This window comes from Pseudomonas yamanorum (assembly GCF_013386765.1).
Classification (GTDB): domain Bacteria; phylum Pseudomonadota; class Gammaproteobacteria; order Pseudomonadales; family Pseudomonadaceae; genus Aquipseudomonas; species Aquipseudomonas yamanorum_A.
The window spans coordinates 321527-370479 of record NZ_JACARE010000014.1 but is presented as its reverse complement, the minus strand read 5'-3'; the positions used below and the strand labels follow the sequence as shown (position 1 = coordinate 370479).

Below are 48953 nucleotides of genomic sequence, written 5' to 3'. Positions count from 1 at the left end.
TTGCCTGCGATGAGGCCCTCTCAGGTTGCCCGAGGCGCCCTGACCAACCGCAACCCCGCAATCACCAACGCAAACACCGCAAAGGTCGTGTTGTACAACGCCAACGCCGGAAACCCGAACACCAGCGCCAACACCGCCAACCCCCAGCCTGCCCGGCCCGGCACAAAAAACGCCAGCACCGACGTCACCAGCGCCGCCCAGCCCAGCACCTTGAAGTGAATCATCAACCCCAGGTTGGAACGCACCTGGCATTCCCAGCGGCTGGCTTCGTCAGCACAGATGCCCACCCAACTGCCATCCTCCATGAATCCGTAACGTGCGCCATAACTGGCGGCCAGCCAAAGCGGCAGGGCGATAAGCAACAGCATCAGCGGGAAACGGCGGGACATGGGGCACTCCGATAGGCGAAAACGGCGCCCAGCTTAATCCCCCGGCAGCCGTTGGCAAGGTTTGGAAGCAGATAAGTGTTCATCAAGGCGTGCCAAAGTGTATCGTCTGGCTACTATTACCCCGATTCCGACGTTTTTTCCGACTTTTCGTGCCGAGGGCTGGCACTTCGGCAGCAACGCGGTGGTCATAGCCTGCGAACTCCACTTCAGCACGTTTTCCTCTTAGGGATTTAGTCATGCTCCGTTCCTTGCGCTGTGCGGCCCTGTTGGGCAGCCTTTTTCTGAGTGCGTCAGCACTGGCGGTCGATATCGACCAGGCCAGCTATGGCTACCCTTTGACCAACCCGTTTGAAGCGACCATCGCCACCACCCCGCCGAACCTGCGGCCAGAATTGCCGTCCGACGATGAAATCAATCAGTCCGACTACACCCTGACGATGCGCCCCGAGCGCGAGTTCAGCCTGCCCGACAACTTCTGGGCGGTGAAGAAACTTACCTACCGCATCGCCAAGCAAGACCGCGCCGCGCCGCTGATCTTCCTGATCGCCGGCACCGGCGCACGCTTTGACAGCACCATCAACGAATACCTGAAAAAGCTCTACTACAAGGCCGGTTACCACGTCGTCCAGCTGTCGTCCCCCACCAGCTTCGACTTCATCGCCGCCGCCTCGCGCTTCGCCACCCCCGGCATCAGCCAGGAAGACGCCGAAGACATGTACCGCGTGATGCAGGCCGTACGTGCGCAAAACCCGACGCTGCCCGTGACCGACTTCTACCTCACCGGCTACAGCCTCGGCGCCCTCGACGCAGCCTTCGTCAGCAAGCTGGACGAAACCCGCCGCAGCTTCAACTTCAAGAAAGTCCTGCTGCTGAACCCGCCGGTCAACCTCTACACCTCGATCACCAACCTCGACAAGCTGGTACAAACCGAGGTCAAGGGCATCAACAACAGCACCACCTTCTATGAGCTGGTGTTGAACAAGCTGACCCGCTACTTCCAGCAAAAGGGCTACATCGACCTCAACGATGCGCTGCTCTACGACTTCCAGAACTCCAAGGAACACCTGACCAACGAACAGATGGCGATGCTGATCGGTACCTCGTTCCGCTTCTCGGCGGCCGACATTGCCTTCACCTCGGACCTGATCAACCGTCGCGGCCTGATCATCCCGCCCAAGTACCCGATCAGCGAAGGCACCAGCCTCACGCCGTTCCTCAAGCGTGCGCTGCAGTGCGACTTCGACTGCTACCTCACCGAACAGGTGATCCCGATGTGGCGCGCCCGCTCCGACGGCGGCAGCCTGTTGCAACTGGTTGACCAGGTCAGCCTGTATGCCCTCAAGGACTACCTGCACGACAGCCCGAAAATCGCCGTGATGCACAACGCCGACGACGTCATCCTGGGCCCTGGCGACCTTGGCTTCCTGCGTAAAACCTTCGGCGATCGCTTGACCGTCTACCCCCTGGGCGGCCATTGCGGCAACCTCAACTACCGCGTCAACGCCGACGCCATGCTGGAGTTCTTCCGTGGCTAAATATCTTCTGCTGCTCGCCGCCCTGATGTGCGCGGGCGTGGCCAATGCCGACAACAGCAAGGCCCACACGCCGACCGTAGTGGACTCCGACGGCTTCAAGGAGCCCCTGAGCCACCTCAAGTTCAACCCCGGCCTGGACCAGCGTGAGTTCGAGCGCTCGTCGGTCAACGCCCTGAATGTCTACGACCCGCTGGAGTCGTGGAACCGCCGGGTGTACCACTTCAACTACCGCTTCGACCAGTGGGTGTTCCTGCCGGTGGTGGACGGTTACCGCTACGTCACCCCGAGCTTCCTGCGCACCGGCGTGAGCAACTTCTTCAACAACCTGGGGGATGTGCCCAACCTGTTGAACAGCCTGCTGCAGCTCAAGGGCCATCGCTCCCTGGAAACCACCGGGCGCCTGCTGCTCAACACCACCATCGGCATCGCCGGCCTGTGGGACCCGGCCACCGCCATGGGCCTGCCACGCCAGAGCGAAGACTTCGGCCAGACCCTGGGCTTCTACGGTGTACCGGGCGGCGCCTACCTGGTGCTGCCGCTGTTTGGTCCGTCGAACCTGCGGGACACCACCGGCCTGCTGGTGGACTACGGCGCCGAGACCGAGATCAACTTCCTGAACGTGTCCAAGGTCAGCGAAAACCACCCGGAAATCTGGGCCCTGCGCGCCGTCGACAAGCGCTACCAGACCAGCTTCCGCTACGGTCAGATGAACTCGCCGTTCGAGTATGAAAAGGTGCGCTACGTATACACCGAGGCGCGCAAGTTGCAGATCGCCGAATAAAAGGTAAGGGCCCGGCTCCCACTGGAATGCATATTCCTGTGGGAGCCGGGCTTGCCCGCGATAGCGATGGGTCAGTAATCGCAGCACAACCTGACATACCGCTATCGCAGGCAAGCCAGCTCCCACATTTGATCTTCAGTGCCTTCTGAACTGGCCGTGTTCAGCTATTTGACCAGGCGCTTTTCCTTCGACGGCCTGTAGCCAAAGTACGCGCTGTAGCACTTGCTGAAATGACTCGGCGAAACAAACCCGCAGGCCACCAGTACATCCACCTGGGACAGCTCGGTGTGTTGCAGCAGGCGGCGGGCCTCGGTGATGCGCAATTCCAGGTAATAACGCTGGGGCGTGGTGCCCAGCTGTTCCTTGAACAAGCGCTCCAATTGGCGCCGGGAGCGGCCGGCATAGATGGCCAGTTGTTCCATCTCCAGAGGCTCTTCGAGGTTGGCGTCCATCAGGTTGACCACCTCGCGCAGCGGCGCGCTCAAGCACACGTTTTCCGTCGGTTTGACCCGCCGGTAGCGCGACTCCTCAAACGCCAGGATGTCTTCGACACCCTCCACCAGCGCCTTGCCGTACAGCCCCTTGATCCAGTCCAGCGCCATATGGAACGCGCCGGACGGGCTCGACGCCGTCAACCGGTCGCGGTCAATCACATACGGCTCGCTGCTGACCTGCGTGGCCTTGCAGAACTCCGCCAGGGCCGGGCGATGTTCCGGGTGCACGGCGCACCGGTAGCCGCCCAGCAACCCCGCACGCCCCAAAAACCACGCACCATTCCACAATCCGGCCAGGCTCACGCCCTGCTCCGAGGCGCTTTTCAATAGATGGATGAATTCTTCGGTGGCCTTCAGTTCGGTGCGATAACCACCGCAAATCACCAGCAGGTCCAACTCTTTAAGCACTGAAGGCTCAAGCCGCCCATCGGGCCGAATCACCAGCCCCAGGTCGCTGACCACCTCGCCTTCCTGCAAGCCGTAAGTCGAGGTAGAAAACGACGCAGGCCGCAGCAGGTTGGTGGTGATCAGCGTATCCAGCGCCTGGGTAAATGCCGGCAGCGAGAAATGTTCGAGCAACACAAATCCCGCTCGCACGGTTTGACGGACCTCGCAGGGGTTTTCATTCAAGTAGCGCAGGTTCTTGCCTTTCATGCCCCCGCTGAATTGCCGTCGCTCGATCAAATGCCTAAGCCCTCGCACGTTTCCAGAGGTTACCCACCACGCTGACCACCGCCAACACCACGGCCCCGGCAATGATCCCCGCCACCGCATTGAGCAACGTCGGCATCAGCCACGCCAGGCCACCGGTACTTTGGCTCACGGTTTCGATCCAGTGGTGTACCACCGGCACGCCATGGGTCAGGATGCCGCCGCCCACCATGAACATCGCCGCCGTGCCGATCACCGACAGGCTTTTCATCATGTACGGCGCCGCCCGCAGGATCGCCCCGCCAATGCTGCGCGCTGCCTGCCCAGGCTTTTGGGTGAGCCAAAGGCCCAGGTCATCGAGCTTGACGATACCCGCCACCAGCCCGTAGACGCCGATGGTCATGACGATGGCGATGCCCGACAGCACGATCACTTGCTGCATCAATGGCGCATCGGCCACGGTGCCGAGGGTGATGGCGATGATTTCGGCCGAAAGAATGAAGTCGGTGCGGATCGCGCCCTTGATCTTGTCTTTCTCGAAGGCCACCAGGTCCGTCGCCGGGTCCGCCACGGCTTCCACCAGGTGCGCCTGCTCTTCGGTGCGCTTGTGGAAGAAGCTATGGGCGAGCTTTTCGAAGCCCTCAAAACACAGGTAGGCGCCGCCCAGCATCAGCAACGGCGTGACCGCCCAGGGCGCAAATGCGCTGATCAGCAAGGCAGCGGGCACCAGGATCAGCTTGTTGATGAATGAACCCTTGGCCACCGCCCACACCACCGGGATTTCCCGCTCGGCGCGCACCCCGGAGACTTGCTGGGCATTCAGCGCCAGGTCGTCCCCCAGCACGCCGGCGGTTTTCTTCGCGGCCATCTTCGTCATCAGGGCCACATCGTCGAGCACCGCGGCGATGTCGTCGATCAATACCAGCAAACTGCTTCCTGCCATGGCTCGGGCTTCCCGTGATTCAAAGTGCGCCGAGAATAACGCGGCGCACACCGGGCAGGCGAGCCTGTCAGCGTCCGTCGACGTGCCAGCCACCGCCAAGGCTCTGGATCAGCGCCACACTGCCCTGGCTGAGTTGGCCCTGGGTGTCGCGAAGATTCTGCTCGGCTTGCAGCAATACCAGCTGCTGGGTCAGCACGGCTTCCTGGCTGACAGTGCCGGCGCGCAGTTGCGCTTGCTGGCTGCCGAACAGCTGCTGGTTGCGCTGGTACACCTGCTGGAAGGCATCGGCCTGGGTTTGCAGGTGGTTGATCGCCGACAGGTTGTCTTCGACGTTCTGCAAGGCGCTGAGCACGGTGCCGCGGTAGGTCGCGGCGATCTGGTCATAGCTGGCCTCGGCCTGCTTGACCGCTGCCTCACGGGCGCCGCCGTCGAACAGGGTTTGCGCCAGCGCCGGGCCCAACGTCCAGATGCGGTTGGGCAGGGAGAACAACCCGCCCAGCGCGCTGCCGCGATAACCGGCCTCGGCGGTGAGGTCCAGGGTCGGGAAGAACGCGGCTTCGGCCACGCCGATTTTCGCGTTGGCCGCCGCGGCCGAGCGCTCCGCCGCCACCACGTCGGGACGCCGTTGCAGCAGGGTTGACGGCAAGGTCAGCGGCGGGCGCGGCAGCACAAAGGTGTAGTCATCCCGCGCTGCCACGGCAAACTCGCTCGGCGCCACGCCCACCAGCACCGCCAGTGCGTGTTCGTATTGCTCGCGGTCGCGCAGGGAGGTCTGCAGGTCGGCAATCGAGGTGGTGAGCTGGTCCTGGGCCACCAGCAACTGGTCGTTGGTGGCGACGCCCTGGGTGAACTGCACCTGGATCATGTCCAGCAGTTGCTGGTTGATCTTCTGCTGTTGCTGCAACAGGCGCACGTCGATATCCATCTGCCGCAGCGCAAGGTAGTTGCTCGCCACGCTGGAGCTGATGGACAGCCGTACCCCGGCCAGCAACGCGTCGGATTGCTGGGCCGTGGCCTGGCTGGACTCTATCCCGCGCCGCACCAGGCCCCACAGGTCCGGCTCCCAGCTGGCGGTCAAGGTGGCGCTGACACTGTTCTCTATACCGCCAGAGTTGGTAACGGTGCTCGACGTACCGCTGCCGCTGCCTGCCGTTCCCCGTGAGCCCGACAACCCTACGCCCACCGTCGGCCACAACCCGGCCCGGCTGGACGCCACCTGCGCCTGGGCCAGGCGGTACGCCGCCTCCGCCGCGATGATCGACTGGTTGGCCTTGGCCGAGCGCGCCACCAGGTCGTTCAACACCGGGTCCTGATAGGCCAGCCACCACTGACTGTCCATCGCCCCTTGGGGGTTGGCCACCGCGCGCTGCCACTGGGCGCCTTCCTTGAAGGTCTGCGGCAGCTCCATGGCGGGCTTCTGGTAATCGGGCCCGACCATGCAGCCGCCGAGCAGCAGGCTGATGCAAAGCACGCTGTATTTCACGTTCATAACCTTGCTTCCTTACGCCGACCCAGGCGCTGTGACGCCCGGTCGAGCCACAGGTAGATCACCGGGGTGGTGTACAGCGTCAGCACCTGGCTGAACAGCAGGCCACCAATAATCGAAATCCCCAACGGCCGGCGCAGTTCCGAACCGTAGCCGGTGCCCAGCACCAGCGGCAGCGCGCCAAGGATCGCCGCCAGGGTGGTCATCATGATCGGCCGGAAACGGATCAGGCACGCCCGGCGAATCGCTTCCTTGGCCGTGAGGCCGAACTCTCGCCGCTCGGTGATCGCGAAGTCGATCATCATGATCGCGTTTTTCTTCACGATGCCGATCAACAGAATCACCCCCACCAGCGCAATGATCGACAGCTCGGTGCCGGTCAGCAGCAAGGCGATCAACGCACCGACACCGGCCGAGGGCAAGGTCGAGAGGATGGTCAGCGGGTGCATCAGGTTTTCGTAGAGGATGCCCAGCACGATATACACCGAGAGCAACGCGGCGACGATCAGCAACGGTTCGCTGGCCACCGAGGACTGGAACACCTGGGCCGTACCGGCAAACTGGCCCACCACACTGGCGGGCATGCGCAGTTGCTTCACCGCATCATCCACCATCGCCGTGGCCTGGCCGATGGACGTGCCCGGCGCCAGGTTGAACGACACCGTCACCGCCGGGAACGTGCCCTGGTGACTGATGGAAATCGCCGTGCGCGCCACCGTGTTATCCGCCAGCGCCGACAGCGGCACCAGGGTCTGTTCGGTGGTCAGGCTGGGCGCCGCCGTGGTGCCTTTGGTGGTCGTGGCCTGGGTGCCGGTCGGCACATAAATGCCCTTGAGCGCCGACGGGTCGGTCCAGTATTCCGGGGCGATTTCCATCACCACGTGGTACTGGTTGGCCGCGCGATACAGGGTGGCGACCTGGCGCTGGCCAAAGGCGTCGTACAGCGCCTGGTCCACCGCCGAGATACTCACCCCGAGGCGCGCCGCCGTGTCGCGGTTGATCTGCACATTGGCCAGCAGGCTGTTGTCCTGCTGGTCGGTATTCAGGTCGGTAAGTTGCGGCAATTTGCGCAGCACCTCCACCACCTTGGGCACCCATTCATCCAGGGATTCCTGGTCATCGGCGGTCAGGGTGTATTGGTACTGTGCCCCACTTTGCCGGCCACCCACGGTGATGTCCTGGGCCGACTGCAAATACAGCTTGGTGCCCGGCAGGTCGCCGAGGCTGCGGCGGATTTGCCCGATGATCTCGGTGGCGTTGTCCTTGCGCTCGCCCAAGGGCTTGAGCAGCACAAACATCTGCGCACTGTTGACCGCCCCGCCGCCACCTCCGCCGCCGCCGACAAACCCGGCGACGGTTTCGATATTCGGGTTTTTCATCACCTTGCGGTTAATCTCGGTGAAGTCCTTCTGCATCGCACCGTAGGAAATGCTTTGGTTCGCCAGGATGCTGCCCTGCAAGCGCCCGGTGTCTTCCTGGGGAAAGAAGCCCTTGGGCACCAGCACGTACAGCACGCCGGCGAGGACGATCACCAGCACCGTGACAAAGCCCATCAGCACCGTATGGTCGATCACCCAACCCAGGGTGCGATCGTAGAAGCGGTGAAAGCGCGAGTCCGGGTGTTCGTTGCCTGCGTGAATCTCTTTCGGCGCGCGCAGCAGCACGCTGGCGAGCATCGGCGTGACGGTCAGGGAGATCAGCATCGAGATCACGATGGCCACCGACAGCGACACCGAGAACTCGCGGAACAACCGCCCGACAATCCCGCCCATCAGCAGCAGCGGAATAAACACCGCCACCAGGGACACGCTGATGGTCAGCACCGTGAAGCCGACTTCACGCGCCCCTTCCAGTGCGGCCTCCACCCGGGTCTTGCCGCGCTCCAGGTGACGCATGATGTTTTCCACCACCACGATCGCATCGTCCACCACAAAGCCGGTGGAAATGGTCAGCGCCATGAGGGACAGGTTGTTCAGGCTGTAGCCAAGAAAGTACATCGCGCCAAAGGTGCCCAGCAGCGACAGCGGCACCACGATCGCCGGTACCAGGGTGCTGCGCCAATCGCGGAAGAAGCCGAACGTCACCAGGGTCACCAACAGGATCGACACCAGCAACGTCACTTCCACGTCGTGCAACGAAGCGCGAATGGTGGTGGTGCGGTCCATCAGCAAGTCGAGCTTGATCGTCGCCGGGATCGAGCTTTGCAAAAACGGCAGCGAGGCTTTCACCGCGTCCACCGTCTCGATCACGTTAGCCCCTGGCTGCTTGAACACCACCAGCAGCACCGCGGGCTTGCCGTTGGACAGGCCGAAGTTGCGCAGGTCCTGCACGTCTTCGCGCACGTAACCAAGGTCGGAAATATGGATCAGGTCGCCGTTGTGGGCCTTGACCACCAGCGGCCCGTAGTCCTTTTCATCGAACAACTGGTCGTTGGCGGCAATGCCGTAGTTGCGGTCACCGATGGCCACGTTGCCCTTGGGCAAGTTCACGTTGGAGGCGTTTATCACCTGGCGTACCTGCTCCAGGCTGACGCCGTACTGGTTGAGCCGGTCGGGGTTCAATTCCACCCGCACCGCCGGCAGCGCGCCGCCGCCCACCGTCACGTCACCGACCCCGGTGGTCTGCAACAGCTTCTGCTCCAGCAGGGTCGAGGCCACGTCATACATCTGCCCCGGCGTGGCGCTGTCGGAGGTCAGGCTGATGATCAGGATCGGCGAGTCCGCCGGGTTGACCTTGCGGTACGTCGGGTTGCCGGACAGGTCGCTGGGCAGGTTGCTGCGCGCAGCGTTGATCGCGGCCTGCACGTCCCGGGCGGCGCCGTCGATGTCGCGGTTCAGGTCGAACTGCAAGATGATCCGCGCCGAGCCGAGGCTGCTGGACGAGGTCATCTGCGTGACCCCGGCAATCTGCCCGAACTCGCGCTCCAGCGGCGTGGCCACCGAACTGGCGACCGTGGTCGGGTCGGCGCCGGGCAACGAGGCGCTGACGCTGATGGTCGGGAAATCCACCTCCGGCAGCGGCGCCACCGGCAGCAGCATGAAGGCCAGTGCGCCAAACAGCGCGAGGCCCGCCGCCATCAGCGTGGTTGCAATGGGACGGCGAACAAACGGCGCGCTGAGGTTCATCGCCATCAGACCGCTTCAGCCGGGCGACGGCTGAAGCGCTGCCCCAGGCTGTGCATGGCAAGGAAGATCACCGGGGTGGAAAACAGCGTGAGCAGTTGGCTGAGCAACAACCCGCCAATGATCGCGATGCCCAGCGGATGGCGCAGCTCCGAACCAATCCCCGTGCCCAGCGCCAGCGGCACTGCGCCGAACAGCGAGGCCATGCTGGTCATCAGGATCGGCCGGAACCGCAACTCCGCCGCCTGACGAATCGCCGCCACAGGGCTCAGGCCGCCCTCACGTAGTAACTCCAAGGCGAAGTCGACCATCATGATGCCGTTTTTCATCACGATGCCGATCAGCAACACAATGCCGATCAAGCCAATGATGTCGAACTGCGTACCGGTCACCAGCAGCGCCAGCAAGGCCCCGAGCGCCGCCGACAGCAGGGTCGAAAGGATCGTCACCGGGTGCACGAAGCTCTCGTACAGAATCCCCAGCATCAGGTACACCACCACAATCGCCGCCACCACCAGGAACACCTGGTTCGACAGCGACTGCTCGAACGTGGCCGCCGCGCCTTCAAGGTTGGCCTGCACCGACAAGGGCAAACCGACCTTGGCCTCGATGTCCTTGAGCCGCGTGACCGCCGCGCCAAGGGTCTGGCCCGGGGCGAGGTTGAAGGACACGTCGGCATACGGAAACTGACCCAAACGGTTGATAGTCACGGGCGTACGCACCACCTGCATGGTCGCCATGCTCGACAGCGGCGCCACGCCGCCACCGGGAATGTCCACGTACAAGCCCGTGAGCAAATCCGGCAAATTGCGCGGCGGATGATCGGTGGCGATTACCACGTGGTACTGGTTGAGCTGGGTGTAAATCGTCGAGACCTGGCGCTGGCCGAAGGCGTCGTACAGCACGTCGTCGATCGCCTGGGGCGTGATGCCCAGGCGCGAGGCGGTGGCGCGGTCAAACGTCAGCTGGATCTGGTTGCCGAACTGCATCGCCTGGCTTTGCACGTCGGTGAACATCGGGTCTTGCTTGATCGCCGCCAGCAGCTTGGTGGTCCACTGTTCCAGCTCGTCCGGGTCGGTGGCTTGCAGGCCCAGGCGGTAGCTGGTGGTGGACACCGTGGCATCGAGGGTCAGGTCCTGCACCGAGTGCAGGTACAGGCGGATGCCGGCGTCGTCGGCGTTGGCATCGGAAAGCCGGCGGATCACTTCGGTGGCGCTGTCACGCTCGCCCCGGGGCTTGAGGTTGATCAGCAGGTTGCCCTGGTTGATGGTCGGGTTGGTCTGGTCGATGCCAACGAACGACGACAGGCTTTGCACCGCAGGGTCCTTGAGGATTCGCGCGGCGAGGCGCTGCTGTTCGGTCTGCATCTGCTGGAAGGACACCGTGGGCGCGGCCTGGGAAATACCCTGGATCAGGCCAGTGTCCTGGTCCGGGAAAAAGCCCTTGGGCATGATTACCAGGGTCACCAGGGTCAGCGCGGCGGTGAGCACCACCGAGACCAGCGTGAGCGTGCGGTGGGCCAGCACCCAGTCGAGGCCACGCACGTAGTGGGTGTTGATGCGGTCGAAGAAATCCGCACGGCGTTCCTCGTGCTTGTTCTTGAGCATCCGCGCGCACATCATCGGCGTCAGGGTCAGGGAAATGAACGCCGAGATCACGATGGTCACGGCCACGGTCATGGCAAATTCGCGGAACAGTCGCCCGACCACATCGCCCATGAACAGCAGCGGGATCATCACTGCGATCAGCGCAATCGACAGCGAAATAATCGTGAAACCAATCTGCTCCGAACCCTTGAGCGCCGCCTCCAGCGGCGAGTCCCCCGCCTCGATGTAGCGCGTGATGTTTTCGATCATCACGATAGCGTCATCCACCACAAACCCGATGGCAATCGTCAGCGCCATCAGCGTCAGGTTGTTCAGGGAGAAGCCCAATGCATAGGCCACCGCCAGGGTGCCCACCAGCGTCAGCGGAATGGTCACGGCGGGAATGATCGTGGCCGGCACGTTGCGCAGGAACGCGAAAATCACGATCACCACCAGCCCGATGGCCATGGCCAGTTCGTACTGCACATCGGTGACCGAGGCGCGGATGGTTTGGGTGCGGTCGGTGAGCACATCGACCTTCAAGGTGCCCGGCAAACTGGCCCGCAACTTGGGCAGCAATTGCTGCACGCGGTCGACCACCTCGATCACGTTGGCGCCGGGTTGGCGCTGGATGTTCAGCACAATCGACGGCGTGCTGTTGGTCCACGCGGCCTGGCGCGGGTTCTCCGGGCCTTGGGTGGAAGTGGCGATTTGCGACAAGCGAATCGGTGCGCCGTTTTTATAGGCGATCACCAGGTCGCGGTATTCCTCGGCCGATTGCAGCTGGTCGTTGGCGCCGATGGAATAGGCCTGGAACTTGCCGTCGATATTGCCCTTGGCCTGGTTGACGTTGGCCGTGCCCAGGGAGGTGCGCAGGTCATCGATGGACAGGCCCAGGCTATTGAGTGCCGAGGTGTTCGCCTCGACCCGCACCGCCGGGCGCTGGCCGCCGCTGATGGTCACCAGGCCCACGCCGGTGATCTGCGAGATTTTCTGCGCCAGGCGTGTGTCGGCCAGGTCTTCGACCTTGGTCAGCGGCAGCACGTCGGAGGTCAGGGACAGGGTCAGCACCGGCGCATCCGCCGGGTTGACCTTGCTGTACACCGGCGGGTACGGCAGGTTGGCCGGCAGGAAGGTGCCGGCGGCGTTGATCGCGGCCTGCACTTCCTGCTCGGCGACGTCCAGGGACAGCGACAGGTCGAATTGCAGGGTCACCACCGAGGCGCCGTCGGAGCTGGTGGAGTTCATGGATTTGAGGCCCGGCATCTCGCCGAGCTGGCGCTCCAGCGGCGCAGTGATGGACGAACTGACCACGTCCGGGCTGGCGCCGGGGTATTGGGTGAAGACCTGGATGGTCGGGTAATCGACTTCGGGCAAGGCCGACACCGACAGCAAGTGGTACCCCAGCATCCCCAGCAACAGCACCGCGACCATCATCAAGGTGGTGGCGACGGGACGTTCGATAAAGGGCCGCGAAATGTTCATGCTCGGCAGCTCCTCACTGGGCGACGACCTTCACGGCCGAACCGTCATCCAGTTTGTCGGCGCCTTCGGTGATCACCTGCTCGCCCGGCTTGACCCCATTCTCGAGCACCGCCGAGACATCGCCCATGGACGGGCCGGTCTTGATATTGCGCAGGCTGGCCTTGTCGCCATTCACTACGAACACGAAATCGCCCTTGCTGCCGTGCTGGATCGCCCGGGTGGGTACCACGGCAACCTGGGTCAAAGTGTCGGCCTTCAGGCGTGCATTGACGAACTGGTTGGGGAACAGCGCATTGCCCGAATCATCGAACTGCGCCTTGACCTTGATGGTACCGGTGGTGGTGTCCACCTGATTATCCAGAGCCAACAGGCTGCCGGTGGCCAGCAAGGCTTTTTTATTGCGGTCGTAGGCCAGCACCGTCACGGCGCCACGGCCCAGGGCCTGGTTGATTGCACTCAGGTCATCCTCGGGCACCGCAAATACCACGGTGGCCGGGTTCATCTGGGTAATCACCACGATGCCGGTGGTGCTGGTGGTGGTGACGTAGTTGCCGGGGTCTACCAGGCGCAGGCCCACCACGCCGTCGACCGGCGAGGTGATGGTGCAGTAACCGACCTGCACTTCAAGGTTCTGCACATTGCCCTGGTCGGCGGCCACGGTGCCCAACTGTTGCTGGACCAACGAAGCCTGAGTGTCGACGGTTTGCTGGCTGGTGGAGCCGGCCTTGACCAGTTCGCGGTAGCGCGCCAGATCGCGCTGGGCATTGCTCAATACCGCCTGGTCGTGGGCCAGGGTGCCCTTGGCCACGGCCAGTTGGGCCTTGAGGGCACGGTCATCGATGCGGGCGATCACCTGGCCCTGGGTGACGTGCTGGCCTTCCTTGAACTCCACGCTGCTGAGGATGCCATCCACCTGGGTGACCACGGTCACACTGCGGGTGGGAGTGACGGTGCCGAGGGCGTCGATATACACCGGCACGTCCTGCAACACCACCGGCACCACGGCCACCGGTTCGCCGGGGGCGGGAGGCCGGCCTTTGTGCCCGCCTGCAAAGAAGTGCAAACCCAGGGCAATCAACAACGCTACCAGTAACAACGTGCCAACTGCCCAGGCGAACGTACGTCGTCTGCTTTTCTCCACGGGTTTCTCTCTCGAACGCCGAAATCAGGAAGGGGCGGCCAGGCTAAATGGCCGCTCGCTGCCTGAACTCTAGCAGCGCGCCCGGGCTGTGCCTGTACGACCGTGAATGCGTTCAGCATCAAGACAGACAAAGTCAGCTGGGCGCCCCGCCACGCAAGGGCTGCAGCACGATTCTTGAGCCCTGCGCAAAGCCGGTGCTACCATGCCCGACCGCCTGTCTTGGCAAGGAATGACCTGGTCTATGAGCACCATTCGCGAGCGCAACAAAGAACTGATCCTGCGGGCTGCCAGTGAGGAGTTTGCCGACAAGGGCTTCGCCGCGACCAAAACCAGCGACATCGCCGCCAAGGCCGGGCTGCCCAAGCCCAACGTCTACTACTACTTCAAGTCCAAGGACAACCTCTACCGCGAGGTGCTCGAAAGCATCATCGAGCCGATCCTGGCGGCCTCCACGCCGTTCAATCCCGATGGAGACCCTTCGGCCGTGCTGAGCGGGTACATCCGCTCGAAAATCTGCATCTCCCGGGATTTGCCGTTTGCCTCGAAAGTGTTCGCCAGTGAAATCATGCACGGTGCACCGCACCTGAGCCCGGAGCAGGTGGACCAGTTGAATGCCCAGGCCAAGCACAACATCGACTGCATCCAGAGCTGGGTGGACAAAGGGCTGATTGCGCCGATTGACCCGCATCACCTGATGTTCAGCATCTGGGCGGCGACTCAGACCTATGCGGATTTTGACTGGCAGATTTCGGCGGTGACCGGGAAGGTCAAGCTGGATGAGGCGGATTATGAGGCGGCGGCGCAGACGATTATTCGGTTGGTGCTTAAAGGGTGTGAGCCGGACTGAAGAGCATCGCAGGCAAGCCAGCTCCCACAGTGGATTTGTGCCAGACACAGAATGTATGAACGACAGAAGTCCCCTGTGGGAGCGGGCTTGCCCGCGATAGCTATCTCCCGGACACATCCTGCCAAAACCTGGAACACCCCTTAAAACATTCCCATCTAGCCTTTCAGAACTCAATTCTGCAAAGGGGCAACGGAATGCCTGATCTACCCGCATCATGTCGTCTGCGCACAGGGCGCTATAACGAATCCAACCGCATTTATCTTCTGACCAGCAACACACTGCATCGCGAGCCCATATTCAGCGACTTCAAGCTAGGCAGACTGGTGGTGCAGCAATTCAGAATTGCGCAAAGCCAACGCCTGGCAACCTCATTGGCCTGGGTGGTGATGCCTGATCATTTTCACTGGTTGATTTCGCTGGAAAACGGTTCGCTGTCGGACCTTATGCGCCAGGTCAAATCCAAAAGTACCCGAATCGTAAATGCTGTTGCCGGGCGTCAAGGGCGCCTTTGGCAACCGGGCTTCCATGATCATGCCGTGCGGCGTGAAGAAAGCCTTGAGGGCATAGCCCGGTATATCGTGGCCAACCCATTGAGAGCGGGGCTCGTGAAGAAATTTGGCGACTACCCTCTGTGGGATGCGATCTGGGTTTGACTGTAGACCGAGTCGCCGCCATCGCGGGCAAGCCCGCTCCCACATTTTGATTTGTGAATACATTCAACTGTGGGAGCTGGCTTGCCTGCGATGACTATCCATCAGTCACCTCAAATCAAGCCGAAACCCCAGCATCCGCCAACAACCCCACCCCCTCGATCGCACTGATCGCACACTGCTCATCAATATCCGACGTATCCCCGCTGATCCCGATCGCCCCCAGCACCACACCCGCCTGATCCCGAATCAACACCCCGCCCGGCGCCGGTACCACGCTGCCCTGCCCCAAACTATTCAACGCCGCAATAAACGCTGGCCGCTGCTGCGCATCCAGCGCCAGCAAGCGCGAACCCTTGCCCAGGGCAATCGCGCCCCAGGCCTTGCCTATGGCGATCTGCGGGCGCAGCAGGCTCGCGCCATCCTCGCGCTGCAACGTAATCAAATGCCCGCCACTGTCGAGTACCGCAATGGTCAGCGGCGCCGCCGAAATGGCGCGGCCTGCGGTGATGGCATGGCTGGCCAGGCTGACTGCGACTTTCAAGGTTAAAGCGCTCATGGGTGCCGTCCTTATCTTGTTATGGGAAAGCCGTGGGGCTCTGTTTGATCAGAAGCCGGATTCAACAAATAGAACACAATAGATTTATTTTTTGTATACAATATTTCGAAACATACGCACCACACGTCGAAATATTCCTGTCCAGAAGCCTTCCGACGAACGTAAAGGCCACCCAAGAAAATGGATTGACCTGCCCCGCTCGCCGTGAATACACTTCGGACAAACACCACTTGTATACAATTACAAAACGCAAGAGGCACCAAAACCATGAGCAAAATGAGAGCAATCGAAGCCGCTGTCCTGGTGATGCGCCGTGAAGGGGTCGACACCGCCTTCGGTATCCCGGGCGCCGCGATCAACCCGCTGTATTCGGCCTTGCAGAAGGTCGGTGGCATCGATCACGTCCTTGCTCGCCACGTTGAAGGCGCCTCGCACATGGCCGAGGGCTACACCCGCACCAAGGCCGGCAACATCGGCGTGTGCATCGGCACTTCGGGCCCGGCGGGCACCGACATGGTCACCGGCCTGTACAGCGCCTGGGCCGACTCGATCCCAATCCTGTGCATCACCGGCCAGGCGCCACGGGCACGGATGCACAAGGAAGACTTCCAGGCCGTCGACATCACCAGCATCGTCAAGCCGGTGACCAAGTGGGCAACCATGGTGATGGAACCCGGCCAGGTGCCGTATGCCTTCCAGAAAGCCTTCTATGAAATGCGCTCCGGCCGCCCGGGCCCGGTGTTGATCGACCTGCCGTTCGACGTGCAAATGGCCGAGATCGAATTTGACATCGATGCCTACCAGCCGCTGCCCCTGGCCAAGCCGTTGGCCACCCGCATCCAGGTGGAAAAGGCCCTGGCCCTGCTGGACCAGGCTGAACGCCCATTGCTGGTAAGCGGTGGCGGCGTGATCAACGCCGACGCCAGCGAACTGCTGGTGGAGTTCGCCGAATTGACCGGCATCCCGGTAATCCCGACCCTGATGGGCTGGGGCACGATCCCGGACGATCACCCGCAGATGGTGGGCATGGTCGGCCTGCAAACGTCCCACCGTTATGGCAACGCCACGATGCTGAAATCGGACGTGGTGCTGGGCATCGGTAACCGCTGGGCCAACCGTCACACCGGTTCGGTGGAGGTGTACACCGAGGGCCGCAAGTTCATTCACGTGGACATCGAGCCGACGCAAATCGGCCGCGTGTTCACCCCGGACCTGGGCATCGTTTCCGACGCCGGTTCCGCCCTGACCATGTTCATTGAAGTGGCCCGCGAGTGGAAAGCCGCCGGCAAGCTCAAGGACCGCAGCGCCTGGCTCCACGACTGCCAGCAGCGCAAGGCCACCCTGCACCGCAAGACCCACTTCGACAACGTGCCGGTCAAGCCGCAACGGGTGTACGAAGAGATGAACCAGGTGTTCGGCAAAGACACCTGCTACGTCAGCACCATCGGCTTGTCACAGATTGCCGGCGCGCAGTTCCTGCACGTCTATAAACCCCGCCACTGGATCAACTGCGGCCAGGCCGGCCCGCTCGGCTGGACCATCCCGGCAGCGCTGGGCGTGGTCAAGGCAGACCCGACCCGCAAGGTTGTGGCGCTGTCCGGCGACTATGACTTCCAGTTCATGATCGAAGAGCTGGCCGTGGGCGCGCAGTTCAAGCTGCCGTACATCCACGTGGTGGTGAACAACTCCTACCTGGGGCTGATCCGCCAGGCCCAGCGCGGGTTTGAAATGGACTACTGCGTGCAGCTGTCCTTCGACAACCTCAACGCGCCGGAACTCAACGGTTATGGCGTGGACCACGTGGCCGTCGCCGAAGGCCTGGGTTGCAAGGCGCTGCGCGTATTCGAGCCGGGCCAGATCCAGCCGGCACTGCGCAAGGCCCAGGAGATGATCGAGGAGTTCAGGGTGCCGGTGATCGTCGAGATCATTCTGGAGCGGGTGACCAATATTTCCATGGGCACCGAGATCAACGCTGTCAACGAATTCGAAGATCTGGCACTGGTGGGCAACGACGCGCCGACTGCCATTTCACTGCTCGATTAAGGAGAACCCCATGCCGCGTTTTGCCGCCAACCTGTCCATGCTGTTTACCGAACAGGACTTTCTTGCCCGTTTCAAAGCCGCCGCCGACGCGGGGTTCAGTGGTGTGGAATACCTGTTTCCCTATGAATTCAGCTCGGCTGAAATCAAGGCGCAACTCGATGCCCACGGCCTGACCCAAGTGCTGTTCAACCTGCCGGCCGGTGACTGGGCCAAGGGCGAACGCGGCCTGGCGTGCCACCCGGACCGGGTCGAGGAGTTCCGCGCCGGGGTCAACCTGGCCATCGCCTACGCCCAGGTGCTGGGCAATACCCAGATCAACTGCCTGGCGGGGATTCGTCCTGCCGGTGTGGATGACGCCACCCTGGAAAAAACCTTCGTCGCCAACCTCAAGTACGCCGCCGACAAGCTGCAAGCGGTGGGCATCAAGCTTGTGATGGAGATGATCAACACCCGCGACATTCCGGGCTTCTACCTCAACAACACGGCGCAGGCCCTGTCGATTCGCGAGCAGGTGGGCAGCGCCAACCTGTTCCTGCAATACGACATCTATCACATGCAAATCATGGAAGGCGACCTCGCCCGCACCATGGCGAACCACCTGGATGAGATCAACCACATCCAGCTGGCCGACAACCCGGGGCGCAACGAGCCGGGCACCGGTGAAATCAACTACCGCTTCCTGTTCGAACATTTGGACCGCATTGGTTATCAGGGTTGGGTCGGCTGTGAGTACAAGCCGTTGACCACGACTGAAGCCGGGCTTGGCTGGCTCAAAAGCCACAACGCGATCTGACTGAACAACACAAAACCCAATGTGAAAGCAGGGCTTGTGTGGGAGCTGGCTTGCCTGCGATGCAGGCAACTCGGTCTCTCAGTTAAACCGAGGTGATGCCATCGCAGGCAAGCCAGCTCCCACAAAAAGCAGCTCTCACATCGAATAAAGAGAGGATTTTCGTCATGGCTAAAATCGGATTTATCGGCACCGGCATCATGGGCCAACCCATGGCCGCCAACCTGCAAAAGGCCGGTCACCAACTGTTCCTGTCCGAGCATCACGGCAAGGCCCCGGCTGAACTGATCAACGCGGGCGCGGTGGCCCTGGCCAACCCGCAGCAAGTGGCCCAGGAAGCCGAATTCATCATCGTCATGGTGCCCGACACCCCGCAGGTCGACGACGTGCTGTTCCGCGCCGACGGCGTTGCCGCAGGCCTGGGGCCGAACAAAGTGGTGATCGACATGAGCTCGATCTCGCCCACCGCCACCAAAGCCTTTGCCGCGAAGATCAACGAGACCGGCGCGCGCTACCTCGACGCCCCGGTGTCCGGTGGTGAAGTCGGTGCCAAGGCCGGCACCCTGAGCATCATGATCGGCGGCGACCCGCACACCTTCGAACGCGCCCTGCCGCTATTCCAGGCCATGGGCAAGAACATCACCCTGGTGGGCGGCAACGGCGATGGCCAGACCGCCAAGGTGGCCAACCAGATCATCGTCGCCCTGAACATCCAGGCGGTGGCCGAAGCGCTGCTGTTTGCCTCGAAAAACGGTGCCGACCCGGCCAAGGTGCGTGAAGCGCTGATGGGTGGTTTTGCTTCGTCCAAGATCCTGGAAGTGCATGGCGAGCGGATGATCAAGGGCACCTTCGACCCGGGCTTCCGCATCAACCTGCACCAGAAGGATTTGAACCTGGCGCTGGCCGGTGCCAAGGAGCTGGGGATCAACCTGCCGAACACCGCCGGTACGCAACAGGTATTCAGCACCTGCACGGCCATCGGTGGCGGCAACTGGGACCACTCGGCGCTGATCAAGGGCCTGGAGCATATGGCGAATTTTTCGATTCGCGATAAGTAAACAACAGCGCCCCTGCCTTGGAATGCAATCAAGTGTGGGAGCTGGCTTGCCTGCGATAGCGGTCGTTCAGACACTGACTCATCGCCTGACACACCGCTATCGCAGGCAAGCCAGCTCCCACATTTTTGACCGCATTTCACATCGAATTTGAGTCACCTCTAATAACAAGAATCCCCGGGAGCCCGCTTATGTCGGTCGATCCGCAACACCTGCTTCGCGAGCTGTTTGCCACAGCCATCGACGCCGCCCACCCCCGGCAAGTCCTCGAACCCTATCTGCCCGCTGACCGCAGCGGCCGTGTCATCGTGATCGGTGCCGGCAAAGCCGCCGCCGCCATGGCGCTGGTGGTGGAAAACTGCTGGCAAGGCGAAGTCTGCGGCCTGGTGGTCACCCGCTACGGCCACGGCGCACCCTGCAAGAAAATCGAAGTGGTCGAAGCCGCGCACCCGGTCCCGGATGCCGCCGGCCAAGCCGTGGCCAAGCGTGTACTGGAGCTGATCAGTAACCTGGGCGAAGACGACCGCGTGATCTTCCTGCTTTCCGGCGGCGGCTCTGCGCTGCTCGCCCTGCCCGCCGCCGGCATCACCCTGGCGGACAAGCAAGCGATCAACAAAGCCCTGCTCAAATCCGGCGCCACCATTGGCGAGATGAACTGCGTGCGCAAGCACCTCTCGGCAATCAAGGGCGGCCGCCTCGCCCGGGCAAGCTGGCCGGCCACGGTCTACACCTACGCGATTTCCGATGTGCCGGGCGATCAGGCCACGGTCATCGCTTCCGGCCCTACCGTCGGCGACCCCAGCACCTCGCAGCAGGCGCTGGCGATCCTCAAGCGCTACCAGATTGAAATCCCCGCATCCGTACGCACCTGGCTGCAAAGCCCGGAGTCGGAGACGGTCAAGCCCGGCGACCCGGTGCTCGCCCGCAGCCATTTCCAGTTGATCGCCCGCCCACAGCAATCCCTGGAAGCGGTGGCGGTGAAAGTCCGCCAGGCCGGTTTCAGCCCATTGATCCTCGGCGACCTGGAAGGCGAAGCGCGGGACGTGGCCAAAGTGCACGCCGGTATCGCCCGGCAAATCATCCAGCACGGCCAGCCGCTGGCAGCGCCTTGCGTGATCCTTTCCGGCGGTGAAACCACCGTGACCGTGCGCGGCAATGGCCGTGGCGGGCGCAATGCCGAATTCCTGCTGAGCCTCACCGACAGCCTCAAGGGCCTGCCCGGCGTCTACGCCCTGGCGGGTGACACCGACGGCATCGACGGCTCCGAAGACAACGCCGGCGCGATCATGACGCCCACCAGTTACGCCCGCGCCGAAGCCCTGGGCCTGAGCGCCAGCGATGAGCTGGACAACAACAATGGCTACGGCTACTTCGCGGCCCTCGACGGCTTGATCATCACCGAGCCGACCCGCACCAACGTCAACGATTTTCGCGCCATTCTGATTCTTGAAAGCCCTGAAAGAGAGTCCCCTGAACATGACGCCTGACAAGAAGGTCAAAATCCTCGCCACGCTGGGCCCGGCCACCGACAGCATCGATGACATCCGCGAACTGGTGGAAGCCGGGGTGAACATCTTCCGCCTGAATTTCAGCCACGGTGATCACGCCGATCATGCCCAGCGCTACCAGTGGATTCGCCAGGTGGAGCGCCAGCTCAATTATCCCCTCGGCATCCTCATGGACCTGCAAGGCCCGAAGCTGCGGGTCGGGCGTTTTGCCGAAGGCAAGGTACAGCTTATTCGCGGCCAGGCCCTGCGCCTGGACCTGGACCCGACACCCGGTGACCAGCGGCGGGTCAACCTGCCGCACCCGGAAATCATCGCGGCCCTGAAGCCCGGCATGGACCTGCTGCTGGACGACGGCAAGCTGCGCCTGCGGGTGATCACCAAGCACGTGGATGCCATCGACACCACCGTACTCAATGGCGGTGAACTGTCGGACCGCAAAGGCGTGAACGTGCCCCAGGCATTGCTCGAACTCAGCCCGCTGACCGCCAAAGACCGCCGCGACCTGAGTTTCGGCCTGGAACTGGGGGTGGACTGGGTGGCGCTGTCGTTTGTGCAACGCCCGGAAGACATCCGCGAAGCCCGGGAATTGATCGGCGACAAGGCGTTCCTGATGGCCAAGATCGAGAAGCCATCGGCGGTGCAGCACCTGCAGGAAATCGCCGCGCTGAGCGACGCGATCATGGTCGCCAGAGGGGACCTGGGGGTGGAAGTGCCGGCAGAAAGCGTGCCGCAAATCCAGAAGGACATCATTGGTGTGTGCCGTCAGTTGGGTAAACCGGTGGTGGTGGCCACGCAGATGCTTGAGTCGATGCGCTTCTCACCGGCACCGACCCGTGCCGAGGTCACCGACGTGGCCAACGCAGTGGCGGAAGGCGCAGATGCGGTGATGCTCTCGGCGGAAACCGCTTCCGGCGAATACCCGCTGGAGGCCGTGCTGATGATGAGCAAGATCATTCGCCAGGTGGAAAACGGCCCTGACTACCAGACCCAACTGGACGTCAGCCGGCCCAAGGCCGATGCCACCGTGTCGGACGCCATCAGCTGCGCAATTCGGCGTATCAGCAGCATCCTGCCGGTGGCGGTGCTGGTGAACTACAGCGAGTCGGGCAGCTCCAGCCTGCGGGCGGCGCGGGAGCGGCCGGCGGTGCCGATCCTGAACCTGACGCCGAACCTGTCCACAGCACGTCGGTTAAGCGTGGCGTGGGGCGTGCATTCGGTGGTGAATGACCGATTGCGGCAGGTGGATGAGGTGTGTTCCACGGCGCTGGAGATTGCCCAGGCACAGGGTATGGCGCAGCGTGGGGACACGTTGGTGATTACCGCGGGGGTGCCGTTCGGGCAACCGGGGTCGACTAACTCGCTGCGTATCGAGACATTGATCTAGCGCCTGTCAGGGCCCCATCGCGGGCAAGCCCGGCTCCCACATTTTGATTTGTGAACCCGTTCAAATGTGGGAGCTGGCTTGCCTGCGATGGGGGCAACTCGGTCCCTCAGACTCACCCACCATGCCCAACCAACCCTGCCCCGACTGGGCCGAAGCCCTGCTCAACGGCTTCAGCCAGATTTTCCTCCAGCGCCACCCGCTGTGCGGCCTGCTCTGCCTGCTGGCAATCCTGATCGGCGCCCCGGCCCTGCTCGGCGGCGCACTGCTGGGCGGTGTCGCCGGCCTGCTGACCGCCCAGCGCCGCGGCTATCCCAAGGCCGAGCGCCAGGCCGGCCTCTATAGCTACAACGGTGTGCTGCTGGGCTTGCTGATCAGCCAGCACTTCACCTGGTCGGCACTCTTGCCGCCGTTGATCCTCGCCTGCGGCGGCCTCGGTGCCATCCTCACCCGACAATGGCTCAAACGCGCCGCCAACCCCGACGACCTGCCCGCCTATACCGCACCGTTTGTGGTGCTCGGCTGGCTGCTGCTGGGCACCCCTGCGCCCGCCGCATTCGCCGCCAGCGAACCCGGCACCTGGGCCCTGCTCTGCGCGCCGTTTAATGGCCTTGCCCAAGTCATCCTGCTGGACCAACCCCTGGCCGGCCTGTTGATCGCCGTCGGCCTTTTAATCGCCAGCCGCCGCGCCGCCGTGTGGGCGCTGATCGGCGCGAGTCTCGGCGTGCTGCTCGCCCTGTTGATGGACGAACCCGCCGGCGCCCTGCTCGGCCTGCACAGCTATAACCCGGCGCTGGTCGCCCTGGCCCTCAGCCAGCATCGGCGCCAACCCTGGTTGCCGCTGGTCGGTATCTTCCTGGCGATTATCCTTACACCTGGCTTCACCGGCCTCAACCTGCCCGCGCTGACCGCACCGTTTATCCTCGCCACCTGGCTGGTGCGCGCCAGTCACCGGGTGATGCAGAAAACCCGCATGGACAGCCCCTTCGAATCCCCCTAGGCTTCGCTGATCTTCGATTCAGGCGACTTCAATGGACAGCAACAAACACTGGCGTGAACGTCTCTACGTCATGGTTTTTCAAAGCGACACCCCGGCCGGCCGACGATTCGACAGCACCCTGCTGCTGATCATCCTCGCCAGCCTTGTGATCGTGATCCTCGACAGCATCCAGGCGGTCCACGACAACTACGCCAACGTGCTGGCGTATATCGAGTGGGGCTTCACCATCATCTTCGCCATCGAGTACGGCCTGCGGCTGTATTGCTCGCCCAAGCCGTTGCGCTACGCCTTCAGCTTTTATGGGCTGGTGGATTTGCTGGCCATCGTGCCCGGGATCCTGGCGCTGTATTACAGCGATGCGCAGTACCTGTTGATCATCCGCATCATCCGGATGCTGCGGATCTTCCGCGTGCTCAAGCTTGGCCCGTACCTCAAGCAGGCCAACTACCTGATGTCGGCGCTGCGGGGCAGCAAGCAGAAGATCGTGGTGTTCCTGGTCAGCGTCTGCACCCTGGTCACGGTGTTCGGCACCCTGATGTACGTGATCGAAGGCCCGGAGCACGGCTTTACCAGCATTCCCAAAGGCATCTATTGGGCGATCGTGACCCTCACCACCGTGGGCTTTGGCGATATCGTGCCGAAGACCCCGCTGGGCCAGGTGATTTCGTCCCTGGTGATGATCACCGGTTATTCGATCATCGCGGTGCCCACCGGGATCTTCACCGCCGAACTGGCCAACGCCATGCGCGGCGAACAGCTGCAAACCGATTGCCCGGTGTGCAAGAAAAACAGCCATGAGCCCAATGCAGCGTTTTGCTCACGGTGTGGCAGCGCGCTTTTCAAGAAAGTGGAATAAGCAAAGTTCTTTTTAATCTTTAAGCGACTATGCACCCCCGGCTATAGTCGCTGGCATATTGCCCCTATGTGTCCCAAAACCTTCTCGAACAACAAGGAATGAGCAGTGAAAAAACTCGTTAGTGCCTCTCTCCTGGCCGCCGGCCTCGCACTGGCTGGCGTCGTCCAGGCCGCCCCGGTCACCCTGCTCAACGTCTCCTATGACGTGATGCGCGACTTCTACAAGGACTACAACGCCGCCTTCCAGAAACACTGGGCAGCCGAGCACCCGGACGACAAGCTGACCCTGCAGATGTCCTTCGGTGGTTCGAGCAAACAAGCGCGCTCGGTGATCGACGGCCTGCCGGCTGACGTGATCACCATGAACATGGCCACCGACATCAACGCCCTGGCAGACAACGGCAAACTGGTACCCGACAACTGGGTCACCCGCCTGCCGAACAACAGCGCGCCGTTCACCTCGGCCACGGTGTTCATCGTGCGTAAAGGCAACCCGAAAGCCCTGAAAGACTGGCCGGACCTGCTCAAGGATGGCGTGCAAGTCATCGTGCCCAACCCGAAGACCTCCGGTAATGGCCGCTACACCTACCTGTCGGCCTGGGGTTATGTGCTGAAGAACGGCGGCGACGAGGAAAAGGCCAAGAAGTTTGTCGGCGACCTGTTCAAACACGCGCCCGTGCTGGACACCGGTGGCCGTGCGGCGACCACCACGTTCATGACCAACCAGATCGGCGACGTGCTGGTGACGTTTGAAAACGAAGCCGAAATGATCGCCCGTGAATTCGGCCGTGATCAGTTCGAAGTGATCTACCCAAGCGTATCCGCCGAGGCTGAGCCGCCGGTGTCGATCGTCGACAAAGTGGTCGAGAAGAAAGGCACCAAAGTGGCTGCCGAGGAATACCTGAAGTACCTGTGGTCGCCGGAAGGCCAGGAAATTGCTGCCAACAACTACCTGCGTCCACGTGACCCCAAAGTGCTGGCCAAGTACACCGACCGTTTCCCGAAAGTCGACTTCCTGTCGGTCGAGAAGACCTTTGGTGACTGGCGTACCGTGCAAAAGACCCACTTCAATGATGGTGGGGTTTTTGACCAGATCTACAGCGGGCAGTAATCCGCTCTGACTGAAAAAATGCAGTCCAGTGTGGGAGCTGGCTTTTGTGGGAGCCGGGCTTGCCCGCGATAGCCTCACCTCGGTTTGTCTGATAGACCGAGGTGCCTGCATCGCGGGCAAGCCCGGCTCCCACACAAGCCCGCTCCCACATTTGTTTCCATGTTCAGCCGTTACATCGGCGGCGTCACGCCATCCTTGCCCGCAGAAATCGCCTGGGCCGTCACACTCCCATCCGCGCCCTTCGCCGCAAACATCACCACCTTCACCCCCGGCTTCAGCAAGCTGCGATCACCCGGCTCCAGGTTGACGATCGGCACATCATCCGGCACCACGATCTTCTGCTCGCCGCCCTTGTACTTCACGGTCAACGTCCGGCCATGGCTCACCACCAGGTCACCCACGGTGCCGTTGGTCATGCTGCTGCCTTCCTTCAGGTCGAACGCACGGTGCCCGTCACCTGTGCCTGCCATGGCCGGCGGGAATACGTGGACTTCCAGCGCCGTCAGGGTGCCATCCGCGTTGGGCATGGCCGCCGAACCGATGTAACTGCCGGGCTTGATATCTTCAATCTTCGCCAGGGTAACGGCGCGCACCAGCGTGTCCTTGGTCAGGTGCACGGTGACGTCTTCACCGCTGTTGACCTTGACCTGCATCGCATCGCCGTCCATCGCGGTGATCGCACCTCGCACGCCCACACGCGGCGCATCCTGGGCCTGGGCAGCCCCCACGGTCATCAGCGCGGCCAGGCTTGAGGCCAGGAGCATCTGGTTAAATGTCATCTTCATGGCAGTCGATTTCCTGTTTATGCAGTTGTGCCTGAATGTATCATCGACCTTCAGCCCAAAAGTTAACGTTTCAGTCATTAATGCCCGGCATAAGTGTTATCACCCCAAACGGGCTACTCCCGCCCCGGGCCAGTCTTTAATCTCGCTCGCCTCTTTCTTCGCTTTTATGAGAACGCCATGAACGCTACGCCCCACGCTACAAGCACCATGACCCGAGGCATGGTGATGCTGTTTGCGTTCTGTTGCGGCGCCATCGTCGCCAACATCTACTACGCCCAACCGATCATCGAGTTGATTGCCCCGGACATCGGCCTCACGCCGGCCATGGCCAGCCTGATCGTGTCCCTGACCCAGATCGGCTATGCCCTGGGCCTGTTCTTCCTGGTGCCGCTGGGCGACCTGCTGGAAAACCGCCGGCTGATGATCATCACCACCGTGGTGGCCATTGCCAGCCTGCTGGGCGCAGCCTTCACCGAACAGCCGAACCTGTTCCTGCTGGTGTCGCTGCTGATCGGCTTCAGCTCGGTGTCGGTGCAAATCCTGATTCCCCTGGCGGCGCACCTGGCACCGGCTGAATCCCGTGGCCGGGTGGTCGGCAGCATCATGGGCGGCCTGCTGCTGGGCATCCTGCTGGCCCGGCCTGTGTCCAGCGTGGTGGCCGACCACTTCGGCTGGCGCGCCATGTTCATGGCTGCCGCAGCCCTGATGGCGTTTATCAGCGTGGTGCTGATGCTGACCATCCCCAAGCGCCAACCCGATCACGCCGCCAGCTATGGCCAGTTGCTCGGCTCGCTGGGCACCTTGCTGCGTCGCCAGCCGGTGCTGCGCCAGCGGGCGTTTTACCAGGGCTGCATGTTCGCCACCTTCAGCCTGTTCTGGACCGCCGCCCCGCTGGAACTGTCCCGCAACCATGGCCTGAGCCAAAGCCAGATCGCCCTGTTTGCCCTGGTGGGTGCCCTGGGCGCCATCGCCGCGCCCATCGCCGGGCGCCTGGCGGATGCCGGCCACACCCACCGCGCCTCACTGCTGGCGATGCTGTTTGCCGCGTTGAGCTTCCTGCCCGCCTTCGTACACCCGCTGTACAGCGTGATTGGCCTGGCGGTAACCGGCGTGGTCCTGGACTTCTGCGTGCAGATGAACATGGTCCTCGGCCAACGCGCCATCTACGCCCTCGACGCCAACAGCCGCAGCCGACTGAACGCGCTGTACATGACCAGCATCTTCATCGGCGGCGCCTTCGGGTCGGCGATTGCCAGCAGCGTGTACGAACACGGCGGCTGGCTGGGGGTGATGCTGGTGGGCAGCGCGTTCCCGTTGGTGGCCTTGCTGCGCTTCTTGAGTGCATCGCGGCAAGGGGCGGTGGCCACCGCCTAGTCCAGCTACAACCGCACCAACTTCTCCAAAGCCGCATCCGCCAGAAATGACGAGCGGCTTTTTACTTTGTGCTCGCGCACATAGCGGTCGATACGCTGGATCAAATAGCCGGGCAAGGTCACGTTGACCTTCTCGGTCTTGCCCAAATACAGCAGAATCCCTATTCCCTCAGGGAATAAATTCTATGCCACACGATTGGCTTCCCCCCTTTTCCCAAAGACCCCATGATTCCCGAAACGCCACCGCCAAAAGGACATTCCGATGGACCGCCTCACCGCCATGGAAACCTTCGTTCACGTCGTGGAGACAGGCTCGTTTTCCTCTGCTGCCAAACGCATGGGCATTGGCCAGCCCGCCGTGTCCAAAGGCATTGCCCAACTGGAAGCCCGGCTGGCGGTCAGGTTGCTGATGCGTTCCACCCGGGGACTGACGCCCACCGAGGCGGGCCTGGCGTTTTTTGAGAAGGCCAAGCGCGCGATCGACGAGGCCAACGATGCCGACGACGCCGCCCGAGGCGCCAGCCACGGACTGTCGGGTACCCTGCGCGTCAGCGCGGGCGTAACTTTTTCCCGCTTGCAGATCATCCCCAACCTGGGCCCTTTCCTTGAGCAACACCCCGGCCTGAACGTCGACGTCGTACTCGACGACCGCCTGCTCAATCTGGTGGAAGAAGGTATCGACGTCGCACTGCGCATCGGCAACCTGAGTGACTCCGGCCTGACGGCCCGCAAGATTGGCCAAAGCCCCTGCCGGATTTTTGGCACGCCCGCCTACTTTGAACGCCATGGCGAACCCCGCTCCCCGGCAGACCTCCTGCACCACCAGGCGGTGATCTATAGCTTGAGCGAAAGCACCTGCTGGACCTTCACTCAAGGTGCCCATCAATACCCGGTGGTCGCTCACGGGCGCCTGCGCGTCACGTCCTCCGAAGGCATCCGCGCAGGGGTGCTGTCTCACCAGGGTGTGGCGATGACCGCCGAATGGATGTTCCTGCCGGAGATCGCCAGTGGCGAGGTCAAGGCAGTCCTCACCGACTGGGAACTGCCGCCCCGGGACTTGTGGGCCGTGTTGCCCACAGGCCGGATGATCAGTGCCAAGGCCCGGGCGTTTATCGAGTTCGTGGAGGGCGTGTTGCGCTGATCCTTACCCGTGAAAGCGCGGGATACGCCCATTCAGCGACGGCCAGTAACTGAACGCACACGGGCTGCTCAGCACACGTTGCTGACGACGCTGTAAATCCTGGATCGCCTGCGCGGCAATGCTGACCGCGATTTTTTGACCCGGACACTGATGCCTTCCCAAGCCGAAACTGAAGGTTCGTCCTTGCTGGCGCTCGAGTAAAAATCGGTCGGGTTCCGGGTTCGCCGCAGGATCCCGATTGGCCGACGCCAGCAACACCAGCACGGTATCTCCAGCCTCCAGAGTCCGGTCGCCAATGGTGCAGCGGCTGGCCACGAATCGTCGGGTGTTCTGCACCGGAGAATCGTAGCGGGCGACCTCCTCGACCAACGCAATGGTGAGGGTCGGCGTACGCTGGACGAGTTCCAGCAGATCGGGGCGCCGATGCAGTGTGACCAAGGTGTTGCCGATAAGACCTGCACTGGCTTCGCAGGTCTGTGACAGCAGCCCGATCAGATTGGCGATCAATGCGTCGGGGTCTTCCCAGGTACTGGCTTCGTAGTTGCGAAGGATGTGCTCCCGCAACCCTGATTGCGCCAGCAACCCGCTGAACATTTCCCTTAGCCGGCTCGCCCCGGCGTGCGCATCGCGCAGCTGAGCCTCGCTGCTCAACGGTGAAAGGCAGGCGACAAAATCACGAGTCCGCTGGACGACTTCCCGCAACTGATCGCCTGGAAAACCCAACCAATGCGCGACCACCGACAAGGGAAACGTGAACATGAATTCGTTCAGATCAGCCGCTGGGGGACCGATGCGAGTCACGACATCTTCGGTAGCCAATGAGGCCAACGCCGGCTCGATGACCGCCCTGGGGCACCGATGGCGTGTGCCTTCATTCATGCGCATCAATGACGCAAACACCTGCCCCGCCGCACCTTGCGCAATGGCCGCAGGCACCGGCTCATGCAGTGGTCGCACCCGGCAATCGGGATGCGTCAGCACGGCCTCGACCGTCCTGGCAGTGCTGGCGATCCATAGCCCGAGACCTTCATCAAACAGCAGTTCGCCGTTGAGCCTCAAGCCTGCGTAATACTCATAAGCGTTGTTGTGTGTCGCAGCTTCCAGCGGGGTCATTCAGTACATCCTGTGCCTAAAGAACCGCTACTATCTGCCACCGCACACGGCAACGATTCGTTCAGGAACGAAATATGAATGCCCACCACGATGACTCCGCCCTCTCCCGGGTCGCCGGCGCGATTGCGGAACCTGCACGGACCAAAATGCTTTGCGCACTGATGGACGGCCATGCGCGCACCAGCACCGAAATGGCAATCATCGCCGAGGTCAGCGCCTCCACCGCCAGCGCCCACCTGGCACGGCTCAAGGAAGACAGTCTGGTTAAACTGCATACTCAGGGAAGGCATCGCTATTACAGCCTTGCGGGCCCGCATATCGCCCAGGTGCTTGAAGCGTTGATGGTGATCAGCCAAAACACCGCGATAGCGTTCATTGCAACCACACCCAGCCGATTGCAGTTCGCCCGCACCTGCTACGACCATATGGCCGGGACGTTGGCAGTGCGCCTGCATGATCACTTTATCGAGGCCGGCTGGCTGGTAGGCGCTGATGCCTATCAGCTAACGGCGGGTGGCGAAAAAGCCATGTCCGAATTAGGGGTTGATGTCGACACCCTGCGAACCCAACGGCGTCGTTTCGCCTGCTCGTGCCTGGACTGGAGCATGCGCCGTCCTCACCTGGCCGGCGCACTGGGAGCTGCTTTGCTGCAGAGTCTCCTCCGGCGCCAATGGGTGACCCAGGACCTTGACAGCCGGGCACTGGGATTGACGCCAAAGGGGCGCAAGGCGTTGGCTGAGCGATTTGGCATGGATGACCTGTAGCCGCCATCAAGGCCTGGCCGCGGTGCCCAATAACTGCAACAACAGTGAGAGTGTCTTCGTGATCATCTCGCCTAACGCGGCCAGTGTGCCTGTCGTCGAATCAACGGGCGGCGATGGGGTCGGCGTCGGCTGCACCAAGGGGGTAGGTTGGACCCTCGGCATTGGCTGCACTTCAGGTTTTCTACCGTCCCAAATCACATCCCCGGGCTTGATGGCGCCGTTGCTCTTGACCAGCAGGTCGGCGCTGCCACGGCCCTTCAGGTCGATCGCCAGGCTGGAGCGACCCGTCGCCGCATCGTGGGTGAGCATCGCCTCGCTTGCCCGGCCACTGAATCGGTCGGTAAACACCAGCGCGCTGACGCCCGCCTCTTTCAAGGCCCCCGAGACGTCAATCCGGTCGGTGCCGCTGGTAAAATCCTCGATCACGTCGGGACTCTGGGGTGTGGAGTCGCTGGCCTTGTCGTACACGAACGTGTCCGCCCCGCCACCACCGCGCAACGTGTCCGCCCCCGCCCCGCCTTGGAGCCGGTTGTTGGCCTGATTACCGATCAGGGTGTCGCGGCCGGCACCGCCAATCGCGTTTTCCACCACACAGCCCTTGGCAATCGAAACGTTACCCTTCAGGCCGCCCACATCGGAGAACGACTCGGCATTGAGGTCGATCTTCTGGTCCTGGGAGAACCCGGAAAAGTCCAACGTGTCCTCACCGCCGCCGTCCCATACGCAAAAAACGGGTTTGTCCCTGGCGCTCTTGAGGGTCATCGCTTCGCGCTCGGTATTGGAGTTGAACCCATAGGTGGTGTCGGTATTGCGGGTTTGGTGGTTCGCGCCGTAAAGCCGCTGCGCAGCCGCAATGTCATCCATCATCGGCGCCGACGGGTTCTGTGACTGGAAGTCATGGCCGGGCTGGTTTTTCTCCGACCAGTAACTCATCACACTGCGGGCCTTTGTGTCTCCGGCGTACACCGCGCCGCTTTGATAGGTTGAGCCTCCACCGTTGTAGTTACCCGGGTGTTGCAAGCCGATGGCATGGCCGATTTCATGCACGGTGGTCACCGAAAAATGACTGCCCAGGGCCGGCGCAGTACCGGCACTGCGCGTGCCAACCGTGGCCGTGGTGCTGGTGGTGGAGCGCGATGGAAACGTGGCGACGCCGCCGTCGCCTCCTGGATTGCTTCTTATGTTGACGGTGCCATCAGCGCCACCGGTCTGTTCCTTGAAGTTGATGTTGGCGACGTCCTGCCAGGACTGCACGGCCTGGCGCACGCGCTGTTGCTGTTGGGGGGTGAAACGCTTGTCTACGGTGTAGGCCAGGTCAACTTTCTGGTCACCGTTGCGGTCCCGGAACGCCATGTTTTCCCGGGTGATGTGTTTGGCTGCCTGGTCCGTCGTATACGACGGCTTGTTATTGGCACCCACCCCGAACGGCCCAGGGTCAGACACCGGCAAGTTGTAGGGCGACAATTCAATAGCCCCAGGATAAGAACTTCTCATAAAACAGCACGCTCCTTTTAACTAATAGCTAAACACCCCAATATCTCTGAATACCGTAAACCAGGAAAACTTATGCCCATACTTTAAGCAATCCAAAAAACACCAAGGCGCGGACATCTGCAGAGCGGATGCATAGTGCAATCAACCTTTAGACTGTACGCGCCTCAGCAAACAGTCTTACACCGGACGTTGCCGCTCAACAACAGGACCCACCAAATCCGAAGGCCTTACCAATCGGGCACTTTTAATAAGGAAGTTCGATTCACAACGCCCGGTGAGGTCTACCCCCACAAAGTAGCGGCCACTCTGCGGATTAAACTTCACCACCGTATCGCCAATACGCCCCGTGTAGTGGTCAACCAATCGCAAGGGCGTATTGATCTCGTTCATCATTTGCGTCAGATCAATCTTGTCTCTGCCACTGACAAAATCCATGATCAGGTCCGCGTTGTAATAGGGAGAATCACTGGCTTTTTCATAGCGGAATGTATTTGTCCCCCCCACTCCCCAAAGAACGTCGCCGCCCGCACCGCCGGTCAACACATTGTCGACGTTATTGCCAATCAACACGTCGTGGCCTGCGCCGCCTACGGCATTCTCCACTGTCACACCTTTACCTATCGAGACGTTATTACGCAGGCCGCCCACGCTGGAAGCCGCGCCATCACGCAGATCAATCGTCTGGTTTTGGCTGAACCCGGAAAAGTCCAGGGTATCGTTTCCGCGTCGGTCCTGTACGGTGAACCTTGGCGCACCACTAAGAGAGTGCAGGCTCATGGATCGGTTGCCGGTATTGGAGTTAAAACCGTAGACCGTATCCGAAACACCCGGCTCGGGTTCCGGCCGGCCAATCACGGTGCTGGCACTCTTATCGGCATAACGATTGCCCGGCGTTGCCGGCACTGCCGGGTTTTGTACATAAAAATTAAAAACGGGAGAGGCAGTTATCACGTGATGACATCCTTTACAAGACCAAATAACGGGCCTTTCCATACACGGCCCACAAGCCCCGGAAATCCTATTTACCGGGACCAATAAGTTGCCATATGAAAGTACAACTCACCAACCCCGATATTATTTCCGAAGAAGTACTTAAACAATAACAGTCACACAATCAACACGGTATCCGACACTGATTGTATTAACTGCCCTCTCGGACCCCAAGAAAGCGCCGTGTACGTTCCAGGCCGTCAAAGATACGTATCAGGCTTCAGTGTCAGGCCTATAACATCCTCCGGGCTTATTATCCGTGTACTTTTAATCAGAAACTCCGTTTTGCCTCCACCGGTCAAATCGACTGCCAACAAGTAACGCCCGGTTACCGTATTGAACTTGATGATCGTATCGCCCGCCTTGCTGGTGTACTTGTCCACAAAGTTCAAATCGACACCCGCGCTCTTGCTCATCTGCGACAAATCGATTTTGTCCTTGCCGGTGGTGAAATCCATCAACAGGTCCGCACGCTCGCGGGTCGAGTCGGAGGCTGCGTTGTATTTGAAGATGTTCCAGCCGCCGCCACCGGTCAGGTTATCGGCTCCCGCGCCGCCAATCAGGATGTTGTCTGCCTCATTGCCACTCATCCTGTCGTCGCCACCGCCACCAATGGCATTCTCGATGACGGTTTTCTCGGTGATAAACACATTATCTTTCAACCCACCCACACTGGAATGGGTTCCCCCGTTCAAGCTGATGACCTGACTCTGGGTGAAGCCGGAAAAATCAAAGGTATCGTTACCGCTCTTGTCATGGACGGTGAAGTCCGGCTTGTCGGCGGCGGACGTCAGGGTCATATGAGGCTTGCCCGTGTTGGAGTTGAAGCCGTAGATCGTGTCGTCCTTCTCTTCTCGTCTTGGATCTGGCTTTGGATCCGGCTTTGGGTCTGGCTTCGGATCCGGATTCGGATTCGGATTCGGATTCGGATCCGGTTTAGGGTCTGGCTTCGGATCCGGCTTCGGGTCTGGCTTCGGATCCGGCTTCGGGTCTGGCTTCGGATCCGGCTTCGGATCCCCCCCGTCACTAACCAGGACATCACCGGCCTTGATCTCGCCGATACTTTTCACCAACAGATCAACCTTGCCATCGCCCTTGAGATCAATGGCCAGACTGGCTGTGTCGAACTGCGAGTCGTAGTTCAAAACGGCTTGACCCGCCTTGCCCGTCAACACACTGACGAAATCCAGTTTACGGATGCCGGCAGCACTCATGAGTTTTGACACATCAATCTTGTCGGTGCCGCTGATGAAATCCATCAGCAGGTCAGGCGCCTCAGGCGTTGAATCACTGATCTGTTCATACACAAACGTGTCAGCGCCACCGCCGCCCCACAACTTGTCCGAACCCCCCCCGCCTTTGAGTCGGTTACTCACGTGATTTCCGATCAACAGATCATTGCCCGCACCACCAATGGCATTTTCAATGATGCTGGAAGCGTCGATCAAGACGTTAGCTTTCATGCCACCCACGTCAGAAGCCGATCCGGAATGAAGGTCGATGATCTGGTTCTGGTTGAACCCCGAGAAGTCGAGCGTATCGATACCCTCGGCGTCCTTTACCGTGAAACGGGGTTTATCACTGGAGGAGGTGAGGCTAGTGGTGGGATCACCACTATTGGAGTTGAAACCGTAAGTGGTGTCCGTGTTGCGAGGTTTTGGGTCGGGCTTCGGATCCGGTTTGGGGTCAGGATTGGGATTGGGATCATCCGGCTCGCCCCCTTGTTCAAGGACATCCCCACGCTTGATCTCTCCTTTGCTTTTTACATAGAGATCCGCCTTGCCATTTCCCGAAAAATCGATGGCCAGGCTTCCCTCTCCGGTGTTGTGGTCGAAGCTCAAGACCGCATCGCCTGGCCGCCCCGTCAAGGCACCGAAGGTAAGCGCCTTGATACCGGCAGACTTAAGCGCGCCAGAGACGTCAATCCTGTCGGAACCGCTGGTAAAGTCCTTGATCAGATCAGGGCTCTCGGGGGTGGAGTCACTCGCCCGATCGTAAATGAAGGTGTCCCCGCCACCACCGCCCAGCAGCTCATCTGCCCCTCCACCGCCCTTCAGGCGATTGGCAACCTGGTTGCCCACCAAGGTGTCTTTACCCGAACCACCAATGGCGTTCTCTACCACCACGCCCTTCGCAACCGAAACGTTTCCCTTGAGCCCGCCGATGTCGGAGAACGCCTCAGCATTGAGGTTGATCGTCTGATTCTGTGCAAACCCCGAAAAGTCCAGCGTATCGATGCCACCGCCATCCCACACCGAAAAAATCGGTTTCTCGGTGCCGTCTTTCAGGCTGTAAAAGTCTCGATCGGTGTTGGAATTAAAACCGTAGGTGGTGTTGGTATTCCGGGTTTGAGTATTCACGCCATAAACACGCTGAATCGCCGCGATATCATCAATCATCGGAGCGGAAGGCATCCGCGAGTTGAAATCATGCCCCGGCTGATTACGCTCAGACCAGTAACTCATGGCACTGCGGGCCCTGGTATCTTCCGCGTAATCGGCGTTACTGTCATAGCTGCCCCCGCCATTGTAGCCACCGGGGTGCTCAAGACCGATGGCATGTCCCAGCTCATGCAAAGTCACAAACGGAAAGTAACTGCCCAGCGGTGGAGTACCGCCAGCATCCGCCGTACCAATATTGGCCGAAACGTTGTAGATATGTTTATTCGGAAGTGACGCCCACCCACCACTAAAACCAGGAATATCTTTAATGGTCATTGAGCCATCCGCATCCGCGGCACCTTCCTTGAAGGTGATATTGGCCAAGTCCGCCCATGACTGTAACGCTAATCGGGCACGCTCTTTTTGTTGCGGGGTAAACCCACCGGCAAAGTTGTAAGAGATGATTGTTTTTTTATCGTCATTTCGATCGTGAAACTTGTAACCCCCTCGGGTGATGTGCGCGGCCGCTTGATCCGTCGTGAAGGATGGTTTTTTCGCCGCCGCACCGGAGACCGTATGATCTGGCGTTTCAGGAAGGACGGCCAGCGATTCAATATCGGAGTTTCGTGAGTAACAGGTGAAGGATGGAGCAACTAAAGAATTCATAAAAAAAATAGGCCTCTCACTACTAAAAGTAACCAACTCACAAAATGCGAGTCATAACCTCGACGACTTAGCCGTCAAAGCCTGGTTAAGTCTCCATAGAGAAAGGCAATATTCCAACTACCACTTTATTTCAAAACAGCCACACTAAAAACCATGTATCAAGTTACCTGGCAATGCCATCAACCTTTACAAACTCGCCCCAAAAACAACTCACCGCGCCCGCCCAACCAATTGTTTTATATATGGAAATTTAATGAAAATCAAAAGACGCCAGACAATTGGAACCGTTCAACAAAGCAAAAAGTTACACTCACACTAATCACCACTCACAAATCCCACCCAAACAATTAGCCCCCCTCGCAAACGCTGCAAAGTACTTCATTAGAACTTAATACACTCTTACTCTTAACTAAACGCTCGTCCTACGGCTTCCATGCCAGAATCTTCAAACAGGCCAAGCCGAGCCCACTACAACACCCGCCCATCCCAGCCTACGGTGACGTTGCGCGGCAACTCCCGCCGATGCTGCAACAACCACGCATCCAGCGTATGCCCCACATGAGTCAGCACGCCCAATTCGGCGCCGACCTCCTCAATGCACTGCAACGCCAGCGTCAAATCATTGTGGTTACGCGGTGCCTGCGGCTGCGGCGGCATGGAGCAGTCGAGCACCAGCACATCCAGCGGCTCGCGTTGCAGCCAGTCGCGGGTGGCGGGTGGAAGGCCAACAGTGTCGGTGAGGTAGGCGATGCGCCGCCCCTCGCCTTCCAGCAGGTAACCCAAGGTGGGTTTGGAATGCAGCAGCGGTAACGCCGTGACGCTCAGCTCGCCAAAGCGGCGGGTTTCAAACTCGGCAAACGGCTGGCTGAAATCGAGGATGCCGGGGTGCTTGTACAGGTCGGACAAACCTTCCGGATCCACCGGCCCATGCACCGGAATCACCAGGCCCTGGCCCCAGCGCAAATGCAGCAGGCCCTGGGCGTGATCGGCATGATAGTGCGTCTGGAAAATCCCGTTGAAGCTGCGCGGCGGGAAGCGTTCGGTGAGGTCGGGCAACCCGCTGTCGATCAACCAGCGCTGGTCGCCGCACTCGATCAATGCGCTGCATGGGCGGCGGCGCAGGCTTTCGTCGCTGCGGGCCAGACCACAGGCGGCGCACTCGCAGCCATACACCGGGACTTGCCGCGCGTCACCGGTGCCCAGCAGTGTCAGGCGCATGCCGGTTGCCCGTCGAGGCAGCCCAGCAAGCGCTCGACCGTGTGTTCCAGCTGGCCGGAATTGTCGAGCAGGAACACGTCTGCTGCCGTGCTCAAGCTGTCGGCGAACCGGGCATTGCGCGCCAGCCGCTGGTCAATGTCCGCCAGGGATTCGCGGCCCCGCGCCAGCAAGCGCTGGCGCAACACCGCCTGGTCCACCGTCAGCAACACCACCAGCAGGTTCGGGTAACGCAGCCGGGTTTGCGCCAGATGGCCACGTGAGCCGTTGACCAGCACGTCGTGCCCCGCCGCCAGCCATTCGTCGATCTCCCGGGGGATGCCATAGGCCAACCCGTTGGCGTGCCAGCTGAGGGCAAACGCGCCCTCGGCCTCCATCGCGGCAAACTGCGCCGGGCTCACACCCTGCGCGGCCTCGCCCACCGCTTCCGCCGAGCGGGTGATGACCCGCCGCACAATGCGGCAGCCACGCTCGGCCAAACGCGGTCGTGCGGCATCCAGCAGGCTGTCCTTGCCCGAACCCGATGGTCCGATGAGATAGATCAACCTGCCCGCCATCAAAACACCCTCTTCGCTTGTCGCCAGACTTGTTGGACCACTGGCAGTCCGTCGCGGCTTTTTTTCGCTTGCACCAGATCGGCCCGCAGGCCCACGGCGATTTCGCCGCGATCACTCAGGCCCGCAGCATGTGCCGGCGCCAGGCTGATCATCTTCACCGCCCGGGAAAGATCGCCGCCGTCCTGCTGATCGGCCAGCACGAACGCCGCCTGCAGCAGGCTGGCCGGGTAGTAGTCACTGGAAAGTATATCCAGCAAGCCCTCGGCCGCCAGGCCGGCGGCGGCCACATTACCCGAGTGGGACCCGCCACGCACCACGTTCGGCGCCCCCATCAGAACTTTCATGTTCAGTTCCTGGCAGCCCCGCGCCGCTTCCAGGGTGGTGGGGAATTCGGCGATGGTCATGCCGTAGCGCGCCGACTCCTCGACATGTGCCAGGGTTGCATCGTCATGGCTGGCCACCGACAGCCCGCGCGTCAGGCAATGCTCGACGATCGCGGCGCGGTAGCGGTCGCTGTATTCCTTCGAGTTGGCCATTTGCAGCTTGATGAACGCGTCCATGGTCTCGTCGTTCAGGTGGTACTTGCCCATGTAGTACTCACGGTACTTGGATTCGAGCACGAACTGGCGCTGGCCCGGCGAGTGGTCCATCACCGACACCAGGCGCACCAGCGGGTTTTCCACCAGGTCGCGAAACACGCTCAACGTGTCCGGGTGGCACAGCTCGCAGCGCAGGTGCAGGTGGTGTTCGGCGCGGGTCAGGCCGGCGCTTTCGGCCGCGGCAATGGCGTTGAGCATCGCCGGCAGTTTCTGCATGCGGTTGCCCTTGGGGTTCACATCGCCGATGGACACCGCGTCGAACACCGTGGTGATGCCGGCCGCGATGATCTGCGCGTCATGGCTGAGCACCGCCGAGGTGGACGGCCAGTCCACGCCGGGGCGCGGGGTCATGTGTTTTTCCAGGTTGTCGGTGTGCAACTCCACCAGGCCCGGCAGCAGGCAATCACCGTCCAGGTCCTGGGCCTGGGGCAACTGGCTGCGGCCTTCGGCGATGTCGACGATCAGCCCGTCGCGCAGCACCACCGAGCCAAGAAACACACGGTCAGCGGTGACGACCTGGGCATTACTGAGGATCTGTTCAGCGGGCATGGGCGTATTCCTCTTGGGCAACAGGCGCGGGGGTCATGTCGAAATGGCGGTCGGCGACCGCTTCACGGGCGGCGCGGTCGTGGAAGATGCCGATCAAGGCGGCACCGGCTGCCTTGGCTTCGTTCATCAGTTCCAGCACCACTTGGCGATTGCTGTCGTCGAGTGACGCGGTGGGTTCGTCCAGCAGCATCACTGGCCAGGCCACCATGAAGCCGCGGGCGATGTTGACCCGCTGTTGTTCGCCACCGGAAAAGGTGCCGGGCGCCAGCTGCCACAGGCGCTGGGGAATGTTCAGGCGGCTGAGCAAAAGTTCGGCACGGGAACGCGCCAGGTCCCGGGACCAGCCGCGCGCCAGGGCCGGCTCCATCACCACATCCAGGCAAGCCACACGCGGGATCACCCGCAAAAACTGGCTGACATAGCCGAGGGTCTGCTGGCGCACTTGCAACACCTCACGGGGCTCGGCACCCACCAGCTCCAGCCATTCGCCGAGGTGCTGCACGCGGATGCTGCCGCCCGCCGGCAGGTAGTTGCCGTACAAGGTGCGCAGCAAGGTGCTTTTACCGGCGCCGGACTGGCCGTGCAGCACCAGGCACTCGCCGCCTTTCACGCTGAACTCCACCCCGCGCAGCACGTTCAGCACCACGCCGTGCTGCTGGTGCAAGGTGAAGGTTTTCGAGAGGTCACGGACCTCGATCAGGGCATTCATCATGGCTGCAATACCGAAGACACCAGCAGTTGAGAGTAAGGGTGCTGTGGATCGTCGAGGATCTGGTCCGTCAGCCCGGTTTCCACCACCCGCGAACGGCGCATCACCATCAGGCGGTCGGCCAGCAAGCGTGCTACGGCGAGGTCGTGGGTCACGATCACCACCGCCAGGTCCAGCTCGCGCACCAGGCCACGCAGCAGGTCGAGCAGGCGTGCTTGCACCGACACGTCCAGGCCGCCGGTGGGTTCGTCCATGAAGACAAGACGCGGGCTGGAGACGAGGTTGCGGGCGATTTGCAGGCGCTGTTGCATGCCGCCGGAGAAGGTGCGGGGCAAGTCGTCGATGCGCTGCGGGTCGATTTCCACCTGGCTCAGCCAGTCCAGACCCGCGCCGCGCAGCTGCTGATAATTACGCACGCCCTGGGCCATCAGGCGCTCGCCAATGTTGGCGCCGGCCGAGACGCCCATGCGCAAGCCGTCCCGTGGGTTCTGCTCGACAAAGCCCCATTCGGTGCGCAGCAAGGTGCGGCGCTCGGCTTCGCTGGCGCTGTACAGGTCCAGCCATTCGCCGTCCTTGCCGCGATAGCCGATGTTGCCGGCCTGGGGCGGCAGGCGCCCGCTGAGCAGCGAGAGCAAGGTGGATTTGCCCGAGCCCGACTCGCCGACAATCCCCAGCACTTCGCCGGGGTACAGGTCGAAGCTCACGCCCTGGCAGCCCTTTTCCGGGCCGTACAGCAGCGACAGGTCACGCACTTGCAACAAGGGTTCGGCGGGCACGCTCAGCGGTGGTTGCTTCATCAGGGCCTGGATCATTGGTTGCTCTCCTTCACCCGTTGGGCGCAGTACCAGGTGTCGGAACACACAAAACTCTGGGTGCCGGCGTCATCCAGAATCAGCTCGTCGAGGAACGAATCGTGACTGCCGCAGATGGCGCAGTTGTGTTCCCACTTCTGCACTTCGAAGGGATGGTCTTCAAAGTCCAGGCTGTTGACCTGGGTGTACGGCGGCACCGCGTACAGGCGCTTTTCGCGACCGGCACCGAACAGCATCAGCGCCGGGCTCATGTCGAGTTTCGGGTTGTCGAATTTCGGGATCGGCGAGGGGTCCATCACGTAGCGTTCATCCACCATCACCGGGTAGGCGTAGCTGGTGGCGATATGGCCGAAGGTGGCGATGTCTTCGTAGAGTTTTACGTGCATCACCCCGTAGTCATTGAGGGCGTGCATGGTGCGGGTCTCGGTTTCCGACGGCTCGATAAAGCGCAGCGGCTCCGGGATAGGCACCTGGTAAACCATGATCTGGTCGGCCTGCAACGGAGTTTCCGGGATGCGGTGGCGGGTCTGGATCACCGTGGCGTCCGGGGTGCTTTCGGTGGTGGCAACACCCGCAGTGCGCGCGAAGAAGCGGCGGATCGACACGGCGTTAGTGGTGTCGTCGGCGCCCTGGTCGATCACCTTGAGCACGTCGTCGGCCCCCAGAATCGCGGCAGTCAATTGCATGCCGCCGGTGCCCCAGCCGTAAGGCAGCGGCATCTCGCGCCCGCCGAACGGCACCTGGTAACCGGGGATCGCCACGGCCTTGAGCAAGGCGCGGCGGATCATGCGTTTGGTCTGCTCGTCGAGGTAGGCGAAGTTGTACGCCGGGTCACGCGCAGGCGTTTGAGTCAGGTCATTCATGGCGGGTGCCCTCGGCCGGTTGGCGCAGTTTGCGGATCAGTTCCAGCTCGGACTGGAAGTCCACGTAGTGAGGCAACTTGAGGTGAGATACAAAGCCCGCCGCCTCGACGTTGTCGCAGTGGGACAACACGAATTCTTCCTGCTGGGCCGGCGAGACGATCTCTTCGTTGAACTCGCTGGCCCGCAGCGAGCGGTCCACCAGGGCCATGCCCATGGCCTTGCGCTCGGCATGCCCGAACGCCAAACCGTAGCCGCGGGTGAACTGCGCCAGCTCGGTGGCCGAGCCGACGAACTGGTTGACCATCTCGCACTCGGTGACTTCGATGCTGCCCAGGCAGACCGGGAAACCCAGTTCTTGCGGGTCGATCCACACCTCTACGTCGCCAATGCGAATCTCACCGGCGAATGGGTGGTTGCGGCCGTACCCACGCTGGGTGGAGTACCCCAGCGCCAGCAGGAAACCCTCATCGCCACGGGCCAGGGCTTGCAGGCGCTGGGCACGGTTGGCCGGGTATTCCAGCGGGTCGCGGGTGATGTCGGCGACGCTGCCGGTGTCGTCGGATTCGTTCTTGATCAGGCCTTCCTTGGCCAGCAAACCGAGCACCCGTGGGCACGCTTCCAAGGTCGCATCCGGTGCGGTTTGCGGGCCCGGGTATTCACCTTCGGCCAGCAGCGCAAAATCCAGCAGGCGATGGGTGTAGTCGAAGGTCGGGCCCAGCAGTTGGCCGCCCGGCACGTCCTTGAACGTCGCAGACAAACGTCGGCTCAACGACATCTGCGCGGTGTCGATCGGCAGGCTCGGGCTGAAGCGCGGCAACGTAGTGCGGTAGGCCCGCAGCAGGAAGATCGCTTCCACCAGGTCCCCCGCCGCTTGCTTGATCGCCAGTGCGGCAAGCTCCGTGTCGTACAACGAGCCTTCGCTCATCACCCGGGCGACCGCCAGCGGCAGTTGCTCGCGGATCTGCTCCACGCTCAGTTCAGGAATGGAGGTATCGCCCCGGCGTTTTTTCGCCAGCAGGCGGTGGGCATTGTCGATGGCCTGTTCGCCACCCTTGACGGCTACGTACATCAGGCACGCTCCTGTGCAATTCGGGTACTGCGTGGCAGGCCGATCAGGTGATGGCCGGCGGCGAACAACACGTCCAGGCCACGGGGAAAGGTTTCGCGGCGTTGGCGTTCCAGCCAGAACGCTTGAGGCACCGGCAGGTTGACCTGGCGCTGGGTCTTGATCCCCGGGCCTTGCCAGTTCAAGGCGCGACCGGCTTCCAGGTCGGTCAACTGGACCAGCAAGGTGCAGGACTGATCGGGGTAGCGGTCGTTGCCGTGGTCGAAGCCGCCGAGGTCGAGCAAGTCCTGTTCGCCGAGCAAGGCGAACGCGGCCTCTTCCCGGCGTGTGGTCAGCGGGCAGCCGCAATGGAACGCCAGGTTGGCGCGAATCAGCGGCGTGTCGAAGCTCGGTGCCAGCCACAGCGGCGTGTCCGTATCCAGCAGTGCCAGGCACAGCGCGTAGGTGGCCGGCGCCAGGCCTTCAAGGCTTGGCGCCGCGGGCAAGGACTGGATCAAACCGGGCTCGGCGAGGGCCTTGAGGGCGCCGCGAAAACCGCGCTGGGCATCCAGCACCGGGTCTACGAACGCCGGTTGCAAGAGTTGGGCATTCATCAGTTTTCTCCTCGAACCAGGGTGAAGAACTCGACCTTGGTGGCGGCGGTGTCGGCCTCTTTCTGCGCCCGGCGTTCGGCCTGGGCGTTGGCCAGTGAGCGGATCAAATCGCTGAGCCAGATGCTCGGGTGCGCGCCCTGCAAATGCGCATCCGCCAGGGCCGCCAGCTCGGCGTGGACCTTGTCGCGCCCGGCCAGGTAGCTGTAGCCGGTGCGGCCGTCGGCCAGGCGCACCACGCAGCGGGTCACGCTCATTTCGCCGACATTGAACGGCGCACCGTTGCCGCCCATGCGGCCGCGCACCAGGGTCATGCCGATTTCCGGGGCGCGGATCAGTTGGTAATCCACGTCGCGCAGGGCGTCTTCATGGGGCAGCAATTCACTGCGAAAGGCGCGGGCAAGCACGCCGATCCAGTGTTGACGCGGGGACAGGTTCATCGGGGTCTCCATCAAGTCACCACTTGGTACTGGAAGCGATCCGAACGGCTGGTGGACTGCGCCAGCTCCACCGGGCGGCCGTCGCGATCGCGGGAAAGGGTGAATACCGTCAGCGCCGGCAAGTGCCGGGGCATCATCAGCAGCGCGGCTTCGTCGCGGTTGGGCAAGCGCGCGCCGATCAGGCTGTGGGTGCGGGTCAACGGCAGGTCGCGCTCGCGCAGGTAATGGCGCAGGGAGCCGCCGTTGTAGTCCGCCAGCAACGGCGCACGGCTGGCGCAGTAGCGGTGGCGGATCAGGCTGACCGGCTGGTGATTGAGCTTGCGCAGGGTTTGCAGCTCGATCATCGGCGCCATCTCGGCGATACCCAGTTGCTGCGCCTCTTCGCGGCTGGCGAAGCAGTAGCGGCGCTTGAGCAGCAGCGCTTCCACGCCCACGCCCTGGGCCGACAGCGATTGGCTGTAGGAGGTCTCGGCGCCCATCGGGTAAATCAGCGGGCGGTCGAGCACCTGGGTGCCCTTGCCCTGGCGGCGCAACAGGCTGCCTTCGAACACCAGCTCATCGATGGCCCGGCGCAGGGTGTGGCGGTTCACGCCAAAGCGTTCGGCCAGCTGCACCTCGCCCGGCAGGAAGTCGCCGGCCTGATAGCTGCTCAGTTCGCGGCGCAGGATATCGGCGAGTTCGCGGTACACCGGCTCATCTTGTCTAGACAACTGCATGCTTAAAAAAAAGCGCCCTGGGGCACCCCTCCGTCGTCAGATGAACTGCTTGCGCAGGCGTTGGGACAGCACGTCGATACAGCTCACCACCACGATGATCACCAGCAGCACCGCGCAGGTCTGCACGAACTGGAAGGCGCGGATGTTCTCCCACAGGATCACGCCGATACCGCCGGCACCGACCATCCCCACCACCGTCGCCGAGCGCACGTTGGCTTCGAAACGGTAGAGCGCGTAGGACACCCACAGCGGCATCACTTGGGGGATCACGCCGTAGATCACCTCTTGCAGGGCGCTGGCGCCGGTGGCTCTGACGCCTTCAACCGGGCCCGGGTCGATGGCTTCGACGGCTTCGGCAAACAGCTTGGCGAGCACGCCGGTGGTGCTGATCCACAAGGCCAGGACGCCGGCGAAAGGACCGAGGCCCACCGCGACCACGAACAACATGGCGAAGACCATTTCGTTGATCGAACGGAAGGCATCCATCACCCGGCGCAGCGGCTGGTGGATCCACCATGGAGTGATGTTGTCGGCGCACAGGATGCCCAGCGGCACCGAGCAGACAATCGCCAGCACCGTGCCCCAGAGGGCGATTTGCACGGTGACGATCATCTCCTTGAGGTAGGAGCGCCATTCGTGGAAGTCCGGCGGGAAGAAGTCGGCGGCGAAGGTCGCCATGTTTCCGGAGTCGCGGTACAGCGCCAGCGGGTTCATTTCGGCGCCGTGCCAGGCCCAGGCCAGCAGGATCAGGAACAGGCCCCAGCCGAGGTACTGCGGCCAAGTCCTTTTGCCCACTGCTTCAGCATGCAAGGTAGTCATGGGTCACTCTCAATAAGTGTGTGGGCAAGGCTTATGTGGGAGCCGGGCCTACAGGGGGTTAGCCGTTTGCCGCGGTTTTTTTGTCCAGCTCGGTAATGCGCTCTTGCAGCTTGGCCAGGTCGGCGTCGATGTCGGCGAGCTTCTTGGCCTTGTCGGCGGCTTCCAGCTTGTCGTCGGCGCTGATGGTGGTGCGCTGCTTGAACAACTCCAGTTGGCGGATCGGCAGCAGTTGGTCGTCGCTGGACTTGAGGAACTTGCCCAGTTGCATGTTCTTCAGCACGGCCTTCTCTTCGTCGGTGTCACCGTAGTTGGCGAAGAAATCGCGGATCTTGGTTTTCTCGCTGTCGCTCAGGGCCTTGCTCCACACCATCGGGTCGGCGGGGATCAGTGGCGACTTCCAGATCACCTTGAGCAGGGCGGCCTTGTCCGGCTGGGTGACTTCCAGGCGGTCCCAGCTTTCGGTGTTGAAGGTGGCGACGTCCAACTGCCCCTTGGCCACGCTCAGTGCGTTGACTTCATGGCTGGAGTTGAGGGTGCGCTTGAAGGCGGTGGCGGCGTCGACATGGTTCTTGGCGAACACGTAGTAGCCGGGTACCAGGTAGCCCGAGGTGGAGTTCGGGTCACCGTTGCCGAAGGTCAGGTTCTTGGCGTTCTTGAGCATGTCATCGACGTTGTTGATCGGGCTGTCCTTGCGCACGATCAGCACACTCCAGTAACCAGCGGCCCCATTGGCGGCAGCGGTCTGGGCGAAGATTTCGCCGTTGGAACGGTCCACCGCTTCCATCGCGGCCTTGTTGCCCAGCCAGGCCACGTCGACCTTGTTGAAGCGCATGCCCTGGATCAGGCCGGCGTAGTCGGAGGCGAAGGTGGCGTTGATGGTGAGGCCGGTCTTCTTGTGCATGTCATCCAGAAATGGCTGCCAGATGCTCTTGAGGTTTTGCGAAGACTCGGTGGACATGATGCCGAAATTGATCGCCTTGTCGGCGGCCTGGGCATTGCCCATGGCCACGCTGGCGAGCAGCACGGCAGACAGAAACACATGACCGATACGGTTCAACATGGAGAGGATTCCTGTGGGTCGTTATTGGGGTTTCAAGCGCGAGCCAGGGCCAACCGTGCAGGGACGACGGTGGTGCGGGTCTGGTCGGAAAACATCAGGCTGGTGTCGACATCGGCACCGTACAAATCATTGAGGAACTGGCTGCTCAACTCGCTGGCGTGGCCATCGAAGTGAATTCGTCCGCCCTTGAGCGCCACGGCTCGCGGGCAATAACGCATGGCGTAATCCACCTGATGCAGGGTGACCACCACGGTCTTGCCGTCGCGGCCGTTGATGTCGGCGAGGATCTCCATGACCTTGCGCGCCGACTCCGGGTCCAGCGAAGCGATGGGTTCATCAGCCAGGATCACTTCGGCGCGCTGGGTCAGGGCCCGGGCGATGGCCACGCGTTGCTGCTGGCCGCCGGACAAGGTGGAAGCACGTTGCGCGGCCAGGTCCGCCAGGCCGACGCGGGCCAGGGACTCCATGGCGAACTGTTTTTCCTCGGCATTGAACAGGCCGAGGTTGCCACGCCAGCGCGGCATGCGGCCCAGGCAACCGAGCAGCACGTTTTCGAGCACGCTCAGGCGGTTGACCAGGTTGAACTGCTGGAAGATGTAGCCGATGTCGGAGCGCAGGCGCCGCACCTTGCTGTTCAACCGGCCGCTGGCCTGCACTTCCCGGCCCAGCACCTTGACGCTGCCGCCATTGTTCTTGTCGCAACAGGCCAGGCCCGCGAGGTGACGCAGCAAGGTCGACTTGCCGGAGCCGGAAGCGCCAATCAGCGCGACCATCTCACCGGTGGCAACGGTAAGTTCGAGGTCGACCAATGCGGATTTCTTCGCAAAGGTCTTGTTCAGATGATCGACATGGATAGCTGGAGTCATGGGCTTCTCTGTCTGGTTGAACAGCCGTCCGTGGCTGCGTTTGAGTTCAAACGACAGTAGGCGCGGGCTGTGTCAGCCCTATGACTTGCACATGACTGGAGTAAAACCGTTTGATGAAGGTTTGATGAAAGGTTGGAACTGACGCTGAATACCCAACCCGTGGCGAGGGAGCTTGCTCCCGCTGGGCTGCGCAGCGGCCCCAAACGCGGGTAACACGGTCTGTCAGATGTACCGAGGTGGCTGACTTGGGCCTGCTGCGCAGTCCAGCGGGAGCAAGCTCCCTCGCCACAAGGTCTTCGCCCGGCATTGGAAATGTTGAAAAGCTCGTTTCTCACGTGCTCTGAACAAGACTTTCCCTACGGCTAGTCATTGAATTCTTCCCCAATATGTCGACCGAGTTGTACGCAGGAGGGCGTGCCCCTACCGGGTTTCCATTCCCCGGTCGACCAACCTGCGTACGGCTCACCACCCTGCGACAAACTCTTCGCTGTACGTGCGGATCCCAGCACTGAAGTCGCCTTGTGCAACGCCAGCGAGATTCTTGAGTCGGCGGCTGTCAGCGCCTATGACTGTGCCGAGCATCTTGATGGGGCCAGCCGCAAGCAAGTGTTGGCGGTGGCGCAATGGGTGGAGATGGCGCAGTTATTGGTGGATGAGGCGCTGAATCGGGAGTGCCCGGTGGCCTGATCAAAACCGAAATCCAACCGGCAACATAAATCTAAGGTGGGAGCTGGCTTGCCTGCGATGACTGACTCATAGCCGACATCTCAGGAACTGATACACCGCTATCGCAGGCAAGCCAGCTCCCACATTTTGATCTTCATCAGGTTCAAATTCGTCGGTGTTATTGGGCGGTGCGAGCACGCAACCGTGGCATCACAAAATCCAGAAACGCGCGCAGCTTCAGCGGCAACGGTGACTGCCCTTTGTGCACCAAACTGATGGGCAACGGCGCCGACTCGAATCCCTCAAGCACCACCGCCAACGCCTCCTCCCGCACCGCATCCGCCACCTGATACGACAACACCCGAATCACCCCAACCCCCAATGTCGCCGCCGCAATCGCCGCTTCCGCCGTATTCACCGACAACCGCGAATGCACCGCCACCGAGACCCCGGTTTTACCCGCGCCAAATCCCCACGCCCCTTGGGACGCCAGCACTTCAAAGGTGATGCAGTCATGCCCTGCCAAGTCCTGAGGCTCAGCCGGTACGCCGCGAGCGGCCAGATACGCCGGGCTGGCACACACCACGCGCCGCACCGTGCCCACTTGCATGGCCTTGAGCGAGCTGTCGGGCAACTCGCCAATCCGCACCGCCACGTCGCAGTGCTCTTCCATCAGGTGCACGACGCGGTCGGTGAGGATCAGGTTGATGTCGATCTCCGGGTACTGCGCCAGAAATTCCGCCACCACCGGCACGATGTGCAACCGCCCGAACACCACTGGCGCGGTGACCACCAGCTCACCCCGGGGCTGGGAGTATTCGCCGGTGGCGGCGCGCTCGGCCTCGCTGATGTCTTCAAGAATGCGCCGGCACGCCGCGAGGTAGGAGGCGCCGGCATCGGTCAACGACAGTTGGCGCGTGGTGCGGTGCAACAGGCGGGTCTTCAGGTGCGTCTCAAGTTCAGCCACCTTGCGGCTGACGCTGGCCAGCGGCATGTCGAGGCGCCGCGCTGCAGCAGTCAGGCTGCCCGCATCAACCACGGCAACGAAGATGGACATGGATTCAAGGCGATTCATGGCAACCTATCAAATTCTGGAAGGATGATTCCAGATCCTAGGGGATTATCCTGCCAAGCGCGAGTGCGTAACGTTGGCCACTCATCTCCGCCCCCGGAGACCTGTATTGAAGGAGAGTGCCGTGAGTGGCCAACCGATTACCTCCCAAAGTCCTGCAGCGCCTGCGGTCGCGCCGCGCGGCAAGATCCTCATGATGGCGGTGATCGCCGGCGCGGTGATCACCAATATCTAC

The 48953-nt window shown here is 61.9% G+C and carries 44 protein-coding genes and 1 pseudogene (1 of these 45 cut by a window edge); 17 read left to right on the top strand and 28 right to left on the bottom strand.

Features of this window, described 5'->3' with window-relative positions; all coding sequences use genetic code 11:
• Positions 1-20 precede the first annotated feature (20 nt).
• A complete protein-coding gene (locus HX875_RS10220) occupies positions 21-389 on the bottom strand; it encodes a hypothetical protein (protein ID WP_177043088.1) in 369 nt (122 codons plus the stop codon).
• Between the two features lie 236 nt (positions 390-625).
• On the opposite strand from HX875_RS10220, the gene HX875_RS10215 reads away from it, so the two are divergent.
• Both HX875_RS10215 and HX875_RS10210 read left to right on the top strand, forming a co-directional pair.
• The gene (locus HX875_RS10215; protein ID WP_010166231.1) at positions 626-1924 is read left to right on the top strand and encodes a serine protein kinase PrkA; all 1299 of its coding nucleotides are present in this window, start codon (positions 626-628) and stop codon (positions 1922-1924) included.
• Positions 1917-2705 carry an MlaA family lipoprotein gene (locus HX875_RS10210; protein ID WP_003210582.1) on the top strand — a complete coding sequence of 263 codons (789 nt, stop codon included), beginning with the start codon at positions 1917-1919 and terminating at the stop codon, positions 2703-2705. The genes HX875_RS10215 and HX875_RS10210 overlap by 8 nt, the downstream gene beginning before the upstream one ends.
• Positions 2706-2869: 164 nt before the next feature.
• Here the strand turns inward: HX875_RS10210 and HX875_RS10205 are convergent, their stop codons facing one another.
• The 6 genes from HX875_RS10205 to HX875_RS10180 all read right to left on the bottom strand — a co-directional run bounded on the left by HX875_RS10205 (position 2870) and on the right by HX875_RS10180 (position 13613).
• Entirely contained in the window at positions 2870-3853 is a 984-nt protein-coding gene (locus HX875_RS10205; protein WP_177043087.1) for a GlxA family transcriptional regulator, read from the bottom strand.
• Between the two features lie 34 nt (positions 3854-3887).
• On the bottom strand, positions 3888-4793 hold the full coding sequence (locus HX875_RS10200) for a DUF808 domain-containing protein (protein WP_177043086.1): 906 nt from the start codon (positions 4791-4793) through the stop codon (positions 3888-3890).
• Between the two features lie 67 nt (positions 4794-4860).
• Positions 4861-6282 carry an efflux transporter outer membrane subunit gene (locus tag HX875_RS10195; protein ID WP_177043085.1) on the bottom strand — a complete coding sequence of 474 codons (1422 nt, stop codon included), beginning with the start codon at positions 6280-6282 and terminating at the stop codon, positions 4861-4863.
• Complete coding sequence (locus HX875_RS10190) at positions 6279-9404, bottom strand: efflux RND transporter permease subunit (protein WP_177043113.1); 3126 nt, start codon at positions 9402-9404, stop codon at positions 6279-6281. The genes HX875_RS10195 and HX875_RS10190 overlap by 4 nt, the downstream gene beginning before the upstream one ends.
• Before the next feature lie 5 nt (positions 9405-9409).
• The gene (locus tag HX875_RS10185; protein WP_177043084.1) at positions 9410-12472 is read right to left on the bottom strand and encodes an efflux RND transporter permease subunit; all 3063 of its coding nucleotides are present in this window, start codon (positions 12470-12472) and stop codon (positions 9410-9412) included.
• Positions 12473-12485: 13 nt separating this feature from the next.
• Positions 12486-13613: an efflux RND transporter periplasmic adaptor subunit gene (locus tag HX875_RS10180; protein ID WP_177043083.1), complete on the bottom strand. Its 1128-nt coding sequence runs from the start codon at positions 13611-13613 to the stop codon at positions 12486-12488.
• Positions 13614-13854: 241 nt separating this feature from the next.
• Here HX875_RS10180 and HX875_RS10175 point away from each other — a divergent pair, with 241 nt between their 5' ends.
• Positions 13855-14460 (top strand): TetR/AcrR family transcriptional regulator, encoded by a 606-nt coding sequence (locus HX875_RS10175; RefSeq protein ID WP_177043082.1) that lies wholly within the window; start codon positions 13855-13857, stop codon positions 14458-14460.
• Positions 14461-14654: 194 nt separating this feature from the next.
• A complete protein-coding gene (locus HX875_RS10170) occupies positions 14655-15113 on the top strand; it encodes an REP-associated tyrosine transposase (protein WP_177043081.1) in 459 nt (152 codons plus the stop codon).
• A gap of 115 nt (positions 15114-15228) precedes the next feature.
• Here HX875_RS10170 and HX875_RS10165 read toward each other — a convergent pair whose 3' ends face one another.
• On the bottom strand, positions 15229-15669 hold the full coding sequence (locus tag HX875_RS10165; protein WP_177043080.1) for a GlcG/HbpS family heme-binding protein: 441 nt from the start codon (positions 15667-15669) through the stop codon (positions 15229-15231).
• 267 nt (positions 15670-15936) lie between these two features.
• Between HX875_RS10165 and gcl the strand changes: the two genes are divergently transcribed.
• The 8 genes from gcl (at position 15937) to HX875_RS10125 (ending at position 25412) form a co-directional block, all read left to right on the top strand.
• Entirely contained in the window at positions 15937-17712 is a 1776-nt protein-coding gene (gene gcl, locus HX875_RS10160) for a glyoxylate carboligase (protein ID WP_177043079.1), read from the top strand.
• A gap of 10 nt (positions 17713-17722) precedes the next feature.
• Entirely contained in the window at positions 17723-18505 is a 783-nt protein-coding gene (gene hyi, locus HX875_RS10155) for a hydroxypyruvate isomerase (RefSeq protein WP_177043078.1), read from the top strand.
• 164 nt (positions 18506-18669) lie between these two features.
• Positions 18670-19560, top strand: coding sequence for a 2-hydroxy-3-oxopropionate reductase (locus HX875_RS10150; protein ID WP_010166211.1), 891 nt, complete (start codon positions 18670-18672; stop codon positions 19558-19560).
• A 188-nt stretch (positions 19561-19748) separates the two neighbouring features.
• Complete coding sequence (locus HX875_RS10145; RefSeq protein WP_177043077.1) at positions 19749-21044, top strand: glycerate kinase type-2 family protein; 1296 nt, start codon at positions 19749-19751, stop codon at positions 21042-21044.
• Positions 21034-22449 (top strand): pyruvate kinase, encoded by a 1416-nt coding sequence (pyk, locus tag HX875_RS10140; RefSeq protein WP_177043076.1) that lies wholly within the window; start codon positions 21034-21036, stop codon positions 22447-22449. Before HX875_RS10145 ends, pyk begins: the two co-directional genes overlap by 11 nt.
• 121 nt (positions 22450-22570) lie before the next feature.
• A complete protein-coding gene (locus HX875_RS10135; RefSeq protein WP_177043075.1) occupies positions 22571-23446 on the top strand; it encodes an urea transporter in 876 nt (291 codons plus the stop codon).
• A 31-nt stretch (positions 23447-23477) separates the two neighbouring features.
• Entirely contained in the window at positions 23478-24302 is an 825-nt protein-coding gene (locus tag HX875_RS10130) for an ion transporter (protein ID WP_177043074.1), read from the top strand.
• Positions 24303-24407: 105 nt separating this feature from the next.
• Complete coding sequence (locus tag HX875_RS10125) at positions 24408-25412, top strand: sulfate ABC transporter substrate-binding protein (RefSeq protein WP_063028168.1); 1005 nt, start codon at positions 24408-24410, stop codon at positions 25410-25412.
• 170 nt (positions 25413-25582) lie between these two features.
• Here HX875_RS10125 and HX875_RS10120 read toward each other — a convergent pair whose 3' ends face one another.
• Positions 25583-26197 (bottom strand): DUF5666 domain-containing protein, encoded by a 615-nt coding sequence (locus tag HX875_RS10120; RefSeq protein ID WP_177043073.1) that lies wholly within the window; start codon positions 26195-26197, stop codon positions 25583-25585.
• Between the two features lie 177 nt (positions 26198-26374).
• On the opposite strand from HX875_RS10120, the gene HX875_RS10115 reads away from it, so the two are divergent.
• Positions 26375-27571 carry an MFS transporter gene (locus HX875_RS10115; protein ID WP_169385930.1) on the top strand — a complete coding sequence of 399 codons (1197 nt, stop codon included), beginning with the start codon at positions 26375-26377 and terminating at the stop codon, positions 27569-27571.
• 5 nt (positions 27572-27576) lie between these two features.
• Here the strand turns inward: HX875_RS10115 and HX875_RS10110 are convergent.
• Positions 27577-27720, bottom strand: a pseudogene (locus HX875_RS10110) (type II toxin-antitoxin system HicB family antitoxin); the annotation flags it as partial.
• 112 nt (positions 27721-27832) lie between these two features.
• On the opposite strand from HX875_RS10110, the gene HX875_RS10105 reads away from it, so the two are divergent.
• Positions 27833-28711: a LysR family transcriptional regulator gene (locus HX875_RS10105; protein ID WP_177043072.1), complete on the top strand. Its 879-nt coding sequence runs from the start codon at positions 27833-27835 to the stop codon at positions 28709-28711.
• 3 nt (positions 28712-28714) lie between these two features.
• Here HX875_RS10105 and HX875_RS10100 read toward each other — a convergent pair whose 3' ends face one another.
• Positions 28715-29824, bottom strand: coding sequence for a cytochrome P450 (locus HX875_RS10100; RefSeq protein ID WP_177043071.1), 1110 nt, complete (start codon positions 29822-29824; stop codon positions 28715-28717).
• A 74-nt stretch (positions 29825-29898) separates the two neighbouring features.
• Here HX875_RS10100 and HX875_RS10095 point away from each other — a divergent pair, with 74 nt between their 5' ends.
• On the top strand, positions 29899-30588 hold the full coding sequence (locus tag HX875_RS10095) for an ArsR/SmtB family transcription factor (protein WP_177043070.1): 690 nt from the start codon (positions 29899-29901) through the stop codon (positions 30586-30588).
• 6 nt (positions 30589-30594) lie between these two features.
• On the opposite strand, the gene HX875_RS10090 is transcribed toward HX875_RS10095, so the two are convergent.
• The 16 genes from HX875_RS10090 to phnC form a co-directional block, all read right to left on the bottom strand.
• A complete protein-coding gene (locus HX875_RS10090) occupies positions 30595-32082 on the bottom strand; it encodes a M57 family metalloprotease (RefSeq protein WP_177043069.1) in 1488 nt (495 codons plus the stop codon).
• 177 nt (positions 32083-32259) lie between these two features.
• Complete coding sequence (locus HX875_RS10085) at positions 32260-33033, bottom strand: M10 family metallopeptidase C-terminal domain-containing protein (protein WP_177043068.1); 774 nt, start codon at positions 33031-33033, stop codon at positions 32260-32262.
• A gap of 239 nt (positions 33034-33272) precedes the next feature.
• The gene (locus tag HX875_RS10080; RefSeq protein WP_177043067.1) at positions 33273-36119 is read right to left on the bottom strand and encodes a M10 family metallopeptidase C-terminal domain-containing protein; all 2847 of its coding nucleotides are present in this window, start codon (positions 36117-36119) and stop codon (positions 33273-33275) included.
• Between the two features lie 468 nt (positions 36120-36587).
• Positions 36588-37337 (bottom strand): phosphonate metabolism protein PhnP, encoded by a 750-nt coding sequence (gene phnP, locus HX875_RS10075; protein WP_177043066.1) that lies wholly within the window; start codon positions 37335-37337, stop codon positions 36588-36590.
• On the bottom strand, positions 37328-37891 hold the full coding sequence (gene phnN / locus HX875_RS10070) for a phosphonate metabolism protein/1,5-bisphosphokinase (PRPP-forming) PhnN (protein WP_177043065.1): 564 nt from the start codon (positions 37889-37891) through the stop codon (positions 37328-37330). Before phnN ends, phnP begins: the two co-directional genes overlap by 10 nt.
• Positions 37891-39039 (bottom strand): alpha-D-ribose 1-methylphosphonate 5-triphosphate diphosphatase, encoded by a 1149-nt coding sequence (locus HX875_RS10065; RefSeq protein WP_177043064.1) that lies wholly within the window; start codon positions 39037-39039, stop codon positions 37891-37893. The genes phnN and HX875_RS10065 overlap by 1 nt, the downstream gene beginning before the upstream one ends.
• Positions 39029-39748 (bottom strand): phosphonate C-P lyase system protein PhnL, encoded by a 720-nt coding sequence (gene phnL, locus HX875_RS10060; RefSeq protein WP_053255202.1) that lies wholly within the window; start codon positions 39746-39748, stop codon positions 39029-39031. Before phnL ends, HX875_RS10065 begins: the two co-directional genes overlap by 11 nt.
• Complete coding sequence (gene phnK, locus HX875_RS10055) at positions 39748-40560, bottom strand: phosphonate C-P lyase system protein PhnK (protein WP_177043063.1); 813 nt, start codon at positions 40558-40560, stop codon at positions 39748-39750. The genes phnL and phnK overlap by 1 nt, the downstream gene beginning before the upstream one ends.
• Positions 40557-41423, bottom strand: coding sequence for an alpha-D-ribose 1-methylphosphonate 5-phosphate C-P-lyase PhnJ (locus HX875_RS10050; RefSeq protein ID WP_053255200.1), 867 nt, complete (start codon positions 41421-41423; stop codon positions 40557-40559). The genes phnK and HX875_RS10050 overlap by 4 nt, the downstream gene beginning before the upstream one ends.
• The gene (locus HX875_RS10045; protein ID WP_069552271.1) at positions 41416-42492 is read right to left on the bottom strand and encodes a carbon-phosphorus lyase complex subunit PhnI; all 1077 of its coding nucleotides are present in this window, start codon (positions 42490-42492) and stop codon (positions 41416-41418) included. The genes HX875_RS10050 and HX875_RS10045 overlap by 8 nt, the downstream gene beginning before the upstream one ends.
• A complete protein-coding gene (phnH, locus tag HX875_RS10040) occupies positions 42492-43082 on the bottom strand; it encodes a phosphonate C-P lyase system protein PhnH (protein ID WP_177043062.1) in 591 nt (196 codons plus the stop codon). The genes HX875_RS10045 and phnH overlap by 1 nt, the downstream gene beginning before the upstream one ends.
• Positions 43082-43519: a phosphonate C-P lyase system protein PhnG gene (gene phnG / locus HX875_RS10035; RefSeq protein ID WP_053255197.1), complete on the bottom strand. Its 438-nt coding sequence runs from the start codon at positions 43517-43519 to the stop codon at positions 43082-43084. Before phnG ends, phnH begins: the two co-directional genes overlap by 1 nt.
• Positions 43520-43530: 11 nt before the next feature.
• The gene (gene phnF / locus HX875_RS10030) at positions 43531-44235 is read right to left on the bottom strand and encodes a phosphonate metabolism transcriptional regulator PhnF (RefSeq protein ID WP_073636930.1); all 705 of its coding nucleotides are present in this window, start codon (positions 44233-44235) and stop codon (positions 43531-43533) included.
• 36 nt (positions 44236-44271) lie between these two features.
• Positions 44272-45054: a phosphonate ABC transporter, permease protein PhnE gene (phnE, locus tag HX875_RS10025; protein WP_003210621.1), complete on the bottom strand. Its 783-nt coding sequence runs from the start codon at positions 45052-45054 to the stop codon at positions 44272-44274.
• Positions 45055-45112: 58 nt separating this feature from the next.
• Positions 45113-46114, bottom strand: a complete 1002-nt coding sequence (phnD, locus tag HX875_RS10020) for a phosphonate ABC transporter substrate-binding protein (RefSeq protein ID WP_069552269.1) — start codon at positions 46112-46114, stop codon at positions 45113-45115.
• A 32-nt stretch (positions 46115-46146) separates the two neighbouring features.
• Positions 46147-46980, bottom strand: coding sequence for a phosphonate ABC transporter ATP-binding protein (phnC, locus tag HX875_RS10015; protein ID WP_177043061.1), 834 nt, complete (start codon positions 46978-46980; stop codon positions 46147-46149).
• A gap of 414 nt (positions 46981-47394) precedes the next feature.
• Between phnC and HX875_RS10010 the strand changes: the two genes are divergently transcribed.
• A complete protein-coding gene (locus HX875_RS10010) occupies positions 47395-47667 on the top strand; it encodes a DUF6124 family protein (protein WP_177043060.1) in 273 nt (90 codons plus the stop codon).
• Positions 47668-47824: 157 nt separating this feature from the next.
• Here the strand turns inward: HX875_RS10010 and HX875_RS10005 are convergent, their stop codons facing one another.
• Complete coding sequence (locus HX875_RS10005; RefSeq protein ID WP_177043059.1) at positions 47825-48721, bottom strand: LysR family transcriptional regulator; 897 nt, start codon at positions 48719-48721, stop codon at positions 47825-47827.
• Positions 48722-48827: 106 nt separating this feature from the next.
• On the opposite strand from HX875_RS10005, the gene HX875_RS10000 reads away from it, so the two are divergent.
• Positions 48828-48953, top strand: partial view of an MFS transporter gene (locus HX875_RS10000; protein ID WP_218171903.1) — the beginning only. 1107 nt of this gene lie beyond the right edge of the window; the window shows 126 of its 1233 coding nt (coding positions 1-126); its start codon is at positions 48828-48830; the stop codon falls past the right edge of the window.

What these genes read in the sequence shown, in the direction of transcription:
- HX875_RS10220 (WP_177043088.1), bottom strand. Translation starts at nt 389, where the DNA reads ATGTCCCGCCGTTTCCCGCTGATGCTGTTGCTTATCGCCCTGCCGCTT.
- HX875_RS10215 (WP_010166231.1), top strand. Translation starts at nt 626, where the DNA reads ATGCTCCGTTCCTTGCGCTGTGCGGCCCTGTTGGGCAGCCTTTTTCTG.
- HX875_RS10205 (WP_177043087.1), bottom strand. Translation starts at nt 3,853, where the DNA reads ATGAAAGGCAAGAACCTGCGCTACTTGAATGAAAACCCCTGCGAGGTC.
- HX875_RS10200 (WP_177043086.1), bottom strand. Translation starts at nt 4,793, where the DNA reads ATGGCAGGAAGCAGTTTGCTGGTATTGATCGACGACATCGCCGCGGTG.
- HX875_RS10195 (WP_177043085.1), bottom strand. Translation starts at nt 6,282, where the DNA reads ATGAACGTGAAATACAGCGTGCTTTGCATCAGCCTGCTGCTCGGCGGC.
- HX875_RS10190 (WP_177043113.1), bottom strand. Translation starts at nt 9,404, where the DNA reads ATGAACCTCAGCGCGCCGTTTGTTCGCCGTCCCATTGCAACCACGCTG.
- HX875_RS10185 (WP_177043084.1), bottom strand. Translation starts at nt 12,472, where the DNA reads ATGAACATTTCGCGGCCCTTTATCGAACGTCCCGTCGCCACCACCTTG.
- HX875_RS10175 (WP_177043082.1), top strand. Translation starts at nt 13,855, where the DNA reads ATGAGCACCATTCGCGAGCGCAACAAAGAACTGATCCTGCGGGCTGCC.
- HX875_RS10170 (WP_177043081.1), top strand. Translation starts at nt 14,655, where the DNA reads ATGCCTGATCTACCCGCATCATGTCGTCTGCGCACAGGGCGCTATAAC.
- HX875_RS10165 (WP_177043080.1), bottom strand. Translation starts at nt 15,669, where the DNA reads ATGAGCGCTTTAACCTTGAAAGTCGCAGTCAGCCTGGCCAGCCATGCC.
- gcl (WP_177043079.1), top strand. Translation starts at nt 15,937, where the DNA reads ATGAGCAAAATGAGAGCAATCGAAGCCGCTGTCCTGGTGATGCGCCGT.
- hyi (WP_177043078.1), top strand. Translation starts at nt 17,723, where the DNA reads ATGCCGCGTTTTGCCGCCAACCTGTCCATGCTGTTTACCGAACAGGAC.
- HX875_RS10150 (WP_010166211.1), top strand. Translation starts at nt 18,670, where the DNA reads ATGGCTAAAATCGGATTTATCGGCACCGGCATCATGGGCCAACCCATG.
- HX875_RS10145 (WP_177043077.1), top strand. Translation starts at nt 19,749, where the DNA reads ATGTCGGTCGATCCGCAACACCTGCTTCGCGAGCTGTTTGCCACAGCC.
- pyk (WP_177043076.1), top strand. Translation starts at nt 21,034, where the DNA reads ATGACGCCTGACAAGAAGGTCAAAATCCTCGCCACGCTGGGCCCGGCC.
- HX875_RS10135 (WP_177043075.1), top strand. Translation starts at nt 22,571, where the DNA reads ATGCCCAACCAACCCTGCCCCGACTGGGCCGAAGCCCTGCTCAACGGC.
- HX875_RS10130 (WP_177043074.1), top strand. Translation starts at nt 23,478, where the DNA reads ATGGACAGCAACAAACACTGGCGTGAACGTCTCTACGTCATGGTTTTT.
- HX875_RS10120 (WP_177043073.1), bottom strand. Translation starts at nt 26,197, where the DNA reads ATGAAGATGACATTTAACCAGATGCTCCTGGCCTCAAGCCTGGCCGCG.
- HX875_RS10115 (WP_169385930.1), top strand. Translation starts at nt 26,375, where the DNA reads ATGAACGCTACGCCCCACGCTACAAGCACCATGACCCGAGGCATGGTG.
- HX875_RS10105 (WP_177043072.1), top strand. Translation starts at nt 27,833, where the DNA reads ATGGACCGCCTCACCGCCATGGAAACCTTCGTTCACGTCGTGGAGACA.
- HX875_RS10100 (WP_177043071.1), bottom strand. Translation starts at nt 29,824, where the DNA reads ATGACCCCGCTGGAAGCTGCGACACACAACAACGCTTATGAGTATTAC.
- HX875_RS10095 (WP_177043070.1), top strand. Translation starts at nt 29,899, where the DNA reads ATGAATGCCCACCACGATGACTCCGCCCTCTCCCGGGTCGCCGGCGCG.
- HX875_RS10090 (WP_177043069.1), bottom strand. Translation starts at nt 32,082, where the DNA reads ATGAGAAGTTCTTATCCTGGGGCTATTGAATTGTCGCCCTACAACTTG.
- HX875_RS10080 (WP_177043067.1), bottom strand. Translation starts at nt 36,119, where the DNA reads ATGAATTCTTTAGTTGCTCCATCCTTCACCTGTTACTCACGAAACTCC.
- phnP (WP_177043066.1), bottom strand. Translation starts at nt 37,337, where the DNA reads ATGCGCCTGACACTGCTGGGCACCGGTGACGCGCGGCAAGTCCCGGTG.
- phnN (WP_177043065.1), bottom strand. Translation starts at nt 37,891, where the DNA reads ATGGCGGGCAGGTTGATCTATCTCATCGGACCATCGGGTTCGGGCAAG.
- HX875_RS10065 (WP_177043064.1), bottom strand. Translation starts at nt 39,039, where the DNA reads ATGCCCGCTGAACAGATCCTCAGTAATGCCCAGGTCGTCACCGCTGAC.
- phnL (WP_053255202.1), bottom strand. Translation starts at nt 39,748, where the DNA reads ATGAATGCCCTGATCGAGGTCCGTGACCTCTCGAAAACCTTCACCTTG.
- phnK (WP_177043063.1), bottom strand. Translation starts at nt 40,560, where the DNA reads ATGATCCAGGCCCTGATGAAGCAACCACCGCTGAGCGTGCCCGCCGAA.
- HX875_RS10050 (WP_053255200.1), bottom strand. Translation starts at nt 41,423, where the DNA reads ATGAATGACCTGACTCAAACGCCTGCGCGTGACCCGGCGTACAACTTC.
- HX875_RS10045 (WP_069552271.1), bottom strand. Translation starts at nt 42,492, where the DNA reads ATGTACGTAGCCGTCAAGGGTGGCGAACAGGCCATCGACAATGCCCAC.
- phnH (WP_177043062.1), bottom strand. Translation starts at nt 43,082, where the DNA reads ATGAATGCCCAACTCTTGCAACCGGCGTTCGTAGACCCGGTGCTGGAT.
- phnG (WP_053255197.1), bottom strand. Translation starts at nt 43,519, where the DNA reads ATGAACCTGTCCCCGCGTCAACACTGGATCGGCGTGCTTGCCCGCGCC.
- phnF (WP_073636930.1), bottom strand. Translation starts at nt 44,235, where the DNA reads ATGCAGTTGTCTAGACAAGATGAGCCGGTGTACCGCGAACTCGCCGAT.
- phnE (WP_003210621.1), bottom strand. Translation starts at nt 45,054, where the DNA reads ATGACTACCTTGCATGCTGAAGCAGTGGGCAAAAGGACTTGGCCGCAG.
- phnD (WP_069552269.1), bottom strand. Translation starts at nt 46,114, where the DNA reads ATGTTGAACCGTATCGGTCATGTGTTTCTGTCTGCCGTGCTGCTCGCC.
- phnC (WP_177043061.1), bottom strand. Translation starts at nt 46,980, where the DNA reads ATGACTCCAGCTATCCATGTCGATCATCTGAACAAGACCTTTGCGAAG.
- HX875_RS10005 (WP_177043059.1), bottom strand. Translation starts at nt 48,721, where the DNA reads ATGAATCGCCTTGAATCCATGTCCATCTTCGTTGCCGTGGTTGATGCG.